47 protein-coding genes, 1 pseudogene and 1 other annotated feature are annotated in these 57671 nt (G+C 29.6%); of the genes and pseudogenes, 2 read left to right on the top strand and 46 right to left on the bottom strand.

All coding sequences use genetic code 11. The features are described from left to right. Positions 1-82: 82 nt before the first annotated feature. The 32 genes and pseudogenes from gltA to JOC62_RS08610 all read right to left on the bottom strand — a co-directional run bounded on the left by gltA (position 83) and on the right by JOC62_RS08610 (position 41626). Complete coding sequence (gene gltA, locus JOC62_RS08765) at positions 83-1477, bottom strand: NADPH-dependent glutamate synthase (RefSeq protein WP_204594889.1); 1395 nt, start codon at positions 1475-1477, stop codon at positions 83-85. Next, positions 1477-2367 (bottom strand): sulfide/dihydroorotate dehydrogenase-like FAD/NAD-binding protein, encoded by an 891-nt coding sequence (locus JOC62_RS08760; RefSeq protein WP_204594888.1) that lies wholly within the window; start codon positions 2365-2367, stop codon positions 1477-1479. The genes gltA and JOC62_RS08760 overlap by 1 nt, the downstream gene beginning before the upstream one ends. Positions 2368-2468: 101 nt before the next feature. Then, on the bottom strand, positions 2469-3635 hold the full coding sequence (locus JOC62_RS08755) for an iron-containing alcohol dehydrogenase (RefSeq protein WP_204594887.1): 1167 nt from the start codon (positions 3633-3635) through the stop codon (positions 2469-2471). Positions 3636-3865: 230 nt separating this feature from the next. Then, a complete protein-coding gene (locus tag JOC62_RS08750; RefSeq protein WP_204594886.1) occupies positions 3866-5797 on the bottom strand; it encodes a sigma-54-dependent Fis family transcriptional regulator in 1932 nt (643 codons plus the stop codon). Between the two features lie 266 nt (positions 5798-6063). Next, the gene (gene smpB / locus JOC62_RS08745) at positions 6064-6534 is read right to left on the bottom strand and encodes an SsrA-binding protein SmpB (RefSeq protein WP_204594885.1); all 471 of its coding nucleotides are present in this window, start codon (positions 6532-6534) and stop codon (positions 6064-6066) included. A 190-nt stretch (positions 6535-6724) separates the two neighbouring features. Continuing rightward, a pseudogene (gene rnr, locus JOC62_RS08740) lies at positions 6725-8971 on the bottom strand (ribonuclease R). Between the two features lie 184 nt (positions 8972-9155). After that, positions 9156-11168: a sodium-translocating pyrophosphatase gene (locus JOC62_RS08735; protein ID WP_204594884.1), complete on the bottom strand. Its 2013-nt coding sequence runs from the start codon at positions 11166-11168 to the stop codon at positions 9156-9158. Between the two features lie 349 nt (positions 11169-11517). Beyond that, positions 11518-11748: a preprotein translocase subunit SecG gene (gene secG / locus JOC62_RS08730; protein ID WP_204594883.1), complete on the bottom strand. Its 231-nt coding sequence runs from the start codon at positions 11746-11748 to the stop codon at positions 11518-11520. A gap of 164 nt (positions 11749-11912) precedes the next feature. After that, a complete protein-coding gene (eno, locus tag JOC62_RS08725; RefSeq protein ID WP_204594882.1) occupies positions 11913-13208 on the bottom strand; it encodes a phosphopyruvate hydratase in 1296 nt (431 codons plus the stop codon). Between the two features lie 359 nt (positions 13209-13567). Beyond that, a complete protein-coding gene (locus tag JOC62_RS08720; protein WP_204594881.1) occupies positions 13568-14164 on the bottom strand; it encodes a protein kinase family protein in 597 nt (198 codons plus the stop codon). A 230-nt stretch (positions 14165-14394) separates the two neighbouring features. Beyond that, complete coding sequence (locus tag JOC62_RS08715) at positions 14395-14814, bottom strand: DUF2871 domain-containing protein (RefSeq protein WP_204594880.1); 420 nt, start codon at positions 14812-14814, stop codon at positions 14395-14397. Between the two features lie 228 nt (positions 14815-15042). After that, positions 15043-15927 carry an ROK family protein gene (locus tag JOC62_RS08710; protein WP_204594879.1) on the bottom strand — a complete coding sequence of 295 codons (885 nt, stop codon included), beginning with the start codon at positions 15925-15927 and terminating at the stop codon, positions 15043-15045. Positions 15928-15945: 18 nt separating this feature from the next. Beyond that, positions 15946-17322 carry a glycoside hydrolase family 1 protein gene (locus tag JOC62_RS08705; RefSeq protein WP_204594878.1) on the bottom strand — a complete coding sequence of 459 codons (1377 nt, stop codon included), beginning with the start codon at positions 17320-17322 and terminating at the stop codon, positions 15946-15948. Positions 17323-17333: 11 nt separating this feature from the next. Beyond that, a complete protein-coding gene (locus tag JOC62_RS08700) occupies positions 17334-18131 on the bottom strand; it encodes a MurR/RpiR family transcriptional regulator (protein ID WP_204594877.1) in 798 nt (265 codons plus the stop codon). Between the two features lie 29 nt (positions 18132-18160). Next, positions 18161-20779 carry a glycoside hydrolase family 38 N-terminal domain-containing protein gene (locus JOC62_RS08695; protein WP_204594876.1) on the bottom strand — a complete coding sequence of 873 codons (2619 nt, stop codon included), beginning with the start codon at positions 20777-20779 and terminating at the stop codon, positions 18161-18163. Positions 20780-20842: 63 nt separating this feature from the next. Continuing rightward, positions 20843-22834 carry a fructose-specific PTS transporter subunit EIIC gene (locus tag JOC62_RS08690; protein ID WP_204594875.1) on the bottom strand — a complete coding sequence of 664 codons (1992 nt, stop codon included), beginning with the start codon at positions 22832-22834 and terminating at the stop codon, positions 20843-20845. A gap of 178 nt (positions 22835-23012) precedes the next feature. Beyond that, entirely contained in the window at positions 23013-24545 is a 1533-nt protein-coding gene (gene gpmI / locus JOC62_RS08685) for a 2,3-bisphosphoglycerate-independent phosphoglycerate mutase (RefSeq protein WP_204594874.1), read from the bottom strand. A 189-nt stretch (positions 24546-24734) separates the two neighbouring features. Next, positions 24735-25481: a triose-phosphate isomerase gene (gene tpiA, locus JOC62_RS08680; protein ID WP_204594873.1), complete on the bottom strand. Its 747-nt coding sequence runs from the start codon at positions 25479-25481 to the stop codon at positions 24735-24737. Between the two features lie 126 nt (positions 25482-25607). Further along, complete coding sequence (locus JOC62_RS08675; RefSeq protein WP_204594872.1) at positions 25608-26798, bottom strand: phosphoglycerate kinase; 1191 nt, start codon at positions 26796-26798, stop codon at positions 25608-25610. Positions 26799-26910: 112 nt separating this feature from the next. After that, on the bottom strand, positions 26911-27912 hold the full coding sequence (gene gap / locus JOC62_RS08670; protein ID WP_204594871.1) for a type I glyceraldehyde-3-phosphate dehydrogenase: 1002 nt from the start codon (positions 27910-27912) through the stop codon (positions 26911-26913). Between the two features lie 66 nt (positions 27913-27978). Continuing rightward, the gene (locus tag JOC62_RS08665; RefSeq protein WP_204594870.1) at positions 27979-29013 is read right to left on the bottom strand and encodes a sugar-binding transcriptional regulator; all 1035 of its coding nucleotides are present in this window, start codon (positions 29011-29013) and stop codon (positions 27979-27981) included. Between the two features lie 176 nt (positions 29014-29189). Further along, on the bottom strand, positions 29190-30569 hold the full coding sequence (gene rpoN, locus JOC62_RS08660; protein WP_204594869.1) for an RNA polymerase factor sigma-54: 1380 nt from the start codon (positions 30567-30569) through the stop codon (positions 29190-29192). Positions 30570-30695: 126 nt separating this feature from the next. Further along, complete coding sequence (locus tag JOC62_RS08655; RefSeq protein ID WP_204594868.1) at positions 30696-31757, bottom strand: BMP family lipoprotein; 1062 nt, start codon at positions 31755-31757, stop codon at positions 30696-30698. 121 nt (positions 31758-31878) lie between these two features. Further along, a complete protein-coding gene (locus JOC62_RS08650) occupies positions 31879-32724 on the bottom strand; it encodes a DegV family protein (RefSeq protein WP_204594867.1) in 846 nt (281 codons plus the stop codon). 18 nt (positions 32725-32742) lie between these two features. Next, positions 32743-33204 (bottom strand): tRNA (cytidine(34)-2'-O)-methyltransferase, encoded by a 462-nt coding sequence (locus JOC62_RS08645; RefSeq protein ID WP_204594866.1) that lies wholly within the window; start codon positions 33202-33204, stop codon positions 32743-32745. Between the two features lie 184 nt (positions 33205-33388). Further along, the gene (gene splB, locus JOC62_RS08640) at positions 33389-34402 is read right to left on the bottom strand and encodes a spore photoproduct lyase (protein ID WP_204594865.1); all 1014 of its coding nucleotides are present in this window, start codon (positions 34400-34402) and stop codon (positions 33389-33391) included. A 49-nt stretch (positions 34403-34451) separates the two neighbouring features. Further along, on the bottom strand, positions 34452-35291 hold the full coding sequence (locus JOC62_RS08635) for a Cof-type HAD-IIB family hydrolase (protein ID WP_204594864.1): 840 nt from the start codon (positions 35289-35291) through the stop codon (positions 34452-34454). Positions 35292-35448: 157 nt separating this feature from the next. Next, the gene (locus tag JOC62_RS08630) at positions 35449-36855 is read right to left on the bottom strand and encodes a VanW family protein (protein WP_204594863.1); all 1407 of its coding nucleotides are present in this window, start codon (positions 36853-36855) and stop codon (positions 35449-35451) included. A gap of 225 nt (positions 36856-37080) precedes the next feature. Next, the gene (locus JOC62_RS08625) at positions 37081-38028 is read right to left on the bottom strand and encodes a glycoside hydrolase family 25 protein (RefSeq protein WP_204594862.1); all 948 of its coding nucleotides are present in this window, start codon (positions 38026-38028) and stop codon (positions 37081-37083) included. 207 nt (positions 38029-38235) lie between these two features. Next, positions 38236-39795, bottom strand: coding sequence for a sensor histidine kinase (locus JOC62_RS08620; protein ID WP_204594861.1), 1560 nt, complete (start codon positions 39793-39795; stop codon positions 38236-38238). Beyond that, positions 39785-40486 (bottom strand): response regulator transcription factor, encoded by a 702-nt coding sequence (locus JOC62_RS08615; protein ID WP_204594860.1) that lies wholly within the window; start codon positions 40484-40486, stop codon positions 39785-39787. The genes JOC62_RS08620 and JOC62_RS08615 overlap by 11 nt, the downstream gene beginning before the upstream one ends. Positions 40487-40714: 228 nt before the next feature. After that, the gene (locus JOC62_RS08610) at positions 40715-41626 is read right to left on the bottom strand and encodes a D-alanine--D-alanine ligase (RefSeq protein WP_204594859.1); all 912 of its coding nucleotides are present in this window, start codon (positions 41624-41626) and stop codon (positions 40715-40717) included. Between the two features lie 255 nt (positions 41627-41881). Between JOC62_RS08610 and JOC62_RS08605 the strand changes: the two genes are divergently transcribed. After that, entirely contained in the window at positions 41882-42754 is an 873-nt protein-coding gene (locus JOC62_RS08605; protein ID WP_204594858.1) for a DMT family transporter, read from the top strand. Positions 42755-42923: 169 nt separating this feature from the next. On the opposite strand, the gene nth is transcribed toward JOC62_RS08605, so the two are convergent. The 8 genes from nth to JOC62_RS08565 all read right to left on the bottom strand — a co-directional run bounded on the left by nth (position 42924) and on the right by JOC62_RS08565 (position 50962). Then, the gene (gene nth, locus JOC62_RS08600) at positions 42924-43559 is read right to left on the bottom strand and encodes an endonuclease III (RefSeq protein ID WP_204594857.1); all 636 of its coding nucleotides are present in this window, start codon (positions 43557-43559) and stop codon (positions 42924-42926) included. 171 nt (positions 43560-43730) lie between these two features. Then, entirely contained in the window at positions 43731-44435 is a 705-nt protein-coding gene (locus JOC62_RS08595; protein ID WP_204594856.1) for a lysophospholipid acyltransferase family protein, read from the bottom strand. Between the two features lie 57 nt (positions 44436-44492). Continuing rightward, positions 44493-45473 (bottom strand): tRNA epoxyqueuosine(34) reductase QueG, encoded by a 981-nt coding sequence (queG, locus tag JOC62_RS08590; protein ID WP_204594855.1) that lies wholly within the window; start codon positions 45471-45473, stop codon positions 44493-44495. A gap of 43 nt (positions 45474-45516) precedes the next feature. Beyond that, the gene (gene epsC / locus JOC62_RS08585; RefSeq protein WP_204594854.1) at positions 45517-46101 is read right to left on the bottom strand and encodes a serine O-acetyltransferase EpsC; all 585 of its coding nucleotides are present in this window, start codon (positions 46099-46101) and stop codon (positions 45517-45519) included. Between the two features lie 70 nt (positions 46102-46171). Then, positions 46172-47077 (bottom strand): cysteine synthase A, encoded by a 906-nt coding sequence (gene cysK, locus JOC62_RS08580; protein ID WP_204594853.1) that lies wholly within the window; start codon positions 47075-47077, stop codon positions 46172-46174. A 177-nt stretch (positions 47078-47254) separates the two neighbouring features. Beyond that, positions 47255-47499: a binding site (T-box leader), on the bottom strand. 204 nt (positions 47500-47703) lie between these two features. After that, positions 47704-48972: a magnesium transporter gene (locus tag JOC62_RS08575; protein WP_204594852.1), complete on the bottom strand. Its 1269-nt coding sequence runs from the start codon at positions 48970-48972 to the stop codon at positions 47704-47706. 410 nt (positions 48973-49382) lie between these two features. After that, entirely contained in the window at positions 49383-50021 is a 639-nt protein-coding gene (locus JOC62_RS08570; protein WP_204594851.1) for a hypothetical protein, read from the bottom strand. Between the two features lie 59 nt (positions 50022-50080). Next, a complete protein-coding gene (locus JOC62_RS08565) occupies positions 50081-50962 on the bottom strand; it encodes a YegS/Rv2252/BmrU family lipid kinase (RefSeq protein ID WP_204594850.1) in 882 nt (293 codons plus the stop codon). Between the two features lie 209 nt (positions 50963-51171). On the opposite strand from JOC62_RS08565, the gene pssA reads away from it, so the two are divergent. Next, positions 51172-51708: a CDP-diacylglycerol--serine O-phosphatidyltransferase gene (pssA, locus tag JOC62_RS08560; protein ID WP_204594849.1), complete on the top strand. Its 537-nt coding sequence runs from the start codon at positions 51172-51174 to the stop codon at positions 51706-51708. 42 nt (positions 51709-51750) lie between these two features. Here pssA and JOC62_RS08555 read toward each other — a convergent pair whose 3' ends face one another. The 6 genes from JOC62_RS08555 to JOC62_RS08530 all read right to left on the bottom strand — a co-directional run bounded on the left by JOC62_RS08555 (position 51751) and on the right by JOC62_RS08530 (position 57605). After that, positions 51751-52146: a hypothetical protein gene (locus tag JOC62_RS08555; protein ID WP_204594848.1), complete on the bottom strand. Its 396-nt coding sequence runs from the start codon at positions 52144-52146 to the stop codon at positions 51751-51753. A 102-nt stretch (positions 52147-52248) separates the two neighbouring features. Further along, a complete protein-coding gene (locus tag JOC62_RS08550; RefSeq protein ID WP_204594847.1) occupies positions 52249-52497 on the bottom strand; it encodes a hypothetical protein in 249 nt (82 codons plus the stop codon). Positions 52498-52515: 18 nt separating this feature from the next. Further along, the gene (locus JOC62_RS08545) at positions 52516-53052 is read right to left on the bottom strand and encodes a ferritin family protein (RefSeq protein WP_204594846.1); all 537 of its coding nucleotides are present in this window, start codon (positions 53050-53052) and stop codon (positions 52516-52518) included. Positions 53053-53098: 46 nt separating this feature from the next. Then, positions 53099-54484 (bottom strand): SpoVR family protein, encoded by a 1386-nt coding sequence (locus JOC62_RS08540; RefSeq protein ID WP_204594845.1) that lies wholly within the window; start codon positions 54482-54484, stop codon positions 53099-53101. A 6-nt stretch (positions 54485-54490) separates the two neighbouring features. After that, positions 54491-55672, bottom strand: coding sequence for a sporulation protein YhbH (gene yhbH / locus JOC62_RS08535; protein ID WP_204594844.1), 1182 nt, complete (start codon positions 55670-55672; stop codon positions 54491-54493). Positions 55673-55682: 10 nt separating this feature from the next. After that, positions 55683-57605: a PrkA family serine protein kinase gene (locus JOC62_RS08530; protein ID WP_204594843.1), complete on the bottom strand. Its 1923-nt coding sequence runs from the start codon at positions 57603-57605 to the stop codon at positions 55683-55685. Positions 57606-57671 lie beyond the last annotated feature (66 nt).

Raw genomic sequence — 57671 nt, 5'->3', positions numbered from 1 at the left:
ATTTCTAAGGTTTGTTATTCTTTGTATAACTGGATTTTAAGCTATACACAAATGAAGTTAATGTGGTATATACTTATTATCTCTAATTTTCACTTAAATATTCATCAATTGCTTTTGCAGCATCTTTTCCTGCACCCATGGCAAGTATTACTGTTGCAGCTCCTGTTACTGCATCACCACCAGCATATACGCCTTCCTTAGTTGTTTTGCCTGAATGTTCTTCTGCTACTATACATTTTCTTTTATTTATTTCAAGGCTTTCTGTTGTAGCTGAAATAAGTGGATTTGGCGTAGTACCTAAAGACATTATTACTGTATCTACATCCATTATAAATTCTGAACCTTCAATTTCAACTGGTCTTCTTCTTCCTGACTCATCAGCTTCTAAAAGTTTCATCTTAACGCATTTCATTCCCTTAACCCATCCATTTTCATCTGTTAAAATTTCTGTAGGATTAGTTAAAATATCAAATATTATACCTTCTTCTTTTGCGTGATGAACTTCTTCAACTCTTGCTGGAAGCTCTGCTTCACTTCTTCTATATACTATATGAGTTTCAGCTCCAAGTCTAAGGGCTGTTCTTGCAGCATCCATAGCAACATTTCCGCCTCCTACAACAGCAACTTTATTTCCAGTTCTAACTGGAGTTTTATAATCATCTTTAAATGCTTTCATTAAATTAACTCTTGTTAAGAATTCATTTGCTGAGCATACTCCATTCGCATTTTCTCCCTTTATTCCCATGAATCTTGGAAGTCCCGCACCTGATCCTATAAATACAGCTTTAAAGTCTTCATTTTCTAATAACTCATCAATAGTTATAGTCCTACCAATGATTACATTAGTTTCTACTTTAACTCCTAATTTCTTAATATTCTCAATTTCACTCTTAACTACAGTATCTTTTGGAAGTCTAAATTCTGGTATACCATAGACTAAAACTCCCCCTGTTTCATGAAGAGCTTCAAATATAGTTACATCATAACCTTTTTTAGCTAAATCTCCAGCACAAGTAAGTCCAGCAGGTCCACTTCCTATTACTGCAACCTTTATATTTTTATCCGCTTCTTTTTCTGAAAGATCTACATTATGTTCGCGACCCCAGTCAGCTACAAATCTTTCAAGCTTACCAATTGAAACTGGATCTCCCTTTACCCCAAGTACACATTTACCTTCACATTGACTTTCTTGTGGACATACTCTTCCACAAACAGCTGGAAGAGCACTATATTTTGAAATAACTTTAACTGCTTCTTCAAAATTTTCTTCAGCTACCTCTTTAACAAATCCTGGTATATCTATAGATACAGGACATCCTGTAACACATCTTGGATTCTTACATTGAAGGCATCTCTTAGCTTCTTTAACTGCTTCTTCCTCATTATATCCTAAACATACTTCATTAAAGTTTCTAGCTCTTTCTTTAGGATCTTGCTCTCTAACTGGAACTCTCTTCATTCTATCTTCCATATTCATTATTCTTCACCTCCGCAATGTCCACATCCACCATGATGAGTATCCCCTTCTTTTTCCTTAAGGATAGCTCTTCCTTCTTCTGTCTTATACATATTTTGTCTTCTCATAGCTTCATCAAAATTTATTAAGTGTCCATCAAATTCTGGACCATCAACGCAAGCAAACTTTACTTCATCTCCAACAGTTACTCTACATGCTCCACACATGCCAGTACCATCTACCATAATAGGATTTAAGCTAACTATTGTAGGAATATTTAATTCTTTAGTTAACATGCACATAAATTTCATCATTATCATAGGTCCTATGACAATTGCTTCATCATAATGCTTTCCTTCTTCTTTAACTAAATGATTTAACATATCAGTAACTCTTCCATTAAATCCATAAGATCCATCATCTGTTGCAACGTAAAGATTCTTAGCTACCTCTTTCATTTCATCTTCTAAGATTAAAAGATCCTTAGTTCTACTTCCTATTATTACATCAACATCTATACCATGCTCTTTCATCCATTTAACTTGTGGATATATAGGTGCTGCCCCAACACCACCAGCTATAAATATTAATTTTTTATTCTTAAGCTTTTCTAAATCTTCTGCAACGAATTCACTTGGTTTTCCAAGAGGTCCCACAAAATCTTTTATGTAATCCCCCACTTCATATTTTGCTAATTCCTTAGTTCCTTGTCCAACTGTTTGAAATACTATGCTTACAGTTCCTTTTTCTTTATTGAAATCTGCAATTGTTAATGGTATTCTCTCACCTTTTTCATCATTTTTAATTATTATAAACTGCCCTGGCTTTGCTGATTTTGCTACTCTCTTCGCTTCTATATCCATTAAGTATATGTTATTTGTAAGTTCTCTCTTTGAAACTATCTTATACATGTTAGCCCTACTCCTTTTAATATATTTTGCCTATTTAACTTACTAAAAGCTCCCATCAAAAGTCTTTCTGGGAGCTTTTAGATATTTTTATATTTTTTAAATTAAAAGTCTACTTCTTCTCCATAGAATGATGCTTTATATATCTTTTCTATTTCTTCTGGAACTACTTTTCTTGGATTAGTTACTGTGCAAGCATCTGCAACTGCATTTTCAGCCATGAAAGCTAAGTTAGCTAAGAACTCTGCTTCATCTACTCCATATTCCTTAAATGTAGCTGGTATATTTAATTCTTTATTTAAATCTCTTATTAATTTAACTAATGACTTTGTTAATTCTTTATCATTTTTTCCTTCTAAATTTAACATTTTAGCTATTTTAGCGTATCTTTCTCCGCATACAGCAGCATTAAATTCTATTACTGAAGGAAGCATTATAGCATTTGCACATCCATGAGGTACATGGAACACACCACCGATTTTATGAGCCATTGAATGAACTATTCCAAGAGAAACATTACTAAATGCCATCCCTGCTAAACATTGGGCATCATGCATTTCTGCTCTTGCATGTTTATCTCCATCATATGATTTTTTAATATTATCTCTAACCATTTCAATCGCTTTTAAAGCTAATGGATCTGTAAAATTATCTGCTATTGTTGAAACATACGCTTCCATTGCATGTGTCATAGCATCCATTCCTGTATGTGCAACTAATTTTTGTGGCATTGTTTCTGCAAGATCTGGATCTACTATTGCTATATCTGGAGTTATATTAAAATCAGCTAAAGGATATTTAATTTTAGCTTCATAATCAGTTATAACTGAAAAAGCAGTTACTTCTGTAGCTGTTCCGCTAGTTGACGCTATAGCTATAAATTTAGCTTTCTTTCTTAATTTAGGTAATCCAAATGGAACTATCGCTTCTTTAAAGGTAAAATCTGGGTACTCATAGAATATCCACATAGCCTTCGCTGCATCTATTGGTGAACCTCCACCTAATCCAATTATCCAATCTGGCTCAAAGCTTCTCATAGCTTCTGCACCTTTCATTACAGTCTCAACTGATGGATCAGATTCAACTCCATCAAATACCATAACTTCAAGTCCTGCAGCCTTTAAGTTGTCCTCAATTTTTTGTAAGAAACCAAATCTTCTCATTGAGCCTCCACCCATTACTATAATTGCCTTCTTACCTTCAATTTCTTTTAATACATCAATTGAACCTTTTCCATGATAAATATCTCTTGGTAATGTAAAACGTGCCATAACCAAACTCCTCCTAAACACACTATATTTATAAATAATTTAAATTGTTTTCATTTACGTTATTATATATTAGCAATTACCATGCCAATGTTATAAATTTAACGATTTTCTCACAACCACGTCATTTTTTTAACAATCTTTGATTTTTACAAATAATCCACATGTACTATTTTACTACACATTTTTATATTTTATGTTAGATTTTAGGACATCGTTAGATTTTAGGACACTTAATATATATTATATTTATCAAGCTTATAATATAAAGTATTTCTACTTATACCAAGAGCCTTTGCAGTTTTACTCATATTATAATCATTACATTTAATAGCCTTTTCAATTAATGTTTTTTCTATATCTTTTATATTAAAATCATTTCCTATTTCTATATATATACCATCCTTTGATGAAGTATTATATTCTACACCCCCTGTTGCAATTTCTTTTTCTATATCACAACCTTTAGAATCTTCATCTATATTTCCAACAAACTTATATGATATATCTCCATCTAGATTAACTATATTTTCAATACAATTTTCAAGCTCTCTAATATTTCCCGGCCACGAATAATTAATTAATTTATTATAAAGCTTAGCATTTATCTTTGGAACTTCTTTATTTAATTTAAATGCTTTTACTCTTAAGAAATGCTCAATAAGTTTTTCTACATCTCCTTTTCTATCTCTAAGAGGTGGAAGATTTATAGGAATAACACTTAACCTATAAAATAAGTCTTCTCTAAATTTTCCATTTCTAACCTCTTCTTTCAAATCCTTATTAGTAGCCGCAATTATTCTAACATCTATAGGTATCTCTTTGTCACTACCTACTCTACTAATTCTACTTTCTTGGATAACTCTAAGAAGATGTACTTGCATTTCAAGAGGCATTTCTCCAATTTCATCTAAGAATATTGTTCCTCCATTAGCTAATTCAAATTTGCCTATCTTTCCACCCTTTTTAGCTCCTGTAAATGCTCCTTCTTCATATCCAAATAATTCACTTTCAATTAAATTTTTAGGAATAGCTCCACAGTTTATAGCAACAAATCTATGATCTCTTCTATAACTAAAATTATGTATAGCTTGTGCCAATACCTCTTTACCAGTTCCACTTTCTCCTTCTATTAAAATAGTAGATGGGCTATTAGCTACTACTTTACAATTAGTTATAACATTTAATATTGCATCACTAGATCCTAATATATCATCAAAGGTTTTATACGCACCTGAAGATTTATTCTCTTTATTTTCTTTTTCTTTACTCATAATGATTACAGAACCTATGATTTTATCCTCTAATCTTATAGGCTTTACTGTTATTAATATTCTATTGCTTGTATCATTTAAAAACTTTATCTCTTTCATATATGTATTATAATTATTCTTTTTAAAACTTAAATTAATATTTTTCCATCCAGGTATTATGCTTTCAACCTTTTTATTTAATAAATCTAAAGATTTTAACCCAATAACTTCACAAGCAAGTTCATTAACATTATTTATACATCCATCAGAATCTAAAGTTATTATTCCTTTATCTACGTTATTTATAACACTTCCTACATAATTATAAGCTTCTTTAAGAACTTCATTTATATGTAGTCTTACTAATTCATTCTCTATAGCTTTAACTCCAAATAAAACTAATCCTAATGAGTGAGGATGTTTATTCTCCCATTCTGATGTTAAATTTAATGTCCCTATTATTTTGCCACCTTTTCCATGTATAGGCGCAGCTGAGCATGTAAGTCTTTTAAAAATATCTATATAATGCTCATCTGCGGTTACTTGAACTGCTCTATCTTCTTCTATTGCAACTGCCATAGCATTCGTTCCAATACTTTTCTCACCCATATACATTCCTACAATTATATTTAACTTTGCATATTCTTTTACTACATTTTCTTTTCCACTTATGTGTAATATACAACCATCTTTATCTGTAAGCACTATTATAAACTTCTCATCTTTAAGAACATCTTTGAACATATTCATATATATCTTTGCTATTTTTATAAGCTCTACATTTTCTTCTAATACTATTTTTAATTCGCTATTCTTAATACTTCTTTTAGGTCCTTTATTATTTTCCTTTATTCCATATTCTCTACTTCTCTTGTGAGAACTCATTATTGTATTTTTATTATCAATCTCCATATAAAATTCCCCCTGCTACAACGTCTCGTTTTAGAAAAAAAATCCTTCTTTACTATTATAATACTAAATTTCTTGAATTCTAATTTATTTATCAAAGTTTACAAATTGGATTTACAATTTTGATTTAACTACTAAATTAGTATAATAAAAACATCATAACAAAACATGTTATAAACTAGTTTAAACTTTTAACTATCAATTAATTAAATATATAATATTAAGCGTAATAAAAAGAGTACTCCAATTTAATTAGAATACTCTCTTTATTAATATCTATTTCTATTTTTAAGTTCTCTTTGCATTTCTCTATTATGAGCTTTTTCTAGTAATGAATTTCTCTTATCATAGTCTTTCTTACCCTTACAAACTCCAAGTGCAACTTTAACTCTTCCATTCTTAAGATAAAGAGATAAAGGTATAAGCGTAAGTCCCTCTCTAGATACAAGTCCTGCAAGTCTTCCTATTTGTTCTTTATGAAGAAGAAGCTTTCTATCTCTTAATGGATCTACATTAAATATATTTCCTTGCTCATAAGGACTTACATGCATTCCTCTAATAAATATTTCACCAGTTCTAACTTCAGCATAACATTCTTTAAGATTTGCTCTACCATTTCTTATAGATTTAACTTCTGTTCCAACTAATTCTAAGCCAGCTTCAATTGTTTCTTCTATAAAATAATCATGTCTCGCTTTTCTATTCTCTGCTAAAGTATTTGAGTTTTTCTTTCTTACCATCTTTTTCACCTACTTTTTATTTACCACTATATAACTTAATAAAATTATATTATATATTGAGCCTATTAGCAATTATATATAAAAAGTGTATCGCTATATATTTTTTATATATTCTTTAACTAAATGAAGCTATCATTTATAATTACCCTTCCAGATAACTCAATGATAGCTTCCTTTTTAATTTATTAGACTATTCTAATTCTGATTCTTTTTCTTCTTCTATCTCTTCAACTCTTGCTAAAGCTTCTTTTACTTCTTTTTTAACTTGAGGAAGTCTCTCTTGGAATTCTTTTAAAGCTTCTTCTTCTTTTTCTTCCTCTTCTTCTTTTATTAAATCAAAGTAAATTTCTCTATTTGCAATATCTACCTTACTACATTTAACTTTAACTTCATCACCTAATCTATAAATATTCTTTGTTCTTTCTCCAATTAAAGCTAAATGATTTTCATCATATACATAATAGTCATCTTCTAAAGCAGTTATATGAACTAATCCTTCTATAGTGCTTGGAAGTTCAACGAACATACCAAATGATGTAACTGAAGAAACAATTCCGTCAAATTCTTCTCCAATTCTATCTTGCATATATTCTGCTTTCTTTAAATCATCAACTTCTCTTTCAGCCTCTTGAGCTACTCTTTCTGTTTCTGATGATTGCTTTGATGCATAATCAACTATTCCAATTAGCTTCTTAGCTCTTCCTCCATCAATCTTACCATTTATTTGTTCTTTTATGATTCTATGGATTTGAAGGTCTGGATATCTTCTAATTGGTGAAGTAAAGTGACAGTAATACCTTGCTGCTAAACCAAAGTGACCAAGACTTTCTGGTGAATATCTAGCCTTCATCATTGATCTTAAAAGAAGTGTACTTACTACAGCTTCTTCCTTTTTACCCTTAACCTTCTCTAAAACTTCTTGAAGTGCTCTTGGCTGTATATCTTGACTCCACTTCATTGTGTATCCAAGATTATATATAAATTCTCTAAACTTTGTTAGCTTTTCTTCATCTGGATTTTCATGGACTCTATATACAAATGGTAGATTAGTCCAATACATATATTCAGCTATAGTTTCATTACACGCAAGCATGAATTCTTCTATTATTCTATTTGCTATTTCTCTTGGATAAGGCTTTATTTCAATTGGCTTACCTAAAGGATTTAAAGTGATTTTTGCTTCTTCAAAATCAAAATCAATAGCGCCTCTTCTCATTCTCTTTTTATTTAATATATTTGCAAGTTCTTCCATAGCTAAGAAATCATCATATAAGTAATCATACTTTTTAATTAGTTCTTAATCTTTATCTCTAAGTATCTTAGTTACATCTGTATAAGTCATTCTTTCATTTGTTTTAATTATACCTTCATGGATTTCATGTTCTATAACTTTACCATTCTTATCAATTACCATGATACAACTTAATGTTAATCTATCTACTTTAGGATTAAGTGAACATATACCATTTGAAAGTTTCTTTGGAAGCATTGGTATAACTCTATCTATAAGATATACTGATGTACCTCTTTTTAGTGCTTCTTTATCTAGTGGGTTACCTTCTTTAACGTAATTAGTAACATCTGCTATATGAACCCCTAATTTATAGTTTCCATTTGGTAATCTTTCTATTGAGACTGCATCATCTAAATCTTTAGCATCTTCACCATCAATAGTTACCATCTTTAAATCTCTAAAATCTGTTCTTCTTTTATATTCTTTAGGATCTATCTCTTCTTCTATTCTATCTGCAAAATTTAATACCTTATCAGGAAATTCTTCTGGAAGCCCAAACTTCTTAATTATTGTAAGAATATCAAGTCCTTTGTCTCCCTTTTGTCCTAATACTTCTTTTATAACACCTTCAGGGCTTCTTCTTTGTTCTGGCCACTTTGTAACTTCTACTATTACAACATCACCATCGTTAGCACCATTTCTATCTTTTTTAGTTACAAATATATCTTGGTGTAATCTTGTATCTTCTGGCACAACAAAACCAAAGTTTCTGCTATTTTCATAGACACCAATTATTGTTTTATTGGCTCTTTCTACTATTTCAGCAATTTCTCCTTCTCTCTTCTTACCATTTTTATCATCTCTAGTTACATGAACTAATACTCTATCTCCATTCATAGCACCGTTCATTGCTGATGATGGTATAAACACATCTTTTTCTCCTTCAGCTTCAGGTATTAAGAAACCAAATCCTCTTTGATGTCCTTGAAGTTTTCCTGCAACTAAACCTACTCTTTCTGGAATAGTATATTTATCGCTTTTATTTCTAACGACTAGGCCTTCCTTTTCCATTGCTTTTAATACTTTTTTAAAAGCTCTATATTCGTCTGATTTTATATCAAATACTGATGTTAATTCTTTTAAATCCATTGGTTTATATGCATCTTCACGCATAAAATCCAATAATGTATTTTTTATTCCCATCTTATTCCTCCAATTTAATTTATCTATATTCTTAATATATGCTACCCACTATTGTTATATATTATTCTATCTATATATTAACACATTATGAGCTATAATTCCTCTATTAGAAGTTTATATGGAAAGGAGTTATTATTTAGTTCATATACTAAATAATAACTCCTAGTTTAACTAAATATATATTTTAAAATAATAACCCACCAAATTCTACTATAAGTGGTGCAAATACAACTGCAACTATTGTCATAAGCTTTATTAATATATTCATAGCTGGTCCTGATGTATCTTTAAATGGATCACCAACTGTATCTCCAACTACACCTGCTTTATGACATTCGCTTCCTTTTCCACCATATGCGCCACCTTCTATATACTTCTTAGCATTATCCCATGCACCACCTGCATTTGCCATAAGTATAGCCATCATAACACCAGTTACAACTCCTCCAGCTATTAATCCAGCAAGTGCTTCTGCACCTAAAAGTAATCCTACAATTATAGGTGATAAAATTGCAATTATTCCTGGCACTAGCATCTCTCTTAAAGCAGCTCTAGTTGAAATTTCAACACAAGTTGAATAATCTGGCTTATCTGTACCTTTTAATATTCCAGGCTTTTCTTTGAATTGTCTTCTAACTTCTTCTACCATTTGACCTGCTGCCTTACCAACTGATTGCATTGTAAGTGCTCCAAATAAAAATGGAAGCATTCCACCTATAAGCACACCAACTAATGTTAATGGATTTAAAAGATTTATTGAATCTAATTTTACAGCTTGAGTGTATGATGCAAATAAAGCTAAAGCTGTAAGTGCTGCTGAACCTATTGCAAATCCTTTTCCAATAGCTGCTGTTGTATTACCAACTGAATCAAGTTTATCTGTAATCTCTCTAATACCTTCATCTAACTCACTCATTTCAGCTATTCCACCAGCGTTATCAGCTATTGGTCCATATGCATCAACAGCAACTGTTATAGCTGTTGTAGCAAGCATTCCTACTGCCGATAATGCAATTGCATATAATCCTACAATAGAATCACTTGCACCACCTGTTTTAAAGAATGAAATTAATATTCCAATTACTATTAAAAGTATAGGTATAACTGTTGATTTCATACCAACTGCAAGACCAGCTATTATATTGGTAGCTGCTCCTGTCTCACATTCTTTTGCAATAAATTTTACTGATTTATAATCTGATGATGTGTATACTTCTGTGATTTTCCCAATTAATAAACCAACACATATACCAACTACTACTGGAATAAAGAATTTTAAGTCTTTAAATAAATAATTACATGCAATGGCACTTAATATAAGGGCTATTCCTCCTGATAAGAAACTTCCTATGTTTAAAGCCTTTTGAGGGTCATCCCCCTTATAACTTTTAACTACAAATATCCCTATAAGTGATGCAACAATTCCAATTGCAGCAAGTATTAAGGGGTAAATCATAGCCTCACGTCCTGCTACTATTGATACAAAACCTCCAAGTGTTATAGCTGAAATTATTGATCCAACATAAGATTCAAAAAGGTCAGCTCCCATACCACAAACATCTCCAACATTATCTCCAACATTATCTGCAATTACAGCTGGATTTCTTGGATCATCTTCTGGTATACCAGCTTCTACTTTTCCAACTAAATCTGCTCCAACATCTGCTGCCTTTGTATATATACCACCACCAACTCTTGCAAATAGTGCTATTGATGATGCGCCAAGTCCAAAGCCTGTTATATACTCTGCATTTAAATCAAAAATAACTGCAAAAATAGTAAGCCCCACAACTCCAAGTCCTACAACTGAAAGTCCCATAACAGATCCACCAGAAAAAGCTACTCCTAATGCTTCTTTCATTCCATGCTTTGCTGCATTTGCTGTTCTTACATTTGCTTTAACAGCAATCTTCATCCCTATAAATCCTGCAAGCATTGAGAATACTGCACCTACTAAAAATGCTATAGCTGTCTTATAACTTAAAAATGCTGAAATTAATACAAAAATACACACCACAAATATTGAAAGATACTTATATTCCTTTTTTATAAAGGCCATAGCTCCTTCTTCTATATGTGATGCTATCTCTTTCATCTTTTTATTTCCAGGATCTTTTTTAATAATACCTTTTGCAATAAAAATTAAAACAATTAATGAAATAATCCCACAGACTAATGGTAATGCTAATAACTCCATAGTTACACCTCTCATAATTATTTTTAGTACCTAGGGCACTACTATATAATTATGAAATAAATTTTTCTATTAGAATTAAATTTATAATCTTATTTGAATTTACGTTATATAAATACATAACTTCACTTTTTAGCTTAAGAATAATAAAAAAATCTACTATGGTAAATGGTTTATTTACTTTGTCCATAACATTTATATCTATATTATACGAAATATATATTTATTCATCTTACTTTTATCATTTCGAATAATTTTTTGTACTATATTTTTTAAGTAAAATTTATGATTAATAAAAAAAGGCCAGTCATAATGACTGGCTAATAAATCTAACTTGTGATTCCCACACATATTATATTAAATTTAAAACAATTGTATTTATAGCAAATAGTAACATTCCTATTATTGTTACTCTCTCTAGCATAACTTCTTTTGTTCTTGATTTGTTTCTTGAGAAGAATGTATCATTGTTGCTACCTTGAATCAATCCACTTAAGGCATCTGATTTACTTGGTTGCATAAGTACTGAAACTACAATAACTATTCCTAATATTACCTCAAGTACTAATAACGCTGTTTGCATGGGAACACCTCCTAATATTTAAACGCTTATTTTATACTATTTAACTCAATTAGTATATCATAAAGAATAATTTATTTCTACACTAATTTCCAAAAATTATCTGAAAGCGCTAAATATTATTTCAAGCTCAAATTTAATTCTATTTCAATTATAGAAATTAGTTACTATTTCTTTATATTGAAGAATGCATCTCTTCCTCTGTATTCAGCTACATCATCTAATTCTTCAGCTATTCTAATTAATTGGTTGTACTTAGCAACTCTTTCTGATCTTCCTGGTGCACCAGTCTTGATTTGACCTGCATTTACAGCAACAACTAAATCTGAAATAGTTGTATCTTCTGTTTCACCTGATCTATGTGAGATTACTGCAGTGTATCCTGCTCTGTTAGCCATTTCGATAGCATTTAAAGTTTCTGTTAATGTACCAATTTGGTTAAGCTTTATAAGAATTGAGTTTGCAATTCCCATTTCGATACCCATCTTTAATCTTTCTGTGTTAGTTACGAATAAGTCATCACCAACTAATTGGATTCTCTTTCCTAATCTTTCAGTCATGATCTTCCAACCTTCGTAATCTTCTTCTGCCATACCATCTTCAATTGAGATGATTGGGTACTTATTTACTAAGTTTTCATAGAAATCAACCATTTCTTTTGGTGATAATGTCTTACCTTCATGTTTTAAGATATATTTACCATCTTCGAAGAATTCTGATGAAGCTGGATCTAGTGCTATAAACATTTCTTTTCCTGGTTCTAAACCAGCTATCTTGATAGCTTCTATAATAACTTCAATAGCTTCTTCATTTGATTTTAAGTTTGGTGCAAATCCACCTTCATCACCAACACCTGTTGAATATCCTTTTTCGTTTAATAATTTTTTAAGTGCATGATATACTTCTGAACACATTCTTAATGCTTCTGCAAAGCTTTCTGCTCCAACTGGCATAATCATGAATTCTTGTAAATCTACTGAATTATCAGCATGTTCTCCACCATTTATAATATTCATCATTGGTACTGGTAATACTTTAGCATTAACTCCACCAACATATTGATATAAAGGTAAGCCTAAATAGTTTGCAGCAGCTCTAGCTACAGCAAGTGAAACACCTAGTATAGCGTTTGCTCCTAATTTACCTTTATTCTTAGTTCCATCTAATTCTATTAAAGTCTTATCGATGAAAATTTGATCTAAAGCATTTAATCCAACTAATTCATCAGCAATAACTTCATTAACGTTCTTTACTGCTTGAAGTACACCCTTTCCATTGAATCTTGATTTATCTCCATCACGAAGTTCTACAGCTTCAAATACACCTGTTGATGCACCTGATGGTACTGCTGCTCTTCCTACTGTTCCATCTTCTAAATATACCTCAACTTCTACTGTTGGGAATGATCTTGAATCTAAAATTTCTCTAGCTAAAACATCTACTATTTCTGCATATTGTTTCATTTACTTTTCCTCCTTAACAATCAAATACATTAGATATTATTTACAACATCCTATATTTTTATTAAATAATTAATTGCTTTTTTTATTTAAATACATTATAATCCATTCTGTTGATATTTTCAATCAATTGATAATTTTTTTCAATTTATTAATATTAGATATTAATTTATAACATTAGTAAATTTTTGTTTACCAATATTTTGACTATAATCACATACTTAATTAATATACACGACCTTAACTGTTATAATTCCTAGCAAAATAAAAAAGCCCTAAAGGACTTTTTTATTTCAATTATTATACTTATATATCATAACTATTATATCTTATTGTTATTTTACGTAAATACATATTACTATCTAATTGTATTCTATGTTGTTTTTCTCAAAGTATTTATCAAGCTGACTCTTCCAATACATACATAACTTAGGATCTTTCTCTTCTATATGCTTTAAAAATGTATCTAATACTTTAAGCCCATTTAATTTTTTCATTAAATGTCTTGGAAAATCAACTTTTCTTGTATAGCATCCTTTAGGATCTATCATTCTAAGCTCTAACTTTTCAGTTACATATACATCTCTACATCTTGTATCTAATTTTGCAAATCCAAGTTTTTTAAACTCTTTTAATAGTCTATATATCTTCATAGACATTTCTTTACTTAACCCGTTTCTTTTTATGTATTTATCTAAACGTACTCCACAAACCATTTCTCGTACAATATAAAGTTCGCCTCGCGCGTATATATTAGGAAAATATTTTGATTTTTTGGTTCTTTTAAGAGTATCACCCTCTGCCCTACAAATTTTTTCTTTTAAAAAAATCTTTATAACTCTATTGTTTGGAAGTTCATATACTATCCCGTTATTTCCTTGTCCTAAGTATTTTGCTTTTCTAAATAACTTTTCTGTCTTCTCATCAAAACAAACAGAATAGGTGTAATTTCCTTTCATTTAATCATCCTATATATTATTTCTCTCAATATATACTATTAAACTTATTATTTATTGTGATAGAGTTCTATCTCTTATAATAATCCTATTTATTTTTATACTTGAATATATAAAGATATAAAAAACAGTTATATACTTATTTTAAGTATATAACTGTTTTTTGTTTTAAAATTAAGTTTGATATAATTTCTATAACGCTCTTTATATTTTAGGATAAATTATAATTATATCTATTTACTTGCTTCTTCAGCTTTTATAACTTCATTTCTAAGTACAATGAACATCATTATAATTCCTACAGTAATAATTATATGAGATAATCCAGCTATACCGGATATCATAGCTCCACCATTAAGTCCTAAAACTTGATCTACGCCTCTCCATATAAACATTCCAATCATAAAAATAAGTCCAGCATTATAAATTATATAAAATTTACTAAAGAATTTATTTTTAGTGATCTTAAATGCATTTTCAAATAAAACTAAAATCAGAAACATTAAACTACCTAAAACTAGTAAATGTACATGTGCTACTGCTAATGATGTCTTACCTGTATAATCATTCATTCTTGTAAATTCTCTATAAAAAACACCACTTGCAAGAGCAATAACAGCATATATAAAAGCTGTATTTATAAGTTTCTTCATTAGTTACACCCCCTTCTTCACATTCCCACAAACATATTTAAATGGATAATTAATATTTATAAATATTAATTATCCATTTAAATATTACTATACTTCTCTTCTCTTGTCCATAAAGAAATTTAAAAGCTACATTCATTTATAGAATGTAGCTTTTATTAATTCAAACAAATATTTTTACTTATATTAATTATACTTACCTTATATAATATATCTTTAATTAATCTAAATTTATATATTATATTCTTTAAGATGATGCGCTAAAGCTCCTATAAGATTTGCATCTTTTCTATGTGTGCACGTTCTTATTTCTGGTTTTATTTCTGCAATCTTAATCTTCTTTAATATTTCATCTATTTTCTCATTTAAGCTTATTACAAAATCATCTCTATCACTTATAGAACCCCCTATAAGTATAAGCTCAGGATCGTACATATACTGAAGATTATAAATTCCTTTTGCAAGTTCTTCATAAAATCTATCTATTACTCCCTTGCAAAACTCATCTCCATTTTGTGCTTTATTAAATACATCCTTGCCATCTAAACTTTCATCATTAAAATACTTTCTAGCCTTTCTTACAAAAGACATTGTAGATGCAACCTCACTAAATGTTTTATATTCTCCGTCATTATCTTCCATTATCATAAATCCAAATTCTCCACCATAAAGATGCTTTCCATGATGAATTTTCTTATCTTTAATTATAGATCCACCAATTCCAGAACCACATACTACAAACAATATATCATTTACCTCTTTTGCAGCTCCTGAAAAAATTTCTGCAAGCGCTACACAATTTGCATCATTTTCTATACTTATATTAAGATTTAATCTCTCTGACAATACTTCTTTCCAATTAGGTCCATGAATGCATGGAACTGCACTAGCACCACCTACAATTCCACTATTTGTATCAACAGCTCCTGGTGAGCTTATAGCAACACCTTTTATATCATATTGACTTTTCATTCCATTAACCCAATTTACAATAGTATTAGTAAATTCATTTAATTCATGTGATGGATATAATGTATCCTTTTCTATAAGGTTTCCATCCTTATCTGAAAGTGCAACTTTAATAGATGTACCTCCTATGTCTAAACAAGCAAACATGTCCTCAGCCCCTTTAATTTAAAATCCTTTATTTCTAGATAGTTCTTTAAACCATCTACCACTTTTCTTTATTGTCCTCTTTCCATCTTCAAGACTTAAAGATACAAGTCCATATCTATTTTTATAAGCATTAAGCCATGACCAATTATCAATAAATGTCCAAACATGATATCCAATGCAATTTGCATCTTCTTCAATAGCTTTATTTAACCACGTTAAATGATCTTTATAAAACTCAATTCGATAGTCATCTTCTATAACGCCATCTACTATGAATCTTTCTTCCCCTTCAACGCCCATACCATTTTCAGTTATCATCCATTCAATATTGTTGTAGTTTTCTTTTATATTTACAGCTATATCATATATTCCTTTAGGGTATATCTCCCATCCCCTATACGGATTCATAACCTTTCCTGGCATATCATAATTGTCATAATAATATTCTGGAGTAAATGGTGCCTCATCATTAGGCTTATTAGCTTTTTCACAAACTCTTCTTGGCTGATAGTAATTTACACCTAGAAAATCTATTGTATTTTCTTTTATTATGCTTAGATCTTCTTTTGTATAATTAGGCATTAAATCATGTTTTTTTATAATTTCTACTAACTCTGTAGTAAATTCACCTTTTACAGCTGGATCTAAAAAGCTCTTATTTGCAAATAAATCTGCTATTCTAGCTGCTTTTAAATCCCATTTATTTTCGCTTCTTGGGTAGCATGGAGAAAGATTTATTATTATACCAATCTTTCCATCAGTATTTAACTCTTTAAATTCTTTAATAGCTAATGCATTGGCTAACGCTGTGTGGTACGCTACTTGTACAGCTGCTTTTGGATCAAATTTACATGGGTAATGATATCCTAAATAATATCCACATTCAACATGTACCATAGGTTCATTAAATGTAAACCAACGTTTTACTCTATCTCCGAAAAGCTCAAAACAAGTCTTTGCATATTCTTTATAATAATCTACTACTTTTCTATTTTCCCATCCACCAATCTTTTGAAGTTCCATTGGCATATCAAAATGAAATAAATTTACAAAAGGTTCTATTCCATTTTTGATTAATTCATCTATAACATTATTATAAAATTCTACACCGTCTTTATTTACTTCTCCATATCCTTCTTTAAACATTCTAGACCAACTTATAGACATCCTAAATGAATTATGTCCAGTTTCTTTCATTAACTTTATATCATCTTTGTAGTTTTTATAGAATGTTGAAGTATACTCCGTTCCTATTCCATTATGAAATCTATGCTTCTCTGTCTTAAACCAATAGTCCCAAATATTTTCTCCCTTATTTCCTAAATCTATAGCACCTTCACTTTGGGTAGCTGAAGATGCGCTTCCAAAATAAAAATCGTTTGAAAATTTTATCATATTATTCTCTCCTACTCTTTATTAAATACTTTCTCCGTTGAAACCCAACTATTTAAAACTTCCTTATATTTTCTTATATAGTAATAATGGATTAAATCAATTTGAACAAGTATTGGAATTTGAGCTGATAATATACCTGTTGCTTCCTCACCCTTAAAGTTTGAAGTATTTATTGTTATATCTGAAGTCTCATTTAAAGATGATTTTTTGTTTGCTGTTATAGTTATTACAGTTATATCTTTCTCTTTTAACTCTTCGCCAATCTTCTCTAAAGCTTTATTACCTCTAAGAGTAAACAAGAATACTAAATCACCTTTTTCTAATATCTGAGTTGCCATTTCTATTGCACTTCTATCATGTATAACTTCTATGAATTTTCCCATTCTTGAAAATCTAAATTTAAAATCCTGAGCAGCTGTTGCACTAAGCCCTAATGCAAATATATTTATAAGCCTATGTGAATGTATCTCTTCACAAACCCTCTCTATTTTTTTCTCATCAAAATTTTTATCTATATCATCAAACAAATTAAAATATTCAGTTTGTAAATCAATTGCTATATTATTTAAGCTATGGTCTTTTTTATTTTTAAGATGCTCATTGTATAAATATATAAGCTCCTTATAATTAGAAAGTCCTATCTTCTTACAAAACCTTGTTATTGATGCATTAGATACATTTAATTCTTTTGATAATTTATTTATAGGCAGAACTGGTTTTTCATCTAGAAAATATTCAGCTATTCTTTCCTCAACAAATGTAAAATTAATTTTGGAATGGTTTATCCTTAAAACAATTTCCTTCTTCATACTTCCTCCAATACTTGATTCATCATTAACTATAAATTTATTTTTATAGTTTTAATTTCTCCTTTTTTAAATGATGGCATAAGTATCTCTTCTTTATCTACATTTACCTCTTCCGTTAATTCTCTATTATTTAAATTAACTAATTGATAGCTCTTAGCATTCTTAACTTTTATTTTTCCTGAATCATTTATTTCTTTATCTGAAGAATTTAGAAATCTTATAATAAATGATTTTTTATCTATTGCATTTATTGAGGTTATATTAATTCCTTTTAATTCATCACTATTTATTAAGCTATCAATAATAGATATATCATCTTGAAGAGGATGACTTACAAAATATTTTAATGTATTCGTAAATCTATTTATCTCTTGTATTTGATAATATGGACTACTTATACTATAATTCTCAAATATATTTTTTATTTTAGTTATATCTAATTCTTTATCAAAATTTATTGCGAACTTAAACTTAAGCTTACCCTTAAGCTGACTCTTTGGAGTTTCTATATATTTAAATTCATTTCCAGATGCTACCCCAGGTCTTCTTATAAGATCTGGCTTTCCTAAATATCCAACTCCTCTAAAAAGTGTTAATGCTATATTAGAATTATCTAATATTTCATACTCTTTAATTCCTTTTGTCATTATTGTAGCTGATGATTTTGTATCATTCAATGATACAAAATGTAACATCGGATAAATAGGTGAAGGTTCTTCCTTCCAATTAAGTTCTCTCCAATCATCAATATGATTTGGAGTATTATCTCTTTTAATTATTCCCATAGGAGTATCTGTTATTGATTTATTTGATGTAACTCCTGTCCTTATTATAACTCTCATTCTATGATCTTCTGCATTGTTATTAATCTCTAAATGACAATCTATTATCTTCTTATTATTTAGAGATAATTTCATAGTATATAGAATACTTGAATTTATTCTAGAGATATTTCGATCTTCTAAGTTTTTAGGAACATTAAATACTCCACTTATATTAAGTTCTTTATATAACGCTCCATTTATAGTTCTACACTTTGAATCTTTAAAATCAAATTTAAATCTTATATCATTATAAGGTGGCGAGTAATCATAGGTATCTCCATCATCACCTGAATCTTCAATTGATATATAATCCTTTAAAACTTCTCCAGTTAGCTTATTAGTTATATCTATTTTTCCATTATTAAACTCAACTTTATAATAATTATCTTCAATTACATTTTCTAAAATCTCTTCTTTACTATAGTTGCTTTTTTCTTCAATAACTTTTAGTCTCTTTATACTAAATGGATTAACTTTGCACTTTATTACTGCTTTAGTTACATAGAAATATAAATTTTCATCATGCTCTTCTGCACTTCTCTTTATACTTCCACTATATTCTTTTTTACTTTCGATTATTTGAAGTGGAATTTCTACTCCCTCTTCATCTATAATCTTAAAATCCTTATTCTTAGATGTTATATTTATAGTAAACGCTTCATCTCTAGTTCTTGATAAAGTATTAAATAAAATTAAATCATTTTCTTCTCTATCTTTAATTGATTCGCTTATTTTTCTTACTATATAATCACAAGCTGAATAAGACAACTGATCTACCTCAATAAGCCTTGCTAATATACTATCGTTTGTTTTATCACTATTACATCCACAAGCACTATCATGAGCATGATTCATAAGTAACTTCTTCCATATCTCTTCAAGCATGCTTACTTTAGGATCTAACCCTATATTTTGAGCCATTACCATTAGAGGTTCTAATACATATACAAGTCTTCTTTCAATTTTATCATTTAGGTATTTATGATCATACCTCGATGAATAAATTGATCTATGTATCTTAGAATTAGATGGATTTATAAATTCTCCTTCTACTTGCAATAAATTCTTTTCCTTTTCTAATTCATCAAAAAATTCATCACAAGAACTTTCTATATATTTAAAATTATTTTCCGTTCTATCTTGATAATATTTAATTCTTTCTTTTATATTAAAATCTACATACCTTTGGTCTCCACCTACTGGTAGTAATATATTCTGTGTAGCTGATCCATCTCTCATTTTTTCTTCAACAGATTTAACATCATCATTATATATAAGGTTTCCACCATAATAGTATCCATCTTTTATGTTATAAACTAACACGCTACTCCCATCTTCACTATTCCATATAAACTCTCTATTTGGACATTCATCTTTTGAAACACCTCTCCAAAATATTGATCTTTGTATATCAAATCCATTTAATATTTTAGGTAAGTCTTTTGTTTGACCAAAAGAATCTGGAAGATACCCTATCTTCATGTAATCCCCATACTTAGATGAATTTTTAATTCCATAGAATAAGTTTCTTATGATAGATTCTCCAGAGATTATTAATTCGTCTGTTTGAGTGTACCATGGTCCTATTAATAACTTTCCTTCAGTAACAAGTTTCTTAACGACTTCAAATCTATCTGGCATAAACTTTATATATTCTTCTAATATACTTATTTGACCATCTAATAAATACTTGTTAACTTTCCCACTCTCAAGTGCTTCTATAACTTCATCCATATGATATATTAACTGTATTATTGTTTCATTTGCTGTAAAATACCACTCATAATCCCAATGTGTATGAGAATAAACATGTACTTTCTTCATATATTTCTCCTTTTTATTAAAAAGCCTAAATAGAATATTCTACTTAGGCTTTGATTTAATTATTTAAAATTCTATTTGTGACACTAAGCTATATAATTCTCTATTATCAATATCACTTGCTATTTTATTTCTAAAATCATCATCTATTAGTTTTGTTGCAATAGCGCTTAATATCTTTATATGATTATTTGCACCATCTTCTGGTATTGTAAGTCCAAATGCTACTTTTATTGGTTTTCCATCAAGAGAATCCCATTCAATTGGATTTTTAAACTTTATTAAAAATACTCCTGATTTTTTAACTACTTTACCTTTGCAATGTGGAATTGCTATTCCATCATTAAACCCAGTTGTAGCTTCTTTTTCTCTTTCATATAATCCTTTAAGATATTCTTCTTTATTAGATACATAACCATTTTCATATGCAATTGAAGCTAGGAATTTAAATGCTTCATCTTGTGTCTTTGAATTTTCATCTACATATATATGAGTTTCTTTAAAAACTTCATTATCTATATCCTTTATATCTAAAACTATTTCTTCTGCAATTTTCTCTTCATTGATTTCTTCATCATCTTCATATACATCTGCTTCTTCAGTTACTGGTTTTTTAAGTATACCTAGTAATACAGCTGTAAGAAGTATACCTGCTGAAACTGATCCTATCCATGTTATAAAAGGAATTGGTTGTTCAATATATCCTATAAATGTTCCAAGAGGTGAACCTATACCTCCATAGAACTTACATCCAAATAATCCAACTAATCCTCCTGCAAGTGCTGAACCTGCAACTGATGCTGTAATCATTTGTACTGGATGTGCTGCCGCAAAAGGTATTGCACCTTCTGTAACTCCTACCATCCCCATACCAAAGGCTGAGTTTGCTGATATTTTTTCATCTTTAGTAAACTTATTTTTAAATAATATTGAGGCAAGCCATATTCCAAGTGGTGCTACTGATATTGCAGCTTGTGCTGCTGTTCCTGGAACAAAGTTTGCATTTTGAATACCAAACTTTGCAACTGTATCTGTAAATACTGCTGTACCAAATATTAAAGCTGTTTTATTTACTGGTCCACCAAAGTCGAATCCAATCATAGCTCCAATAATAGCTCCAATAATAAATGGTGCACTTGAATATTTATCATTTAACATTGTAAGTCCACTGTATAACCAATCCATAGCTCCTGCTATTGGTTGTCCTATTAAGAATAATACTATTACTGTAATTGCAAAAGTAGCTATTAATGGAATAATCATAATTGCTAATAAAGGTTGTAATATCTTTGGCCACTTTATACTCTTAAGTCCTTTTACTAAGTATCCTACAATAAATGCTACTAATATAGCTGATAAGAATCCTCCACCTGTTTGAGTTCCTAAAAATTCTGGATCGTTTGCTAAATATGCTCCAATCATTGCTGGTGCAATTGCTGGCTTATCTGCTATAGAGTTAGCAACAAAACCTGCAAATAATGGAATCATTAATTTAAATCCAACTTGTCCTACAGCAAATAATTTTGACATGAAGTATCCCATTGCTGTTGTATTATCAAATCCCCAATTTACTATTCTTCCAAGTTCATCTTTTTGGAATGCAAATATGTTAGCTATTGCTAAAAGAAGTCCAGCTGCTATACACATTGGTACCATATAAGATATACCACTCATTATATGTTTTATAAATTGATTATCAGTTTTTCCTAAAGTTACACCTCCAACTTTAGAGCCTTTCTTACCATAAAGTAGAGCTTCATCATATGCTCTATCAATTAATGAACTAGCATTTTTTATAGCATCTATTGATTTTGTTTGCAATACCCTCTTTCCTGCAAATCTTGATAAATCGATATCTATATCAGCTGCAATTATTACTACATCTGCATCTTTAATATCTTTTTCATTAAGTACATTTTCAGCTCCTATAGAACCTTGTGTTTCTACTTTTGCTAAATAACCCTTTTTCTTAGCAGCCTTATTTATACTTTCAGCTGCCATGTATGTATGTGCTATCCCAGCTGCACAAGCTGTAACTGCTACAATTTTTTTGTTCATTTTATTGCACCTCCCATTTGATGATTTCATTATTACACATTTCTTTCCCTTTGCAAACATTTTCAAGCCTTTTAGATTTGATTTTCTTTTTTATATGTTTCAGTGAAAATATTTTCAAAAATGTATATAAAAAAAGAACTCGTATATAATATACGAGCTCTTAAACAATTTTATTTAATTACTTTATTAATGAGTGTCCAGTCATTTCTGATGGAGCTTCAAGTCCCATTTCGTGTAACATAGTTGGTGCTATATCTGATAATTTACCACTTTCTAATGTCTTACCTTCTGTATCCTTAGTTACCCATACAAACGGTACTGGATCAATTGTGTGAGCAGTAAATGGAGTTCCAGTCTTAAAGTCTATCATTGTTTCTGCATTTCCGTGGTCAGCAGTTACAAATAATGATCCACCCTTTTCTAAGATCTTATCAGCTACTTTTCCTAAGCATTCATCAACAGTTTCTATAGCTTTAACTGCTGCTGGAATTACTCCTGTATGACCAACCATATCTGGGTTAGCATAGTTTAATATAATCATATCATATTTATCACTATCTATTCTCTTTAGTAACTCTTCAGTTACTTCGTATGCACTCATTTCTGGCTTTAAGTCATAAGTTGCAACTTTAGGTGATGCAATTAATGCTCTATCTTCATTTTCATTTGGCTGTTCAACTCCACCATTGAAGAAGAATGTTACGTGAGCATATTTTTCAGTTTCAGCTATTCTTAATTGATTTAATCCCTTGTTTGCAACAAATTCTCCTAGCGTATTCTCTAGTGTTTGAGGCTTAAATGCTATCATAACACCTTCGAAAGTCTTATCATATTGAGTCATTGTAACAAATGTTAAATCTAACTTTTCAGCATTAAATCCATCAAAATCTTTTTGAGTTAAAGCTCTTGTAAGTTCTCTAGCTCTATCTGGTCTAAAGTTGAAGAATACTACTGAATCTCCACTCTTAACAGTTGCTGTTGGCTGACCATCTTCTAATACTACTGTAGGTACTACGAATTCATCAGTCTTCTTATCATTATATGATTCTTGTATAGCTTCTACTGCACTAGTTGCTGTATTACCAGTTCCTCTTACTATTGCATTGTAAGCAAGCTCAACTCTTTCCCATCTGTTATCCCTATCCATTGCGTAGTATCTACCACTTACTGTAGCGATTTTTCCTACTCCAACTTCTTTCATCATTTCTTCAGTCTTTTCTATGAATTCCTTACCTGATGAAGGAGCAACGTCTCTACCATCCATGAATGCATGAACGTAAACTTCTGTTAAACCTTCTTTTTTAGCAAATTCTAAAAGTCCTTTTAAATGATTGATGTGTGAGTGAACTCCACCATCTGATAATAATCCCATTAAGTGTAATGCTGTATTATTTTCTTTAGCATTTTTCATAGCCTTTAAAAGCTCTTCATTCTTAAAGAAATCTCCATCAGCTATAGCTTTAGTTATTCTAGTAAGTTCTTGGTATACTATTCTACCTGCACCTATATTTAAGTGACCTACTTCTGAATTACCCATTTGACCTTCTGGAAGACCAACTGCCATTCCTGATGCTTCAAGCATTGAATGAGGATATTCCTTTATTAATTTATCAAAGTTTGGTTTTTTAGCTAATGAAACAGCATTACCTTCTGAAGCTTCTGCTATTCCAAATCCATCTAATATCATTAACATTACTGGTTTTTTTGCCATAACTATTACCTCCATTTTATATCTATATTAAAAATGATTCATCTCTTTTTATTATGTGTCATTTTTTCACTTATATTATACTATAATAAAGTACCTTAAACAACAAAAAGCAATAGTATGAAAGAATTAATATTATTCAATCATGACTATTGCTTATATGTTAATTCTACCTATTAATCTTACTTAATTTTAGTAGTTAACTATTGCAGCAAAGTCTGAAGCTACTAAGCTAGCTCCACCAACTAAAGCTCCATCGATATCTGATTGAGCCATTTGTTCTTTAATAGTTGCAGGCTTAACTGATCCACCGTATTGGATTCTTACTTTATCAGCAACTTCTTTCCCAAACATTTCAGCTACAACGTTTCTGATAGCAGCTATAGTTTCGTTAGCTTGTTCTGATGTAGCAGTTTTTCCTGTTCCAATAGCCCAGATTGGTTCGTAAGCTATAACAACTTTTTCTGCTTGCTCTTTAGTTAATCCTTCTAAATCAGCTTTGATTTGTCCAGCTAAAACTTCTACATATTTTCCTGATTCTCTTTGCTCTAAAGTTTCTCCACAGCAAAGAATAGGAATTATGTTATGCGCTAAAGCAGCTTTAACTTTCTTGTTGCAAGTTTCATCAGTTTCGTTGAAGTATTCTCTTCTTTCACTATGTCCAATTACTACGTAATCAACTCCCATAGCTTCAAGCATTCCTGGAGCAACTTCTCCTGTGAAAGCTCCCTTTTCTTCAAAGTGCATGTTTTGTGCAGCGATCTTTACGTTTGATCCTTTAGCAGCTTTAACAGCAGCGTCTAAACATACAAAAGTTGGGCAAAGTACTACTTCACAAGTAGCATCCTTTACTAATGGTTTGAATTCGTTTATAAATTCTACAGCTTCAGCTGGAGTTTTATGCATTTTCCAGTTTCCTGCGATTATTGCTTTTCTCATTTAAAATCACCTCTAAAATTATTGAGTTTATTAAAACTCTTAAAAATACTGATAAATCAGCCACTCTCTTAACTTCTTAACAGAGTGGCTAATATTTTATTTATAAAAACTATTTAGGCTAATAAATTAGCTATTTAAAGCATCTATACCAGGTAATACTTTACCTTCTAAGAATTCAAGTGATGCTCCACCACCAGTTGAGATATGAGTCATCTTATCTCCGAATCCTAAGATGTTTACAGCTGCAGCTGAATCTCCACCACCGATTATAGTAGTTGCATTTGATTCTGCCATAGCTTTAGCTACTGCAATAGTTCCCTTATTGAAGTTATCGAATTCGAATACTCCCATTGGTCCATTCCAGATAACTGTCTTAGCATCTTTAACTGCATTTGCATATAATTCTTCTGTTTTTGGTCCGATATCTAATCCCATGTTTCCAGCAGGAATGTTTTGATCTTCAGTTATTGTAGCTTCCATATCTTTAAATTCTGGTGCTACTCTATGATCTACTGGTAATAAGAAGTTAACTCCCTTAGCCTTAGCCTTTTCGATCATTTCTCTAGCGTAATCAACTCTATCTTCTTCAACTAATGAAGTTCCGATTTCGTATCCTTGAGCCTTTAAGAATGTGTAAGCCATTCCTCCACCAATTATTAAAGTATCTACTTTATCTAAAAGGTTGTTTATAACAGCGATCTTATCTGAAACTTTAGCTCCTCCTAAGATTGCAACGAATGGTCTTTCTGGTGATTCTACAGCGCTTCCTAAGAACTTTAATTCTTTTTGGATTAAGTATCCGCATACTGCTGTATCTATAAAATCAGTAACTCCAACTGTTGAACAGTGAGCTCTGTGAGCTGTTCCGAAAGCATCGTTTACGAAGATTTCAGCAAGTGAAGCTAATTCTTTTGAGAATTCTTCTCCATTCTTAGTTTCTTCTTTTCTGTATCTAGTGTTTTGTAGTAAAACAACATCTCCATCTTTCATTTCAGCTACTGCTTTTTTAGCGTTTTCTCCAACAACATTATCGTCTGCTGCAAAAACAATTTCTTTTCCAAGCATTTCGCTTAATCTCTTAGCAACTGGTGCTAATGATAATTCTGGCTTTGGTTCTCCCTTTGGTTTACCCATATGTGAGCAAAGGATTACTTTAGCTCCATTATCAACTAAGTACTTGATAGTTGGAAGTGCTCCATTTAATCTATTTTCATCAGTTATAACTCCATCTTTTAGTGGAACGTTAAAGTCACATCTTACTAGGACTTTTTTACCGTTAACATTTATATCTTCTATAGTCTTTTTATTGAAGTTCATCTCTTTCACCTCTTATAAATTATATACATATTTTAAAATAGTCTGGCCTTATAGCCTTATACTACAAAACCAGACTTATAAAACTTTTTATATTTACTATCTAATTAATAGATTACTTTAAGTTAGCGAAGTATCCTAAAGTTCTGATTAATTGGTTAGTGTATGACATTTCATTGTCGTACCATGAAGCAACTTTAACTAATTGTTGTCCGTTAACTTCCATGATCTTAGTTTGAGTTGCATCAAATAATGATCCGAAGCTTATTCCGATTACGTCTGATGATACTATTGGATCTTCAGTGTATCCGTATGATTCGTTTGAAGCAGCTTTCATAGCAGCATTTATTTCTTCAACTGTAGTGTTCTTGTCAAGTACACAAACTAACTCAGTTAATGAACCAGTTATTACTGGAACTCTTTGAGCGTTTCCGTCTAACTTACCAGCTAATTCTGGGATAACTAATCCGATTGCTTTAGCAGCACCAGTTGAGTTAGGGATGATTGAAGCAGCAGCAGCTCTTGCTCTTCTTAAATCTCCTTTTCCGTGTGGAGCGTCTAATGTATTTTGGTCATTTGTGTAAGCGTGGATTGTAGTCATGAATCCTTCTTTTAATCCAAATTGATCATTTAATACTTTAGCCATTGGAGCTAAACAGTTTGTAGTACATGAAGCACCTGATATAACTGTATCGCTAGCTTTTAATATTTCATTGTTTATGTTGTAAACAACTGTTGGAAGGTCGTTTCCAGCTGGAGCTGATATAACAACTTTCTTAGCACCTGCTTCGATATGAGCTGAAGCCTTTTCCTTTGAAGCGAAGAATCCAGTACATTCTAAAACGATGTCTACGTTTAATTCTCCCCATGGTAAGTTCTTAGGTTCTCTTTCTGCAGTTACTTTAATTTCTTTTCCGTTAACTACGAAAGCTCCTTCTTTAACTTCGATTTCTCCATCGAATCTTCCTTGTGCTGAATCGTATTTGAATAAGTGAGCTAATGTTTTAGCATCTGTTAAATCGTTGATTGCAACCACATTAAATTCAGGGTTGTTGATCATTAATCTTAATGCTAATCTTCCTATTCTTCCAAAACCGTTAATTGCTACATTTACCATATTGTAAATACCTCCTAAAAATAGCTTTTATAAAAATTTTTTTTATAAACAAATTAATTTAATTATCTACTTGGCTTCAGTTAATCTTCTTAATATTTCACGCCCAGTAGCTTCATCGGTGACTAATACACCATTTTTATTATTTCTTTGAGTCACAATAATTGACTCTACTTTATTTTTTCCACCAGCCACAACAATATGCGTGTTAATTTTTCTGGCTTCATCAATATTTATTCCAATAGCGGTTGTATTTGATACCACTTTTGAATCTTTATCAAAATAACATCCAAATGCTTCTCCTATAGCTTTAAGCTCTGCTAATTTAGAAATACTTTCATCTGAAAGGCCTCTTTTATGAGCCATCTCAAAAGCATTACCTACTCCGTATACAAAAATATCTGCATTATGTATACTTTCAACAACTTCTTTTATTGATTTTTCTTCTTTTAAAGAATTTAAAATTTCTAAACTAACACTTTCAGGAACATGAAGCATTTTGTAAGTTCCGTTAACTTTTTTTGCAAGTGATGCTACTAATGTGTTTCCTTGTACTTCTACATTTCTTCCCATTCCACCTCTTGCTGGAACTACCAATACATTAGATATATTTCTAATGATTTCAAAGGCTTCAACAACTTCTTTAACAGAACTTCCTCCCGTTAAGGCAATTACTGAATTGCTTTTAATTATTTTTTTTAAATAATTTGAAGCAGCTTTACCTATATCCTTAAGGATTGACGAATTGCTATCTACATCACCTGGAACTATTAAAACATCTTTTAGAGAAAGTTTTTCTTTAATATCTTTTTCAATATCAGATAATCCTCTAACTTCATGAATAAATCCACTTAGCTTATCAACTATCTCTTCTCCACTTTTAGTTACATTCATACCAGGGGTATTAACTTCTATTAATCCTTGCCCTTTTAAAAAGCTTACTTCTGTTCTAACAACTCTTTCGCTTAAAGAAAGCTCATTTGCTAAAACTCTTCTTCCTATGGGCTGATTTAAAAATATAGTCCTTAGTATATTGTACCTTTTCTCGAGTACCTCTACAAGTTCAGGAACTATCTTCTTTTGCAATCTTAATATTTCCTGCAACTTCAACACTCCTTTTGGTCACAAAGCGTCCCACACTTATTATTTTCGTCCCACAAGAACATTATAAGTTATCTTGACTAATTTTTAAAGTATAAATTTAATTTTTTTTGATTTTTATACCTATTTTTTGTTTAGAAACTACTCTCAAACCTTATATTTACAGTAATCCATTGCAATTATAATCTTTTTCTTTTACTTGAAGATTTGATCCCAAGTTCCTCTCTGTATTTTGCCACAGTTCTCCTTGATATATTCATCCCATCTTCTTTTAACCTATCACATATAAATTGATCAGAAAGTGGTTTTTTCTTATCTTCTGAATCAATCATCTCTTTTATGGTATTTTTTATTTTTATTACTCCAAGATCTTCATTGCTTGAAGATACAGCTACCCTAAATAAATCTTTTATTTTTACAGTACCTCTATCAGTTGCTATGTATTTATCTTTAATAGCTCTACTTACTGTTGACTCATGAACTTCTAACTCTTCTGCAATTTCTTTTAAAGTCATAGGTCTTAAGTAATTGTATCCCTTTTTAAAATATTCCCTTTGTCTTTCAATTATTTTTTCTAAAACTCTATATAAAGTACTTCTTCTTTGTTCAATACTTTTAATTAAAAATAATGCTTTATTAAGCTTCTCCTTAACGTATTCTGATGCCTTTGCATTATCATCATTATTAATAACTTGCTTATACGTTTTATTTATGGATAATCTTGGTATAACACTATCATTCATTATTATTATGAATTCCCCATCAATTTCTCTAATCGCTGCATCTGGTATTATAAATTTAACTTCTTCACCAGTATAAAAACCCCTTGATGGTTTTGGTTCTAGTTTTTTTATAACGTCTCCATATCTCTGTGCCTCTCTTGGTGATATATTTAATTTTTTGCCTAGTACTACATATCTATTCTCTGCTATATCCTCTAAATGATTTTTTACTATTTCGACCATAATATCATCATCTAAAGCTAATTTATCTAATTGTATAAGTAAACATTCTATTATATTTCTTGCCCCTATACCATAAGGTTCTAAATCTTGTACTATTTTCAAAACCTCTTCACCTTTATCTAAAGAAATTTTAAGTTCCTCACAAATATCCTTCAAGTCACATTCTAAATAACCTCTATGATCTAAATTCTCTACTATGTAATCTCCAATTTCTTTGGTATATTCATCTATTGATAACTCCATTAATTGCTCATGTAAATATTCCTTTAACGACTTCATTTCTGATATAAAATTAAAAGGAGATACCTCCTCCTCATCATATGATCCATAACTTTGCGCTCCATAGTTATCAAATTCAAAATATTTTACCATTTCTTTGTAATCATACTTATCCATTACCTTATCCTCACTAATAGAGGATTTTTCCTGATTATTATCTTTCATATCAAGTATTGGATTTTCTTCATATTCTTTATCTATGTACTCACGCAAGTCATTTACTGACATTTGAAGCATTTTTATAGACATTTGCATCTCTTGAGTCATAACTAACTTCTGTTCTTGAGTTAGATTAATAGAATACTCCATTTTCATAATATCACCCATCTCCACTTATCTGTTTATTTATACACATATTCTTTTTACAGTTAATTATATCATAGAAATTTTTAGTAATAAATAAGCGTGTAATGGTTTTACCCCACCATCCCAAGTATTATATCATGCTTTAAACTCTATGACTTCAAATATCATTTTTGGCACTTTTATTTCTTCTGTCTTTATTTTTTCTTTATATTTTTTTAAATCCTCCATAGTCTTTCCTGATACAGCCTCACTAGTTGATGGAGCATAATCTATCATTTCTTCTTTAATTCCTAGTTCTTGAATATTTTGAATTCCACTTTTAAACTCTCCATTTTTTACATTTTCGCATAGATTAAATATTGCTTTATCCACACTTTTAATCATAGAAGATATTATTTGATCACTATACTCAGGCACAGTAACTCTTTGATCAGTATCTACTCCAATAACTTTTTTACCTCGTTCTTTTGCTGCTTTAAACACTCCGAAACCCGCTTTACCACATGCTTGGAATATAATATCACACCCTTCATCATAAAGTTCTATTGCATTCTCATAAGCTTTCTTTTCATCTGCAAAACTTTGAATAAATCTTACATTACTTCCATCTATAATTCCCATAGCCGCTTTTTCATTGACTGTCTTAAGACCGGCTGCATATCCACTATAGAATTGTAGCCCTATTTCATTATTCATACCTCCGATAAAGCCTACTTTATTTGATTTTGTTTCATCTCCAGCTACCACTCCCATTAAAAAGGACCCTTCTTGATGTCTAAATAAAACTGATTTCACATTTGGCTCTTCAACGTCTTCATCTACAATAGTAAAACTTTTATCTCTTCTTTCTCTTGAAACTTTTTCTACAGCAGCCTTCATTTCAACTCCCATAGCAACTGTCATGTCGCTCTTTTCTGCGAGCTTTCTAAGTCCTTCATCAATCTTTTCTTTATCATCTTTAGTCTCAATATATTCTGGAATAATTTGCATTTCTTCTTTTGATCTTTCTATTCCTTTTTTTGCAAGTTCTCCAAAAGATGCATCCTTAAAACTTTGAGCCATAAGTCCTATATGTATCTTTCTTGATATAGACTTTTCAAATTTTGCAACACACCCACCAGTAAGCATTAATATGTATAAACAGACTAATAAAACCAATAAAATAGAAATTTCCTTATTTCTTTTTAGCTTATTCATATAAGTTCACCTCAATAAAATTTATCAATTTTATTTTTTCCAATTACTTTTTTTTAATACAAAATAAAAGAAGTATCAAAATCTGATACTTCTTTTATATATTGTAATCTCTTATATAATATTATAATTTCTTCTCACCTATAAAGAATACACCAAGAGCTTTATCACCTGAGTGTATTCCTACAGAACAACCAACTGGTCCTTCTATATAATCAATATCGTGTTCTTCTAGATATTCTTTCAATCCACTACATACCTCATCATGATTTACGTTTGCTATAACTACTGGTAAATCTTTTCTTGGAACTAATTCTTCCATATCATTTATAATTCTTTTAACAGCCTTTTTGCTACCTCTTACCTTACCTTTTAAGGCAATAACCCCATCTTTAACTTCAAGTACTAACTTAATTCCAAGCATTCCTGTTACAACACTTACTGCCTTTGGAAGTCTTCCACCTTTAACTAAGTTATCTAATGAATCAAAACTTAAAGAACTACTTAAATAAGGCTTAATTTCCTCTAACTCTTTAGCTATCTCTTCAATTTTTAAGCCTTGATCTCTAAGTTTAACTGCTTTTATTACAAGTAGACCAAGTCCTGATGTTATTGTCTGAGAATCAACAACTTGTACATCTTCTGTCTCTAGCATTTGTTTTGCAAGACATGCTGATTGATATGTTCCACTCATTCCTGATGACATTAGAACTGCTAAAACTTTATAGCCTTGATTTATATATTTTTCATACACTTCTACAAATCTATTTGGAGTAATTTGAGCTGTTGTTGGGAAGACATCACCTTCATCTATTCTTTTGAATACTTCCTCTAAAGTTATTTCTATTCCATCTAAGTAACTTTCTTCACCAAAATTTATAAGAACTGGCAATACTTCCACATCTAATTCTCTTAAAAGCTCCTTCGGTAAATCAACGGTGCTATCTGTTATAATCTTAATTTTTTCCATTCCTCATTCCCCTTTGCTTTATTTCATATTAGGAAATCCAAACTGTCTTAATGCTTCATAAGCAATTATTGCAACTGTATTTGAAAGATTTAAACTTCTCGTGCTAGTCTTAATCATTGGAACTCTTATTCCTTCATGAGCATTGTGTACATCTTCTGGAACTCCGCATGTCTCTCTTCCAAACATAATGAAATCACCTTCTTTAAATTCAATTTCATCATAATGTTCTCCACCATGGGTTGTTGCTAAATATATTTTATTATCTCCATACTTTTTCATGAAATCTTCATAGCTTTCATGAACTTCTAATTCTAACTCATCCCAGTAATCAAGACCTGCTCTTTTTACTTGCTTTGAGCTTATATCAAAACCTAGTGGTTTTATTAAATGAAGCTTAGCTCCTGTTAATACACAAGTTCTTGCTATATTACCTGTATTTTGTGGTATCTCTGGTTGATACATAACTATATTTAAATTCAAAAAAATCACCTTCCATTATCGAATACGAGAAAAAAGAAGATGAATTCACATTCATCTTACGCTTTTATAGCCCTATCCTATTTTAGACTATAATAAAAATAATACTACATCACTTCTTTTTAGTCAAAGAATTTCTATATACTTAATTTGTTATTTTTACATTTTAAAACAAATAAACTTATCATCAAATAATATACTTTATTATACAATTTTTAATATATTTACTTGCTTTATCCTTAAAAAATATTTTCATCCTTTCTAATTCCTCTTTATCATAAACATACTTTGTATATCCAAATTGACCGTACTTAAGCGTTCTATTTTCTTTATCCATCGGAAGTTTTGATTCAGGATATACACTTAAGATTTTATTCTTAGCTCGTTCTGTATATCTATGAGAAATTACTTCTATTTCAATCTTTTTATCTATATCTCTAAACTCTTCACCTATTTTTTTGATAAGATTTTCATACTCCTCCATCCAATTTTCATATATGAATACTGGAGCTATAATAAATCCTATTTTATATCCATCATTATATAACTTTTTAGCAGCTTCAATTCTTTTTATAAATGGATCTGTTCCTCTTTCAAATTCTCTTATTATTTTATCCGTATTCAGACTAAATCTTATAGTTGTTCTACCATTATGTTTTGCACCTATCAATGAATCAACATTTGAAAATTTTGTTACAAATCTAAAATAACTATATTCATTTGATCCAAAAAATTCTATTGCAGTTTTCATTGCTCCTGTATATTCTTCTGTAGGAATTGGATCTGATGTAGCTGCACCTTCAAAAGTTGTAGTTTTAGGTTTTCTTTCATTAATATAATTTAGTGCCTTCTCTAATATTTCATCGACATTTACATAAATTTTCGTATAGGGTCTTTTACCTAATTGGGTGTTTAAATAACAGTATTCGCACATACCACTACACCCACTGATGAGAGGTAATTGATAATTAGCTGATGGCTTACAACTTTGAAACTCTGTTATTTTTCTAACTCCTACAACCAAAGAGCTTTTACCTGAAATAAAGCTTTGTATAGGACTTTCTGCCTTCTTACCAATAAACCTTCCACCTTTATTTACTATAACTTCTGTATCTTCCTCATTAAAATAAGAAAACAATCTTTTTCCTAATGGATATTCTAATGACTTTTCATCAAAAATAACTTTAGCTGGTTTAAACATAAAATCACCTCTAAAGTAGTATTTTCTTAAATTTAAAGTATTTATACGTCTATCTTGTATTTAATATAAATTTTTCAAGAGCTTTTCTCACACCATCATTTACATTTGTATCTGTTATATAATTTGCCTTCTCCTTAAGCTTATCAATTGCATTTCCCATGGCTATTCCAAGACCTGCATACTTAATCATTGATATATCATTCTCATTATCACCTATACATATTATTTCTTCACGTTTAATTCCATAATGCTCTGCTAAAATCTTTACTCCATTTCCTTTTGATACCCCATGTGCATTTATCTCTATACTTCTATTCCCAGAGCTGTAATATACAATATCATCTATATTATCAAGTTCTTTTCTAAACATCTCTGTTCTTTCTGGAAAAATAGAAAACATTATACATTTTGTGATTTCACCTTTATATTTATTTAATTCTTCACTCCACTTTTGTTCTTCCTTTATAGTTTCCACACCTATTGAAAAGTCTTTGTTCTTTATTCCAGGAATCACTATCCTAGTTATTAAATTACTAATATAACTATTAGTTATAATTTTATCTATTGTATGTAAATGTAAAACAACTCCACATTTATCTGCTATTTTAAGTAACTTCTTACACGTATTTTCATTAATTTTACTTTTAAAAATAATGTCACTACTTCTCTTTTCCCTAACAACTGCCCCATTACCTGCTATAACAGCTGCTGATGCCCCTACAAGTTCTGAATAGTATGCCGCATTATTATAAAGTCTTCCAGTTGTTATTACCACTTGAACGCCTTTGTTTGCAACTTCTTTTATTACTTTTTTGCTTTCTTCTGAAATAGACTTTCTCTTTCCAAGCAAAGTTCCATCCATATCTATACATACCATTTTATAACTCATATTTTCATCTCCATCATCTACTATATACTACAAAAAGCAAGTTATAATATTATAACTTGCTTTGTTATATAATTTCTCTTATATATTATTCTAAGAGAAATATTCAAATTTTTCCACATATTTTTAATTAATTAAACTATATTTAACTTTTTTAACCTTATTTTGTTCCAACTCTAACTTTCTTAGGCACCATAGCATAATTATCTGTTGAAACTAATTCTTTATTTATAACTTTACCATTTTCATAAGTAACTTGATATCCCTTCGAAACATATCCAGTTTGTCCAGATGATTCTACAATCCTCGTCCCCTTTGGCAAGCTTGGATCTTTTATAATTTCTTCTGTTGGACTTATAGTCTTTATAACTTCATTTGTCATGTCATAAGTCTTTCCACCTAAACCTTTAACGTCTCCATAAACTTTAAATGTAACATTTTTATTATGAGTAATCCCTTGAATATAAATTGGGAAATCATATGGATTTTTAAATTTATAATCTAAATATCCCCATGCTACAGTTGCATCAAGACTTGGTTTTGAATATCCAACTGTTAATGAGTGATTATGTCTTTCTGTTGATCTGACATTTGCTCTCATTACAGCTCTATAAAGTGTTGATGATACTTGGCATATTCCACCACCAATATCTTTTTCTACTTTATTATTTATATAAACGTTTCCTTCTTTATATCTACTTTTATCAGTTTGACTAATATCACTATAACTAAATACATCACCTGGCATTAAAAGTGTTCCATCTACAAACTCAGTTGATACATCAATATTTGTTGCTCTATTTGCATCTGATGACTGGAATGAAGTAGTAAATTCGCCCATAACACCATTTATCTTAGATAATTCCGCTTCTGTTACCTTAGGTTTATTTTCTTTATCAATTACTTCTACTTTTGTTGCTTCATCAACATTACCATTTATTTTAGCTTTAAGCTCTTTGTTAAGGTCTTCTTTATTTATTCCATACCCTACTTTCCCTGGTGATATTGAAATATTTCCTGAATTACTTATATTAATTTTAGCATTTTGTGGTGCTATGCTAAGTTTCTTTATTACTTTATCTTCTAATTCAACTAATTTCTTATCACTATAACTGAAACTAAGTTGAATATCATGGCTTGTACCACCTTTGTTTTTTATTAATGAATTCTTTTTAAAAATACTTAAATCCTTTCCATAATCAAATGCTTCACTCACAGTTTTATCAATATCATATTTAGAATCTATTTCTGAATATTTAGCTTCATACTTTTTATCCTTATCCTTAACATCTATAATAATTTCTTTATTATTTATTTTATTAGCAAACTCCTTTTTAAGTACCTCAGTAGCTTCTTCTTTGCTCTTTCCACCAATATCTATACCTTGAACTATAACTTTTGGATAAATTTTATTATTCCATTCATTTATTGTACTATTAATTGATGCAATATATGCACCTGTACCTATACCAATCATAGCAACCACTGCAACAGTTGCTATTAATATATGCTTTCTTTTATTTGGGTCACTCCCATCTTTCTTGTGGCCCGTCTCACGCCTCTCCATTCGACTCCTCACCCTTCGTCCTCCCTTTTGTAATAATTTCTAAATTTATATATAAATTGGTTATAAAATAATTATATATTATAATTACTAAAAATATAATATATTTATATAATATTATATAAATACATTAATATAGAGTCTTTTAAGTTTTCTTAAAAGGCTCTATATTTTTATTATAATTTATAACAAATTGGTATTTTAACTTTAAAAACTTCTTTGAATTATCTATACTTTAAGTTTATAGTGACTTCTAACTTGTGATGTTTCTCCATCGTAATCAAAAGCTTCTATAGATATATTTAATACTCTATTGAATGGCTTATAAATTGTACTTAAAGGAATTCTAAAACTAGTATCATCTTTATCAACTGTTCCTACCCAATAATTATCTACGAATATATTGTATCCTAATAAATCTATATCACTATTCTTATTCCATCTTACATAAATATATTTATTATCATGTGTAACCGTTAATCCTCTTACTTGCCTTGGCTGCATTAGAAGATCTAAATTATCAGGGCCCCAGTTTGCGTCTACTGGGTTACCAACACCATTTACAGTTTCATTTTCGCTATACTGCCATATTCTCCATCTCTTCCAACCTCCTATATTTGGCGGAACTGGTGGATTGCTTGGAACATTTCTATACATTGCTATCCATAATGGCATGTTGCTTAAAGGATAAGTTCCATCACTCTTTCTAAAATTATCATAAAGCTCTATAAAGAATAAACCAGTATATAACATAAGCCTTCTTCTAGTCTTTTTTTCAAATCTATCTCTAAATCTGTCTACCCAATTTAAAAGAGCATCTGTATCCATTTTAGGTTCTATTGGTGCTTCCACATCTAGTACTGGGAATAAATCGCCATAATTTTTATTTCCAAACCCCCTTTGAAGTATGGCAATAAAATCGTCACATTGAGAATCAGCTGTTAAAATATTATATGATGGTAGTGCATAGTGATATGCCCCAACTGGTATACCATAACTTCTGCTTTCTCTTGCAAATTCTAGAAATCTTTTATCCTCTCTAAATCTCCCTGAACCAGAACCTGATGATCTTAAGTACAAAAAATCAACTGTAGTTGCTAATGTTCTAAAATTAACTCCCATGCTATATTCATTTAAATCTACACCAAAAGTGCTTCTAGCATTCCTATCTTGCATAACTCCTCCAAAGAAAATACTTATTCTTTATTAAAGTATTATTTTTCAAGATATAATGTTCCTTAAATAGCAAAAAAGATAAATAATACTAAGAAGCTATAAATAATAGATTCTTAGTATTATAGTAATAAACATATTTTAAGTTTTATAGTTAGTATAATATTAAGCATTTGTAATTCTTTTCTTTATTTTTAAGCAATATATTTTTTATATTTTTAACCTTATATAAAAACTTATATCATTTCCATAGCATTCTCCCCAAATTTTACCACCATGCATTTCTACTATATTCTTAGATATAGCAAGGCCAAGACCCGAACCACCTAAGTCTGTACTTCTTGATTCATCTAATCTATAAAATCTATCAAATAGCTTATCAAGTTTTGCTTGCGGAATATTTTCACCTCTATTTTTTACAGCTATTGTTGCATACCCATCCTTTGAATATACTCCAATGATAACTGCGCCAGGCTTATATGAATACTTGACTGCATTAGTTAATAAGTTCTCAACTACTCTAACCATCTTTCCTGGATCAATGCTTACAATAATCCTTTGATCAGTTAATGTTTTAACCTGCTCTATATTCGAACTTTCAAAATAAGGCTTCATCTCTTCCGATACTTGTGATACAAAGTCTACAAGATTCACCTCGGCTTTATCAAGTTTCATTCCATTATTATTAAGCTTTGTGTATTCAAATAAATCTTCTATTAAAATTTTAAGTTTTTCTGATTTATTATAGGCAATATTTAAGTATTCATCTCTTGTTTCTTCATCTCCATATTTTTTATCTTTAACAAGACCAATATATCCCATTATAGATGTTAAAGGTGTTCTTAAATCATGTGAGACATTAGTAATTAAATCCGCCTTCGTTTGCTCTGAATTTTGTTGTGCTTTTATTCTTGTATCTATATCTTTTGCCATATTATTTACGTTCATTGCAATATTAGCTATTTCATCATTTCCACTTTCAGGTATCTCATAACTTAAATCTCCATCTGCAATATATTTAATTCCCCTTGCAATCTCATCTAAGTATTTTGTCTTTTTATTACTTGCAATTAAAAACAATACAACAAATATAATTATTGAAAGAATTAATGCAAGATACGAATTAGTAACTTCATACTGAACATACTCTATATTCGCATTAGGTATTCCACTATAAATTAAATAGTACTTTCCATTTTCAATATCAATCGGATATAGCACTGTATACTCACTTGCATCATGTTCATTTTTATAACTTCTTGATACATTTTTTAATATATTAAATATATCAAGTTTTTCTTCAGATGCACTGGAATTTCTATATATTACTTTTCCATCTATATCTGTTATATACACTTTATCAGAATTTCTTGAAGTATTATTTAAAATATCTTCGAAAAACTTACTATCTGTAATCTTTAATTTATTATACTGTTTTCCATTACTATCTTCATTTTCTTTTTTATATTCAATTTCATTCATTATATTTTCAGCATTTGATTCAATATTACTATAGTTATATCGTATCTCCGCATTAGTCTTAACATCTCTAAACATATCATTTAAGATTCCATAAGATAATAATGCTACTAAAAAACATACTCCAAATAGAATCATAAGTTCAAATCTAATACTCTTTTTAATTTTCTTATCTATATATGCTACTAATTCTTTAGCCTTTTTTGTTATTCTGAGAGTAGATATTTTATTGACTATTCTGACTCTAAACTTTTCTTTAGGTGTCTCCGATTTATTTTTTTTATTTTTCAATTTTATATCCTACCCCCCAAACAGTTTTTATAAACCTTGGACTTCTTGGATTCTCCTCTATCTTTTCTCTTATTTTTCTAATGTGAACCATAACAGTATTATCTGATTCCATATATTCTTGATTCCATACACTCTCATATATATTTACCATTGAAAATACTTTTCCTGTATTCTTTGCAAGTAAAACTAATATATCAAATTCAGTTGGAGTGAATCTAATACTCTTATCCCCTAGAAATACTTCATGTGTATCTAATTTAATTACTAAATCATCTATTATTATTGTTAGATCACTTTCTTCTTTGCTTTGATAACTATTAAACTTTTTGTATCTTCTAAGCTGTGATTTTACTCTTGCTATAAGTTCTAATGTATTAAATGGCTTACTTAAATAATCATCAGCTCCCATATTAAGTCCTAATATCTTATCTATATCCTCTGATTTTGCTGAAAGCATTATTATTGGTAATTCGCTTTCCTCTCTTATCTTTAGGCAAGTTTCTATACCATTTAATTTTGGCATCATTACATCCAATATAACTAAATCAACTTCATTTCCTCTTAATAAATATAAAGCTTCTTCTCCATCTGCAGCTTTTAAAGTTTCATATCCTTCACCTTTTAAATATATTTCAACTAAATCTCTTATTTCCTTTTCATCATCTACAATTAAAATCTTTTCTTTACTCAATTTAATACCCCTTCCTTATATTTGTGGATACTATCTTTATCATAAGTAAATTATAAATTTTACTTCTTAAATAATTATCTCACAAATTCTTAATATATTCTTAAGATACATATTTTACAAATCATATCTTAAATTCTCTTTTAGTATACTTATGTAATATGGTACATGCAATACTACTTATTAAACAAAAATAAGCTAAACCTTTTAGGCATAGCTTATTTAATATAATTATCTCTTTTCTTTTAATGATTCTTCTATTATTTTATCTAATAACTCACTGTATGTCATATTCTTTCCAGCAGCGCTCTTTGGGAATAAACTATTTTTAGTCATTCCTGGAAGAGTATTTACTTCTAATATATATGGTACTTTATCCTCTGTAACTATCATATCAACTCTAGCATATACAGAACACTTTAATGCTCTATATGTTGCAAGTGCCATTTCTTCTACTTCTTCATGAAGATCTCTTTCAAGTTCAATTACAAATTCATCTGATCCACCATCGTTATATTTTGCTGCATAATCAAAGAATTCTGCATTTGGCTTAATAGCTACTATAGGATACATTTCATTCCCTAAGATTGGGCAAGTTATCTCTTCTCCTTTAATAAACTTCTCAATCATTACTTCGTTATCCCATTTAAATCCTTCTTCTACTGCATTTAGAACTTCAGATCTATCTTTAATAATAAATGTTGCAACACTTGATCCACCATGAGTCGGTTTAATAACCACTGGATAGCCTAATTTTTCAATATCGTCAAAGTTAAGCTCTGAAACATCTCTTAAGTTTATCCATGGTGCTGTTCTTATTCCAGATGCTTTTAAAAGATTCTTTGACATATCCTTATCCATACATGCTGCACTACTTAATGGTCCACAACCTGAATATGGTATCTCTAAAGATTGTAATACTGATTGAACAGTTCCATCTTCTCCAAATTGTCCATGAAGTGCTAGTAATGCAAAATCTATTTTTTCATCTCTTACCTTATTTACTATATCATCTTTTTTATCTATTACAATTTTAACTACATCATACTTTTTAGTATCTATATTCTCTAAAATTGATTCCCCACTTTTTAAAGATATCTCTCTTTCTGATGAGATACCCCCCATTATTACTCCAATTTTCATACTGTACCTCCAAAAATATACTATCATACTTAAAGTTCTCTATTTATAAATACATTATTTTAATAACTATATTATTTTAACCTATATTACTATTATAATAAAGACTATATCAAAATGAAGAACCACTAATAATCATTTTTTTACTTCTAGTGGTTCTCTTAATTTAAAATATAGAACTTTTATTCTTGCTTTGCATTTACATAGATAATGTTATAATGTAATCATATAAAATTATATAAGGAGACATTTTAAGACATGAAAGAAAAAAATAAAGCAATTATATTAATGATAGTTTCAGCTATTGCCTTTGCAGTAATGAGTACTTTTGTTAAACTTTCAGGTGACTTACCATCAATAGAAAAGAGCTTATTTAGAAATGTAGTAAGTTGTATAGTCGCATTTTATTTAGTCAAAAAAAGTGGCGATTCTTTATTTGGTAAAAAGGAAAATAGAAAGTATTTAATAGGTAGAGCCTTACTTGGTACTATAGGAGTTATAGCTAATTTTTATGCAATTGAACATCTAATACTAGCTGATGCTAATATGCTAAATCAGCTTTCACCATTCTTTACAATTATATTCTCTAGTCTATTCTTAAGAGAAAAAATTACAAAGAATCAAATTATAATATTGCTTATAGCATTTGCAGGAAGTTTATTTATAATAAGACCGACATTTAGTTTAGAAATAATCCCTGCCTTAATTGGTCTTTCATCTGCAATATTTGCGGGCGGTGCTTATACATTTGTTAGATTTTTAGGAGGACGTGAAAAAGGACCTACTATAGTATTCTTCTTCTCATTCTTCTCAATAGTTTCAACTTTACCATTTGTATTAGTAGATTTTAAGCCATTTACTATGATTCAGTTATTCTACTTATTAATGGCAGGTGTTGCAGCATCAATTGCACAATTTGCGCTTACAGCTGCATATAAACATGCACCAGCTAGAGAAATATCAATATACTCATATACGCAAATAGTATTTACTGCGCTAATTGGTTTTACACTTTTCGATCAATTACCAACAGCGTTTAGCTTTATTGGTTATGCTATCGTAATAATAGCCTCTATCGGAATGTTTATGTACAACAATAAGATGGCTAATAAGCAAAAAGTTACTAACTAATTGTAATATATAAACTATATTTTAGAAGAAAATATCTTCAGAATCACTAGTTATTTTCATATGTTCTAATAATTAAAAGGCTCTTAGATTTAAAATCTAAAAGCCTTTTAATTATAATATTAATATATAATTGAAAATTTATATTATAATTTAATTTTCAAAATATATATTACATATACTTCTTCTTGTCTTCCCATTTACATATATGATTTAATGGACACTCAAAACACTTAGGTCTTTGAGATGTACAACATCTTCTTCCATGAAATATTAAAAGATGATGAGCAAGTGACCATTCTTTTTTAGGTAATTCTTTTTGAAGTTGCTTTTCAACTTCTAATACATTATCTGATTTTGCAAGACCTAATCTATTTGAAACTCTAAATACATGAGTATCAACTGCAATTGATGGCACTCCAAAGGCATTGGATAGTACTACATTTGCTGTCTTTCTTCCAGCACCTGCAAGGGAAGTTATACCTTCCATAGTGTTTGGAACTTCTCCATTAAAGTTTTCTTTAAGTTGCCTACACATAAGTACTATATTCTTTGCTTTATTTCTATATAATCCTATTTGCTTTATTCTCTTCTCTAATTCCTCATTAGTTAAAGTTAAAAATGCATCTAAATCTGGATAATCTCTGAATAATGTTTCTGTAACTTCATTAACCTTTTTATCAGTTGTTTGTGCTGATAAAATAGTTGCAACTAAAAGTTGAAATGCTGACTCATGATTTAACTCACAATGAGCATCTGGGTATGTTTCTTTAAGTATTTCTAGTATCTCTTTAGTTCTCTTTTTCATTTTTACACCTCTAGTCTATCTTTTTTTAAAATTTATTTAACTTAAACTAATTCTTTTAAGTTATATTGTAAAGAAACTCGCTCCTTAAAGAGCGAGTTTTAATTTAAATTCTCATTTTACATAATAATATATTAAATAAAATTTAACTAAGTATATTATTATGTTACTATTCTATTTATATACTCCTCTATAACTCTCAGGTAAAAGATTTGCTATAGATTTCATTAGAGTTTCCATACATCTATCATCATGTTCATGCTTAGTCTCATCTTTTTCTTTCTTTGGAAGAATTACCGGATCACCAAACTTTATAGTTACATCAGCATCTTGCCACTTCTCTCCTCCCATATCTCCTTCTGGACATATTGGAAGTAATTTATCTGTTCCACTCATTCCTATTGGAATAACTGTTGCATTCTTAATCTTAGCAAGAAGTAATACCCCCTTCTTCCCTTCTATCATAGCACCAGTTCTACTTCTTGTTCCTTCTGGGAATATTAGAAGGCTTTCCCCACCTCTTACTGCCTTAACCATTCTAGTCATAGCTTCTTTATCTGCAGTATTTGGTCTTATTGGTATATTTTTAACCATCTTCATTCCTATATTCGTTACAGGATCATCTGATAGTTTTACTCCAGCTACAAAATATGGATCAAAGTCTTTCTTTAATATTTTATTTAAAACTAATCCATCTGAATTACTTAAATGATTGCATATAAACACTATAGGTCCTTGAATATTCCTTAATTTTTCATACCCTTCAATGTGAATATTTGCATGATTCTTTATGTATCTATCTGTTATCTTTTTGCCAGCAAATACTACTACACTCTCAGGTAATATTTCCATAATTTTCGCCATAAATGGTGATAACATAAGATATTTCACCCACTTCCTAAAATATTAGTCTACAATATATTATATTCTAGATACTTATAAAAGTCTATCCATATAGCCTTTTATATATGGTGATTCAGTTTTTACATCTTTTATTTCTTGTCTCTTATATTTTTTCTTTCTTATTATAGCGTTTCTTATTAAGGTATTCTTACCTCTCCACCCACATGATGTATTTTTATAAGTTTCCTTAAAAGCTAAATTGTTAAGATTTATTATAAAATCTTCCTCATCCTTTTTCATGAACTCATTTACTTTAAATTCATTTAGTTTAGTATACTCAACATTTTCATTGTAAGGACATTTCATCTGACAACTATCACAACCAAAAATTCTTCCATTTAATAAATTAATTTCTTTATCATTTAAATCTTTCTTTTGAGTTAAATATGAAATACATATATTTGGGTTTCTTCTAAAATTATTTATAGATTTTGTAGGACATTCTTTAAAACAATTGCTACATTCACCACACTCTTTATATTCTCTTGATTCATTAAATGTGGTTTTGTCATCTTCATATATTTCTAAATCAGTTATAATCTCACCTAAAAAAACATATGATCCATATTTTTTAGTTATAATCATATTATTTTTTCCTACAAATCCAATACCAGCTAAACTTGCAATATATCGTTCTGGAAGTGAATTACTATCTACAAAAGCTTTAGCCTCTCCCCCATGTTCTTCAATAAATTTACATATCTTTTCTAGATAATTGTGAACCACTCTATGGTAATCCATCCCTTTTGTATAAACTGAAAATCCATTATCAAAAAAACTCTCAGTCGTAGCATAAGGGAAAGCTATAGAAATTATAGTCTTTCCCTCTTTCATATACATATTTGGTTTTATTCTTTTATCTATATCTTTTTCTTCAAATTCATTTTCTAATAAAAGTTCTTTTCTATTATTATAAAAATCTCTAAGTTCTTCAAACTCTCTGCACTTTATAAAGCCAACTAAATCTAAATTTAAGCTTTTACAAAATTCTAAAATTTCTTTTCTAAGTTCCATCTTCGCACTCTTTCTAATATTTCTCTCATACAAATTAAATTAATTAAATAACCATATCATTATATATTTGTATATAATCACCCTTAATATCTCTTATCTCTATAATTCTTGCTTCTGTTTTTTTTAGCACTTTAGCAGGAATTCCTACAGCTGTTGAATTAATCAGAACATCTTTTAATACAACAGAATTTGCTCCAATCTTTACATTATCTTCAATTGTAATTGGACCTAAAACCTTAGCTCCTGCTCCTATTATAACATTATTTCCAATAGTCGGATGTCTCTTTCCTTTATCTTTTCCAGTTCCACCTAAAGTTACACCATGATATATTGTAACATCATTTCCAACTTCAGCAGTTTCTCCAATAACGACCCCCATGCCATGGTCAATAAACAGCCCTCTTCCAATCTTTGCTCCTGGATGTATCTCTATTCCTGTAAAAAATCTATTTACTTGAGATATTAATCTTGCTAAGAAAAACCATTTATGTGCATATAGTTTATGAGCTAACCTATATACTATTAGAGCATGAATACATGGATATAAGAAAAATACTTCTATTTTGCTTCTAGCTGCTGGATCTTCTTTTAGTATTCTATTTAAATCATATTTTAAACTTTTAAACACAGAGTTTCCTCCTTTAAATTTAAGACGTTACTTTTTATATTGGCTTCTAAAGTCTTTATAGTCTATTCTTTTATTCATATAATCCCATTGAAATATATTTTTCTCCACCATCTGGTGCAATTGCAAGAACCTTTTTACCAGCTCCAATTTCCTTTGCAATTTGCATTGCTACAAATATTGCACTTCCAGCTGAAATACCAACTAATACTCCTTCATTTGTTGCAAAATCTTTTGCAGCTTTAAAAGCTTCTTCATCAGTTACAGCCTTTATTTCATCAACATATTCTGATTTGTATATTGATGGAACAAATCCTGCTCCAATACCCTGTATTTTATGAGGTCCAGGTTTTCCTCCACTTAACACTTGTGAATTTGAAGGTTCTACTGCAACTGTTTTAAGACCTTTTATTTTTTCCTTTAACTTTTTAGATATACCTGTAACTGTTCCACCTGTTCCAACACTTGCAACAAATATATCTAAATCTGGAATATCTTTTGCTATTTCTTCAGCTGTAGTTTCATAATGCTTTTCTGGGTTTGCTACATTTTCAAATTGTTGTGGCATAAAATACCCATCTTCTTTTGAAAGTTCTGTTGCTTTTTCAATTGCACCTTTCATTCCCTTAGTACCTTCAGTTAATATAAGTTCCGCTCCATATGCTTGTATTAAAGCTCTTCTTTCTTTACTCATAGTATCTGGCATAACTATTATTACTTTATATCCTTTTAGTCTTCCAATCATAGCAAGTGCAATACCTGTATTACCACTTGTTGGCTCAACTATAACAGAACCTTCTTTTAATAATCCTAAACTTTCAGCTTTTTCAATCATTCCAAGTGCTGCTCTATCTTTTACACTACCACCAACATTAAACTTTTCAAGTTTAACATATACCTCTGCACTATTTCCATCTAAGTTTTTCATCTTAAGTATTGGTGTGTTCCCAATCATTTCTAAGCTACTTTTGTAAATCATATTAATACCTCCGTTTTACCATTTGAATTCTATTTTCTCTCTGAAATAAATTTATTACTAATATCAATTGATAATTTACAAACTATCAAGAGTTTTAAACTATTAACTATTTTATATTTTGTTAATTATCAATTGTTATACCTTTTTTGGGTATAAAAAAAACTCCTTCTCTAAAACTATAGAGACGAAGTAATATTCGCGGTTCCACTCTAATTGAATTAATTTTAATAAATTAATCCCTCTTAAAATCAAGTACAAAAATATACTTTATCACTGTAACGGGTGAGCCCGGATAGTCTTACTATAATTTTGGGACTTCAACTCCAAAGGGCACTTCATATAAATTCTAGATGAAAAGTTCTCAGCTATCTTTTCTCTCTGTAATCTTCCTCTATACTACTTTCCTTTTTCATAGTTTTTAATTCAGAGTAATATTGTATGGTTTATATTTATTATTATATGCTTTCTTCTATTATTGTCAACACTTTTTTTAATTATTATAAAGTATTTAAATAATTCTGTAAAATTATATTTTCATATAAACACATTCTCTATTATATTGCAAACATATAAAAAAGTGATTGAGAATCTGCTCCCAATCACTTGTATATATAAATAAATTATTCCTATTTTTCTTTTAATTTTCTATTTTTCTTCTTCCATAATGGGTATAAATACTCATCTATAATATCATGAATTATAACAATACCAACTAGCTTCTCATCCTCATCAACTACTGGAACTGATAAAAGATCATATTTATTTGCAAGTTCTATTGCTTCATCAACATCATCTTCATGCTTTAAAACATTGAAATTAGTATCCATTATATCTCTTAATTTATTTTCCCCAGGACTTAATATTAAGTCTCTTAAAGATATCATACCTTGAATTCTATCCTCATTATCAGTTATATAAATATAGTACATAACTTCTTCATCAGGTTCCATCTCTTTTAATATATCAACTGTCTCTTTAACAGTAATATCTAGATTAAGAGAAATAAAGTCCTTCGCCATTATACTACCAACTGTTTCATCTTCATATTCTAGAAGCTCTTTTACTTCGTCAGCATCTTCTTTTTCAAGATTTACTAGTATCTTTTCTCTTTCTTCTTCATCAAGTTCATCTAAAAGGTCAGCAATCTCATCGCTTGGCATATTTTCCAAAAGTTCTGCTGCCTTACTTTCTGATAACTCTTTAATAATAGTACCCTTATATTCTTGATCTAATTCTTCTAAAGTATCTGCTGCTAAATCTTCATCTAATGATTCAAATACTTGTTTTCTTGATTTACTATCAAGCTCTTCTAAAATATCTGCAAGATCTGCTGGGTGAAGCTTAGATAACTTTTGATATGGAACTTGTAGCTTTAAATTATTATTTCTCATTTCTAATGATTCAACATCATCCCACATTAAAACTGTATCATCATAGCTTTTACCTATTATTTTATAAATAAACTTAACAGCCCATCCGATTCCCATTCTTCTATATTTTGCAAGAGGACCAGTCTCTACTGCAACTACTCTATACTCTCCTGCAATTTTTGCAATTCTTAAATCATCAACTCTAACAACTTGTTTACCATTTATATCAACTATCTTTTTATCTAAAAGATGCCTAGATAACAGGTAACTATACGTCCTTGGAAGAATTTCTTTGCTTCCTCTTGTCTTAATGACTACTTTTCCGTCATCATCATAAAAATTTATATCTCTAAATTCATAATGATATATAGAGCCATCTCTTCTAACTTTATAACCAATAACTCTTGGATACCCCTCTTCTGTAGTCACATAAACATCTTTTAATGTACCAAGGTTATCATCAAATTCATCATATATCTTATTTCCTAATATATTTGTGTATAAAAAAACTGTCAACTGCTTCATACTATGCTCCTCCTAATTGCCTTAGAGAACCTTAAATGAATCCTAATAATTATTGACAGTTATAAAAAATCAATTATTAATAATTAAATAGAGGTTTACTCTAAGACATGTTATTGAGTTTTGGTTTCTCACCTAACTGAGGTCCACCCTCCATTTATAAACACCATCCCTATTTCTAAAATTTGTAATTTCCTATACAATAAAAAAGGCTTTGTATACAACAAAACCACCATTAGTTTTATATAATAAAAAATCTTTATAATTCCATTATATTATATTCCTCTCAAAAGGCAACATTTTTTCATAAGTAATCTGACATTTATCTTGCAAATTAATGATTTTAATAAAACTCTTACAAATTAATAATAAAAACTCCCACAAATTTTATGAGAGTTTTTTATTATTTTCTTTTACTTAAAACTATTTAGAGAATTATTTACTGCTAAAAGTAATAACATTTCACTTATTATACAATATGGGAATACCCATATTCCTAATATAATTGATACATGTTCAATAACCATAGATATTAAAACTCCTATTATTATAAATATTCCTCTCTTATTACTGTTTGGCTTATCTATTAATAACGCTCCAACTAAAAGAAGTACTCCAATTATAGCAAGCACTACGCCTTTTATTATATTACCATAACTTAGTATTATAAAATATCCAAAAGAAGCACTAAGTGTTATACTTCCATCTATATTGCATATAAACACTACATATACTAAACATAAAGCTGCACTTGCAATATAATTTATATTAAAATTTATATTATCAAATCTAAAATTAATATAATATAAAGTTAAAATAATTATAGGTATTATTAAGTAATCTAAATATATTAAATTTTTAAGTAAATAAATTATCTCTACGTTTTTTATTACACACATTAATAGCAATGACATGTTCCTAATAAAAAGTACTGCAAGAGATACTCCAAGAAAAATTCTTATTTTCTTCGGAGCCTTACTTCTATCCTTATCTATTAAAAATAGTATAAAAAAAAGTATAAATAACAAACTCATATAGTATATAAAGTTCATAAAAACTCACTCCTAAAACCATATTTCTGTTATTTATACTTATTAAATTAAACTCTTCTTTATTCCTTTAACCCTAAAACTTCTATTCCACCTTTTATACACTGAACTCTAAGTGGAAACTCAGGTCCTTTTTCTCCATCTATATCTGTGACTATATCTTCATCACATTCAATTAAAACATCATTTGTCTTAAAGTAAACAACTTTTTCTGAATCTAAATGGTCCCCTCTTAAAACTTTTAAGAAAAGCGGTAAAAGTTCAATTACTTGAACTGCTTTAAATAATATTAAATCAAGCATTCCATCTTGTATATCTGCTCTTGTTGCTAAATTTAAATTCCCTGCTGTTTTTCCGTTAAATAATAATAATAGATACATTTGCCCATCATAATTATATTCTTTTGATCTTATCTTAACATCAAGTTTTCTAAAATTAGGTAATTCCTCTAATCCTTTAATATAATAAGCTAGTTTTCCAATAGCATTTTTAAGATGTACATCTGTTTTTTGTGATATATCTGTAAAAAGTCCCGTACTTGCAACATTTATAAAATATTTATCATTTATTTTACCTATGTCTACTGGTTGTGGTTTTGATTTAACTATTCTTTTGCAAGCTTCAGTTATGTTATGAGGCATTTCTATAAATTTTCCAAAGTCATTTGCTGTTCCGACTGGTAATATTGCTATTGGAAGCTTTACTCCCTTTTTCATCATAGCGTTTAAAACTGAATCTACAGTACCATCGCCTCCAGCTATAAGTATATATGCATAACTTTTATCAATATAATCTAAAGCTTCAATTATATCTCTACCACGTTCTATTCTATATGGAACTATTTGATATCCATAGTTTTGATGAATTTTTATAACATTATCTAGCTCACTTAATATTGAATTCTCCCCCGAATACGGATTATAAATGAAGCGTACCTTTCGCATTATTATTCCTCCTTATGATAGAACTAACTTATATTATACATTTGGTTTCATATGTTGTCTACTGCTTAATATAACACTAAATACTATATAGTTTATTCCTTAATAGTACCTAAATTTTTTCTTAAATCTTATTTAAGCCTTTATATTATCCTAATTTGTATGCTATAATTACTTACTGTAAGTTATTTATGATTTTTAGGAGTGGTTATATGAGAAAAAGTTGTATTCCTAATATATTTACCTTTATTAATTTATCATGTGGGGTATTATCAATTTTATCAACATTTGACGAACAGGGTAAGTATGTTCAAGCTGCTTTATTAATATTATTTGCTGGATTTGTAGACAGATATGATGGAAGAATCGCTAGATATTTACAAGTATCAAGTGATCTTGGAAAGGAATTAGATTCCTTAGCTGACCTTGTGTCATTTGGAGTTGCGCCTTCACTACTAATCTTTGCATTATTCAATTTAAAGGACTTTGGTCCATTTGGAATTTTAGGTTACATAATACTTCTAGTGTTCCCAATTTGTGGTGCATATAGATTAGCAAGATATAATGCTACTGAATTTGATGGTATATTCAGAGGAATACCAATCACAATCGCCGGTTGCTTTATAGCATTCTTTGCAATTATAGTATTTTATATTAAAGTTGAAAATGTAAATGTAATAATACCAGTAATATTAATGATTCTAGGATCTTACCTAATGGTAAGCAATTTAAAATTAAAGAAATTATAATGTATTTCATATCCCAGGCTAAGTCTAGTCTGGGATATTTTTTTAATCATCCTCATCTCTTATAGGTGATGATTGATTAGGTAGTGGTTGATTAAAAAACTTAAGTTCTTTATCTATCTCTGTTTGTATTACACCTTTAATTTCCTCTTTAATCTTTCCGTTTTTATAGTTTATTGATACTATTTCATTTTTAAGCTTACTATAATTTAGATAACTATCTTGATATAAGTCTATCACCTTAATTAATTCATCTATTTCTCCACCAATATCATCAGCCCTATCTATAGCTTTTTGTACTTCCCTAGATTTTCTACCATATATAGTGTTAAGTTCTGATGCACCTGCAACAAGAAGTCTATATGAATTTACATATGAACTAAGCAAATTAGTAAGCTTTACTAAATCATCATAATGAGACGTCATTACTTTTTCATTCATAATAATACCTTCTAAAATAAATTATTATATTTAATAATATTAATTCCTATATTCTTTTATTACAAAAAACAACTGGCACTATCAAAAGTACCAGTTATCTTTTCATTTACAAGTCATTTCTTCCGAATACTCATCATCTGTCTTTATCCATTTTGCAAAATCTATAGGATATTCTTTATTAGAATGCATAATCTTTTCACAGCTACAGCTTTTATTGCTCTTACATCCATCTTTGCATTTTTCTTTTTTATTTCTATAACACATGTCTAATTCTATAAATTCATCAAATTCTAAATCTTCTCTTACATTGACCTCAAAAAAGAAGTCTCCTTCCGGATATCTATAATACATACATGTTTTCCTCCTAGTCTACTTAACTTTACAGTATGGTTTAAAGTAAGATCTTTCATACTTACATAGTGGACATATTGCAGGAGCCTCCATACCCTCATGAATATACCCACAATTCATACATTGCCAGTAGGTTTCCGTATTTGATTTAAACATGGTATCAGTCCTTATTTTTTCACAAAGAGTTAAAAATCTCTTTTTATGAGATTCCTCAACCTCTTGTAATTCTTTATAGAATTGTGCTATTTCTTCAAAACCTTCCTCCATAGCAACCTTTTCGAATTCTTTATAAATACTTTTACTTTCTTCATTTTCAAAGTAAGCGGAATTTACTAAGTTATCCTCAGTACTGTTTACTTTACCAAGATATCTTTTAAAAGCCTCTCTTGAATGGGCATATTCATTTGCTGCTGTTTCATCAAATATTTCTCCAACCCACCTGTATCCTTCTTCCCTTGCTTTTTCTGCATAAAGATTATATTTACCTCTTGCTCTGGATTCGCCTGAAAAAGTTTTGTAAAGATTTTTTTCTGTTTTGCTTCCCTCTAATTTCACTTTATACTCCTAAGTAATACTTGTTATATTTTTAATTTATTCTTATCTAGCGTATTTTGTTACCTTCAGAGATGGCAACTTTTCCATTATCACATAATAAAGTAAAGCTTTCTCCATTTCTATCTGTTGTATTTAATCTAACTTTATATCCCCAAAGCTTTCCTAAATACCTTAATGTTTCTTTTGCATAAGATAATTCTAATTCTCTTCCATCATATACATGTTCTAAAGTTAAAGTATAATCTTTCTTATTTAAATCTATAACTCTTATATGAGGTATTCCCCCAATTCCTGATGAGAATGATAAATTATCTCTAATACTTTCCCAGCCCCTATCATCAGATACTTCTTCTACCACAAAATCAAAACTTCTCTTTCCATATTGGAATAAATTAAGTTCCTCACAAAGTTCTTTGGTTAAATATCTTCTTATAAAAGAAGCATCTCTTTCTAATGCCCTAACTTCAAATATCTTTTCTCTACCATACCTTTTATCTAAATCCATAAATATTTTAAATCCAATATAATATGGATTAAGTCCTCCAGGTATAGGCGATACTACATCATTATGCCTCTTTAAGAATTCAAGATAAAGATCTTCTGATAATCCAAGACTTTTTAAAATGTTATAATGACAGAAACATGCCCATCCTTCATTCATAGTCTTTGTTTCTATTTGAGGAATGAAATACTCTGTCTCTCTCTTAACTATTCTTAGTATATTCTTTTCCCACTCTTCTAACTTCCCATACTTTATTATAAATCCAACTACATCATCTCTAGGTTCTAATGGTATCTTATCTACTTCTGGTGGTTCTATCTCTTCATCTCTATCTAAAAAATCTCTATTTACTATTTTATTTTTATAATCTTCTATTCTTCTTTCTCTTATTTCTTCATCATTTAACTCTTTTACTCCAATACTTCTACCTATACTATATCTTATAGCATGGGCTGCATCTAAAATCTTTTCAACCTTCTCATACCCTATGGTAGGATTGTTTATATATCCTCTTATTATTTCTGAGTCTAATTTAAACATTTCAAGAGCTCTATCTGCATTTGTTCCTCCTTTAAATAATCTATTATTTTTAAAGAAATCATTATGACCATAAACATGAGCCATTGTTAATATCTGAAGTAATAAAGTATTATCCTTCATTAAATAAGCTAAACAAGGGTTACAATTTATTACCATCTCATAAGGTAGACCTGTTAAATTTAACGAATATAGAGTTTTATTTTTTTCATAAGATTTTCCATAACTCCAATGAGGATATTTTGATGGCATTCCAACATAGGCCTCATATCCTATCATTTCATTAAAGCCTATCACCTCGAATTCTTGAGGATAGTAGTTTAATCCTAGAGCTTTGGCTTTTTCTTCTATTCTTTCATTCCAGATTTCTAAATCTTTTAAATTGTATTCCAAAACAATCTACTCCTCCTTCATCTCCTTGCTAAGCATAAGCTTTAATGCTTCCCATAAATCTTTCTTTTCTTTAACTATAACAGGAATAAAGTTATCTTCTTTTATTTCCTTCTTAAATCTATAGTACATTGTTGTTGAATATGTTGATGGAAGTAACTCTGCATACCCAAACATATTACTAATTCCGCATAAATCTTTAACTGCTTGCATTGCCTTTTCATTATCCTCAGTCCAGTTATCACCATCACTTGCATATACGGGATAAATATTCCACATATCCTTTGGATAATGCTCTTTTATTACATCTAAAGCAACATTAAGACCACTTGATATATAAGTTCCTCCTGATTCTGCTTTATGGAAAAATTCATATTCACTAACTCTCTTTGCAACTGTTGTATGAGATATAAATTCAAAGGCTAAATTATTATATTTTCTTCTTAAGAATCTTGATAATACAAAGAAGAAGGACCTTGCAAGGTATTTCTTTGTACTATCCATTGAACCTGATACATCCATTATAAATATCATTACAGCATTACTTTCTCTCTTTGGCTTTTGCTTAACTCTATAAAATCTTAAATCATCTTCTCTAAATGGGAATCTTTCAATTTTAATGTCTTCTTTTCCTGCTCCAGCTTCAAGTAATGCACGCTTCTTACCTTGCTTTCTTGCAATTTTAGACATAACAGTTTTCTTTTTTGCAAGTCTTGGCCTTATACCATATCTTTGATATCCACTTCTTCTACCTGCACTTTCTGATATTATCTCAGAATATTTTTTTCTATCTAAATTTGGAAGATCTAAATCCTCTGCAATATAATCAAGTAATTCATCTAATGTTATTTCTGTATCATAGATATCATCACCTTCTGAATTACCTGCTCCCTTATTACCTTTTCCTTGTCCTGGCCTTCCAGAACCTATCTTATCCCCACGTTTCTCTTCTCCAGTCCCTGTTGCAACCCCTTTGGAATTCCTTCCATAAACAAACTGATATTCTTTAATCCCTCTTATAGGAATTTTAAACTTTTTATTTTTACCTTCTCCAATAATGCTCTCTTCTGATAAAATATCTCCTAAATTCTCTTTAATGGATTTTTCTACTAATTGCCTATGCCTTCTTCTATCTTCAATAGATCTATCATGATCTACTGGATTTATTGTATTATCTCTAAAGATTGCCATAAGCTTTTAATTAATCCTTCCAAAGATTATTAGCAGCATACTTTAATATTACATCACAGCAATGTAGACAATAACCATTTCTTTGCATTTCTTCTACCATAGCATTATATTTTTCAGTTTGCTCTTTATCTCTAACTCTTGATTTTGTAACTATTCTTGAAAGATCCTTAACTGATGCAATAAGTTTCTTTTCAATTGCTTCTTTTATAGGCTCATAAGATGTGTAATCCATTGTTCCACCATTTCTAACTAAGTAGAACATATAAGATGTAACATCTGCTCTAAATCCTTTAGCTGATGATTCTGAAACTCCTATTTGTTCTTCTATACTTCTCATAAATTCTTCATCTGGATTTAATTCTTCTCCAGTTGAAGTATCTTTTATTTTGCTCTTATTTACAAAAGCTTCTGCATTATCAATGTAGTTATTGAATAAACTTTCAGCTTGCTCTCTAAATGAATGTATAAAGGCTTTAGTAATTTCTTTTTCTAAAATCTTGTTATACTCTTTTCTTATTGTATCTTGAATAAATCCTAGATATCTCTTCTTATCATCTGAACCAATATCCATTTCCTTAACAGATTTTATTATGCTTTCCATAATACTAAGTGGATTTATACAATTATGCTCTGAATTTGAAAGAGCATTATCAATAGCTTTTATTATGAATCTTGTTGAAATACCCTTCATACCTTCATATGAACCGGCTTCTTCTCTAAGCTCACTTATATCAATTCTCTTAGTTGAACCTTTTTCAACAATTTCTTCTCCATTATATATCTTAAGCTTAGTAATTGGATCTACTTTGTTTGATGCTGTAAGTCTTGATAAAATAGCAAACATTGCAGCTATATCAATTGTATGCGGTGCAATATGGGCATTAAAACTACTCTTCTTTAATATTTTTTGATAAATTTTCACTTCTTCATCAAGCTCTAAACAATATGGCACTTCTATTTTAACAATTCTATCTAGTATAGCTTCATTAGTATGATCTGCCTTAAACTTATTCCATTCTGCTTCATTTGAGTGGGCAACAATTACTCCATCAAAATAAATCATTGAACCCTTACCTGGTGATGGAACTGATTTTTCTTGTGTTGCTGTAATAATTGTATGAAGATATTCAACATCATTTTTGAATACTTCTATAAATTCAACCATTCCTCTATTACCAACATTAAATGCTCCATTTAATGAGAATATTCTTGGATCATCTTCTGGATACATATCCATTTTTGAAATATCAATTGATCCAGTAAGAATAGATGTATCTTGATTATTTGGATCAACTGGTGGCACAACTCCAATTCCTTTTCTTGATCTAATAGAGAAACCTTTTTTCTCTATAGGAATCTCTTCATATCTTCCACCATATTCGTGTAATAATCTATACTTACATACAGGACAAAGATCACCTTCTATCTTAACACCTAAAAGTTCTTCAAACTCTGGTCTTAAATGCTTAGGAATTAAATGAAGTGGTTCTTCATGCATTGGGCATCCTTTAATACTATAAATTGGCTCACAGCTTTCTAAAGCTTTCTTTAATGATTCAACAAGTGATGACTTACCAGCACCAACAGGACCAACCAGATAAAGTACTTGTCTAGCTTCCTCACCTTGCATTGCAGCTGAATGGAAATAATTCACCAATTTCATTAATACTTTATCAATACCAAAGAAATTATCTTTAAAGAATCCATATTCTCTTATAATGTCATTTCCATATATCCTTTTTACCCTATAATTATCTTCTCCTTTTAATACTTCAACACCATCTTTTATGATAGTATCATAAAGTCTCTTATGAGATAGCTTTGCAATACTAGGATTTTCTTTGACTATTTCTAAATAATCTAAGAAGCTACCGTTAAACTTTTCCTTTTCTCTACTCTCTCTATCGCTTTGAATAAATTCTTTAAAATTCATATTACACTCCCTCCCTTTAATTAAAATATATTCAATGAAATACCTAATCTATGACAAAAAAAAAGA

It is taken from the genome of Clostridium sardiniense (genome assembly GCF_016907995.1).
In the GTDB taxonomy this organism is placed as follows: Bacteria; Bacillota; Clostridia; order Clostridiales; family Clostridiaceae; genus Clostridium; species Clostridium sardiniense.
Note: the sequence above shows the minus strand (reverse complement) of the source record. Positions and strands in the feature narration are given on the sequence as shown.

Coding starts and splice junctions, on each gene's coding strand:
- JOC62_RS08610 (WP_204594859.1), bottom strand. CDS start 41,626: ATGAAAATTGGAGTAATAATGGGGGGTATCTCATCAGAAAGAGAGATA.
- JOC62_RS08650 (WP_204594867.1), bottom strand. CDS start 32,724: ATGGAAAAAATTAAGATTATAACAGATAGCACCGTTGATTTACCGAAG.
- eno (WP_204594882.1), bottom strand. CDS start 13,208: ATGAAACAATATGCAGAAATAGTAGATGTTTTAGCTAGAGAAATTTTA.
- splB (WP_204594865.1), bottom strand. CDS start 34,402: ATGTTTAAACCAGCTAAAGTTATTTTTGATGAAAAGTCATTAGAATAT.
- nth (WP_204594857.1), bottom strand. CDS start 43,559: ATGAAAAAGAGAACTAAAGAGATACTAGAAATACTTAAAGAAACATAC.
- JOC62_RS08715 (WP_204594880.1), bottom strand. CDS start 14,814: ATGAAGAAACTTATAAATACAGCTTTTATATATGCTGTTATTGCTCTT.
- JOC62_RS08735 (WP_204594884.1), bottom strand. CDS start 11,168: ATGGAGTTATTAGCATTACCATTAGTCTGTGGGATTATTTCATTAATT.
- JOC62_RS08705 (WP_204594878.1), bottom strand. CDS start 17,322: ATGATAAAATTTTCAAACGATTTTTATTTTGGAAGCGCATCTTCAGCT.
- pssA (WP_204594849.1), top strand. CDS start 51,172: ATGAGAAAAAGTTGTATTCCTAATATATTTACCTTTATTAATTTATCA.
- JOC62_RS08550 (WP_204594847.1), bottom strand. CDS start 52,497: ATGTATTATAGATATCCGGAAGGAGACTTCTTTTTTGAGGTCAATGTA.
- cysK (WP_204594853.1), bottom strand. CDS start 47,077: ATGATTTACAAAAGTAGCTTAGAAATGATTGGGAACACACCAATACTT.
- JOC62_RS08630 (WP_204594863.1), bottom strand. CDS start 36,855: ATGGAGAGGCGTGAGACGGGCCACAAGAAAGATGGGAGTGACCCAAAT.
- JOC62_RS08760 (WP_204594888.1), bottom strand. CDS start 2,367: ATGTATAAGATAGTTTCAAAGAGAGAACTTACAAATAACATATACTTA.
- gpmI (WP_204594874.1), bottom strand. CDS start 24,545: ATGGCAAAAAAACCAGTAATGTTAATGATATTAGATGGATTTGGAATA.
- JOC62_RS08675 (WP_204594872.1), bottom strand. CDS start 26,798: ATGAACTTCAATAAAAAGACTATAGAAGATATAAATGTTAACGGTAAA.
- gltA (WP_204594889.1), bottom strand. CDS start 1,477: ATGAATATGGAAGATAGAATGAAGAGAGTTCCAGTTAGAGAGCAAGAT.
- JOC62_RS08710 (WP_204594879.1), bottom strand. CDS start 15,927: ATGTTTGCTTGTTTAGACATAGGAGGTACATCTATTAAAGTTGCACTT.
- JOC62_RS08530 (WP_204594843.1), bottom strand. CDS start 57,605: ATGAATTTTAAAGAATTTATTCAAAGCGATAGAGAGAGTAGAGAAAAG.
- JOC62_RS08635 (WP_204594864.1), bottom strand. CDS start 35,291: ATGAGTTATAAAATGGTATGTATAGATATGGATGGAACTTTGCTTGGA.
- rpoN (WP_204594869.1), bottom strand. CDS start 30,569: ATGAAAATGGAGTATTCTATTAATCTAACTCAAGAACAGAAGTTAGTT.
- gap (WP_204594871.1), bottom strand. CDS start 27,912: ATGGTAAATGTAGCAATTAACGGTTTTGGAAGAATAGGAAGATTAGCA.
- JOC62_RS08605 (WP_204594858.1), top strand. CDS start 41,882: ATGAAAGAAAAAAATAAAGCAATTATATTAATGATAGTTTCAGCTATT.
- JOC62_RS08750 (WP_204594886.1), bottom strand. CDS start 5,797: ATGGAGATTGATAATAAAAATACAATAATGAGTTCTCACAAGAGAAGT.
- JOC62_RS08555 (WP_204594848.1), bottom strand. CDS start 52,146: ATGAATGAAAAAGTAATGACGTCTCATTATGATGATTTAGTAAAGCTT.
- JOC62_RS08720 (WP_204594881.1), bottom strand. CDS start 14,164: ATGAAAGGAAATTACACCTATTCTGTTTGTTTTGATGAGAAGACAGAA.
- JOC62_RS08570 (WP_204594851.1), bottom strand. CDS start 50,021: ATGAACTTTATATACTATATGAGTTTGTTATTTATACTTTTTTTTATA.
- JOC62_RS08595 (WP_204594856.1), bottom strand. CDS start 44,435: ATGTTATCACCATTTATGGCGAAAATTATGGAAATATTACCTGAGAGT.
- JOC62_RS08625 (WP_204594862.1), bottom strand. CDS start 38,028: ATGCAAGATAGGAATGCTAGAAGCACTTTTGGTGTAGATTTAAATGAA.
- JOC62_RS08655 (WP_204594868.1), bottom strand. CDS start 31,757: ATGAATAAGCTAAAAAGAAATAAGGAAATTTCTATTTTATTGGTTTTA.
- queG (WP_204594855.1), bottom strand. CDS start 45,473: ATGGAACTTAGAAAAGAAATTTTAGAATTTTGTAAAAGCTTAAATTTA.
- secG (WP_204594883.1), bottom strand. CDS start 11,748: ATGCAAACAGCGTTATTAGTACTTGAGGTAATATTAGGAATAGTTATT.
- JOC62_RS08565 (WP_204594850.1), bottom strand. CDS start 50,962: ATGCGAAAGGTACGCTTCATTTATAATCCGTATTCGGGGGAGAATTCA.
- smpB (WP_204594885.1), bottom strand. CDS start 6,534: ATGGTAAGAAAGAAAAACTCAAATACTTTAGCAGAGAATAGAAAAGCG.
- JOC62_RS08690 (WP_204594875.1), bottom strand. CDS start 22,834: ATGAACAAAAAAATTGTAGCAGTTACAGCTTGTGCAGCTGGGATAGCA.
- JOC62_RS08575 (WP_204594852.1), bottom strand. CDS start 48,972: ATGAAGCAGTTGACAGTTTTTTTATACACAAATATATTAGGAAATAAG.
- tpiA (WP_204594873.1), bottom strand. CDS start 25,481: ATGAGAAAAGCAATAATCGCAGGAAACTGGAAAATGCATAAAACTCCA.
- JOC62_RS08755 (WP_204594887.1), bottom strand. CDS start 3,635: ATGGCACGTTTTACATTACCAAGAGATATTTATCATGGAAAAGGTTCA.
- JOC62_RS08695 (WP_204594876.1), bottom strand. CDS start 20,779: ATGAAGAAAGTACATGTTTATTCTCATACACATTGGGATTATGAGTGG.
- yhbH (WP_204594844.1), bottom strand. CDS start 55,672: ATGGCAATCTTTAGAGATAATACAATAAATCCAGTAGATCATGATAGA.
- JOC62_RS08700 (WP_204594877.1), bottom strand. CDS start 18,131: ATGAAGAAGGAAATTGTTTTAAGGATAAACCATTCCAAAATTAATTTT.